At 54.1% G+C, this 56,277-nt stretch carries 55 protein-coding genes (2 of these 55 running past the window's edge); 21 read left to right on the forward strand and 34 right to left on the reverse strand.

Translation table 11 applies throughout. From position 1 onward, the window contains the following. Positions 1-531, reverse strand: partial view of a ribose-5-phosphate isomerase RpiA gene (gene rpiA / locus AC6I8J_RS15250; protein ID WP_010248819.1) — the 5' portion only. The gene continues 129 nt to the left of window position 1, outside the view; 531 of the gene's 660 nt are visible here — the first part of the coding sequence; the start codon lies at positions 529-531; the stop codon falls past the left edge of the window. 182 nt (positions 532-713) lie between these two features. On the opposite strand from rpiA, the gene AC6I8J_RS15255 reads away from it, so the two are divergent. Next, the gene (locus AC6I8J_RS15255; RefSeq protein ID WP_010248822.1) at positions 714-1,619 is read left to right on the forward strand and encodes a LysR family transcriptional regulator ArgP; all 906 of its coding nucleotides are present in this window, start codon (positions 714-716) and stop codon (positions 1,617-1,619) included. Positions 1,620-1,651: 32 nt separating this feature from the next. Here the strand turns inward: AC6I8J_RS15255 and AC6I8J_RS15260 are convergent, their stop codons facing one another. The 7 genes from AC6I8J_RS15260 to tkt all read right to left on the reverse strand — a co-directional run bounded on the left by AC6I8J_RS15260 (position 1,652) and on the right by tkt (position 10,067). After that, on the reverse strand, positions 1,652-2,374 hold the full coding sequence (locus AC6I8J_RS15260) for an oxidative stress defense protein (protein WP_150014177.1): 723 nt from the start codon (positions 2,372-2,374) through the stop codon (positions 1,652-1,654). Between the two features lie 143 nt (positions 2,375-2,517). Then, positions 2,518-3,141 carry an arginine exporter ArgO gene (gene argO, locus AC6I8J_RS15265; RefSeq protein WP_161732616.1) on the reverse strand — a complete coding sequence of 208 codons (624 nt, stop codon included), beginning with the start codon at positions 3,139-3,141 and terminating at the stop codon, positions 2,518-2,520. 124 nt (positions 3,142-3,265) lie between these two features. Then, complete coding sequence (gene mscS, locus AC6I8J_RS15270) at positions 3,266-4,147, reverse strand: small-conductance mechanosensitive channel MscS (RefSeq protein WP_161732618.1); 882 nt, start codon at positions 4,145-4,147, stop codon at positions 3,266-3,268. A gap of 192 nt (positions 4,148-4,339) precedes the next feature. Next, positions 4,340-5,419 (reverse strand): class II fructose-bisphosphate aldolase, encoded by a 1,080-nt coding sequence (gene fbaA / locus AC6I8J_RS15275; RefSeq protein ID WP_013358958.1) that lies wholly within the window; start codon positions 5,417-5,419, stop codon positions 4,340-4,342. 104 nt (positions 5,420-5,523) lie between these two features. Next, positions 5,524-6,687 (reverse strand): phosphoglycerate kinase, encoded by a 1,164-nt coding sequence (gene pgk, locus AC6I8J_RS15280; protein ID WP_033733685.1) that lies wholly within the window; start codon positions 6,685-6,687, stop codon positions 5,524-5,526. 51 nt (positions 6,688-6,738) lie between these two features. Continuing rightward, positions 6,739-7,758: an erythrose-4-phosphate dehydrogenase gene (gene epd, locus AC6I8J_RS15285; RefSeq protein ID WP_161732622.1), complete on the reverse strand. Its 1,020-nt coding sequence runs from the start codon at positions 7,756-7,758 to the stop codon at positions 6,739-6,741. 314 nt (positions 7,759-8,072) lie between these two features. Further along, positions 8,073-10,067: a transketolase gene (gene tkt, locus AC6I8J_RS15290; RefSeq protein WP_161732624.1), complete on the reverse strand. Its 1,995-nt coding sequence runs from the start codon at positions 10,065-10,067 to the stop codon at positions 8,073-8,075. Between the two features lie 271 nt (positions 10,068-10,338). On the opposite strand from tkt, the gene loiP reads away from it, so the two are divergent. Then, a complete protein-coding gene (gene loiP, locus AC6I8J_RS15295; protein WP_497825539.1) occupies positions 10,339-11,094 on the forward strand; it encodes a metalloprotease LoiP in 756 nt (251 codons plus the stop codon). Positions 11,095-11,158: 64 nt separating this feature from the next. On the opposite strand, the gene AC6I8J_RS15300 is transcribed toward loiP, so the two are convergent. The 4 genes from AC6I8J_RS15300 to AC6I8J_RS15315 all read right to left on the reverse strand — a co-directional run bounded on the left by AC6I8J_RS15300 (position 11,159) and on the right by AC6I8J_RS15315 (position 15,338). After that, on the reverse strand, positions 11,159-11,569 hold the full coding sequence (locus AC6I8J_RS15300) for a YidB family protein (protein WP_161732628.1): 411 nt from the start codon (positions 11,567-11,569) through the stop codon (positions 11,159-11,161). A gap of 197 nt (positions 11,570-11,766) precedes the next feature. Continuing rightward, positions 11,767-12,687, reverse strand: a complete 921-nt coding sequence (speB, locus tag AC6I8J_RS15305) for an agmatinase (RefSeq protein WP_161732630.1) — start codon at positions 12,685-12,687, stop codon at positions 11,767-11,769. A gap of 170 nt (positions 12,688-12,857) precedes the next feature. Then, positions 12,858-14,834 carry a biosynthetic arginine decarboxylase gene (gene speA, locus AC6I8J_RS15310; protein ID WP_161732632.1) on the reverse strand — a complete coding sequence of 659 codons (1,977 nt, stop codon included), beginning with the start codon at positions 14,832-14,834 and terminating at the stop codon, positions 12,858-12,860. 270 nt (positions 14,835-15,104) lie between these two features. Beyond that, positions 15,105-15,338: a hypothetical protein gene (locus AC6I8J_RS15315; RefSeq protein ID WP_497825540.1), complete on the reverse strand. Its 234-nt coding sequence runs from the start codon at positions 15,336-15,338 to the stop codon at positions 15,105-15,107. A gap of 339 nt (positions 15,339-15,677) precedes the next feature. Here AC6I8J_RS15315 and metK point away from each other — a divergent pair, with 339 nt between their 5' ends. Together metK and AC6I8J_RS15325 are read left to right on the forward strand one after the other, a co-directional pair. Continuing rightward, entirely contained in the window at positions 15,678-16,829 is a 1,152-nt protein-coding gene (gene metK, locus AC6I8J_RS15320) for a methionine adenosyltransferase (protein WP_010248851.1), read from the forward strand. A 532-nt stretch (positions 16,830-17,361) separates the two neighbouring features. Next, entirely contained in the window at positions 17,362-18,759 is a 1,398-nt protein-coding gene (locus AC6I8J_RS15325) for a sugar porter family MFS transporter (protein WP_161732634.1), read from the forward strand. A gap of 79 nt (positions 18,760-18,838) precedes the next feature. Here the strand turns inward: AC6I8J_RS15325 and AC6I8J_RS15330 are convergent, their stop codons facing one another. Beyond that, positions 18,839-20,071, reverse strand: a complete 1,233-nt coding sequence (locus tag AC6I8J_RS15330) for an O-antigen ligase family protein (RefSeq protein ID WP_161732731.1) — start codon at positions 20,069-20,071, stop codon at positions 18,839-18,841. Between the two features lie 25 nt (positions 20,072-20,096). After that, positions 20,097-21,242 (reverse strand): glycosyltransferase, encoded by a 1,146-nt coding sequence (locus AC6I8J_RS15335; protein WP_222925007.1) that lies wholly within the window; start codon positions 21,240-21,242, stop codon positions 20,097-20,099. Between the two features lie 210 nt (positions 21,243-21,452). Here AC6I8J_RS15335 and AC6I8J_RS15340 point away from each other — a divergent pair, with 210 nt between their 5' ends. The 6 genes from AC6I8J_RS15340 (at position 21,453) to ruvX (ending at position 25,669) form a co-directional block, all read left to right on the forward strand. Further along, positions 21,453-21,965: a SprT family zinc-dependent metalloprotease gene (locus AC6I8J_RS15340; RefSeq protein WP_161732638.1), complete on the forward strand. Its 513-nt coding sequence runs from the start codon at positions 21,453-21,455 to the stop codon at positions 21,963-21,965. A gap of 76 nt (positions 21,966-22,041) precedes the next feature. Next, positions 22,042-22,746: a deoxyribonuclease I gene (endA, locus tag AC6I8J_RS15345; protein WP_161732640.1), complete on the forward strand. Its 705-nt coding sequence runs from the start codon at positions 22,042-22,044 to the stop codon at positions 22,744-22,746. Between the two features lie 70 nt (positions 22,747-22,816). Beyond that, positions 22,817-23,548, forward strand: coding sequence for a 16S rRNA (uracil(1498)-N(3))-methyltransferase (gene rsmE, locus AC6I8J_RS15350; protein ID WP_161732642.1), 732 nt, complete (start codon positions 22,817-22,819; stop codon positions 23,546-23,548). 106 nt (positions 23,549-23,654) lie between these two features. Beyond that, positions 23,655-24,599 carry a glutathione synthase gene (gene gshB, locus AC6I8J_RS15355; RefSeq protein ID WP_098052423.1) on the forward strand — a complete coding sequence of 315 codons (945 nt, stop codon included), beginning with the start codon at positions 23,655-23,657 and terminating at the stop codon, positions 24,597-24,599. An 87-nt stretch (positions 24,600-24,686) separates the two neighbouring features. Next, entirely contained in the window at positions 24,687-25,250 is a 564-nt protein-coding gene (locus tag AC6I8J_RS15360) for a YqgE/AlgH family protein (protein WP_161732646.1), read from the forward strand. Then, positions 25,250-25,669, forward strand: coding sequence for a Holliday junction resolvase RuvX (ruvX, locus tag AC6I8J_RS15365; protein WP_161732648.1), 420 nt, complete (start codon positions 25,250-25,252; stop codon positions 25,667-25,669). The genes AC6I8J_RS15360 and ruvX overlap by 1 nt, the downstream gene beginning before the upstream one ends. 5 nt (positions 25,670-25,674) lie before the next feature. Here ruvX and AC6I8J_RS15370 read toward each other — a convergent pair whose 3' ends face one another. Beyond that, positions 25,675-26,670, reverse strand: coding sequence for a type IV pilus twitching motility protein PilT (locus AC6I8J_RS15370; RefSeq protein ID WP_253419995.1), 996 nt, complete (start codon positions 26,668-26,670; stop codon positions 25,675-25,677). A 14-nt stretch (positions 26,671-26,684) separates the two neighbouring features. Between AC6I8J_RS15370 and AC6I8J_RS15375 the strand changes: the two genes are divergently transcribed. The 4 genes from AC6I8J_RS15375 to hemW are packed head-to-tail and all read left to right on the forward strand — an operon-like array spanning position 26,685 to position 29,706. After that, the gene (locus AC6I8J_RS15375) at positions 26,685-27,392 is read left to right on the forward strand and encodes a YggS family pyridoxal phosphate-dependent enzyme (RefSeq protein WP_161732652.1); all 708 of its coding nucleotides are present in this window, start codon (positions 26,685-26,687) and stop codon (positions 27,390-27,392) included. A gap of 12 nt (positions 27,393-27,404) precedes the next feature. Continuing rightward, complete coding sequence (locus tag AC6I8J_RS15380; protein ID WP_150014212.1) at positions 27,405-27,959, forward strand: YggT family protein; 555 nt, start codon at positions 27,405-27,407, stop codon at positions 27,957-27,959. Positions 27,960-27,980: 21 nt separating this feature from the next. Then, positions 27,981-28,574 carry an XTP/dITP diphosphatase gene (locus AC6I8J_RS15385; protein WP_161732654.1) on the forward strand — a complete coding sequence of 198 codons (594 nt, stop codon included), beginning with the start codon at positions 27,981-27,983 and terminating at the stop codon, positions 28,572-28,574. Then, positions 28,567-29,706 carry a radical SAM family heme chaperone HemW gene (gene hemW / locus AC6I8J_RS15390; protein WP_253419998.1) on the forward strand — a complete coding sequence of 380 codons (1,140 nt, stop codon included), beginning with the start codon at positions 28,567-28,569 and terminating at the stop codon, positions 29,704-29,706. The genes AC6I8J_RS15385 and hemW overlap by 8 nt, the downstream gene beginning before the upstream one ends. Positions 29,707-29,742: 36 nt before the next feature. Here hemW and AC6I8J_RS15395 read toward each other — a convergent pair whose 3' ends face one another. The 3 genes from AC6I8J_RS15395 to trmB all read right to left on the reverse strand — a co-directional run bounded on the left by AC6I8J_RS15395 (position 29,743) and on the right by trmB (position 31,570). Next, the gene (locus AC6I8J_RS15395) at positions 29,743-30,459 is read right to left on the reverse strand and encodes a YggN family protein (protein WP_497825541.1); all 717 of its coding nucleotides are present in this window, start codon (positions 30,457-30,459) and stop codon (positions 29,743-29,745) included. 65 nt (positions 30,460-30,524) lie between these two features. Continuing rightward, positions 30,525-30,851: a YggL family protein gene (locus tag AC6I8J_RS15400; RefSeq protein WP_003853403.1), complete on the reverse strand. Its 327-nt coding sequence runs from the start codon at positions 30,849-30,851 to the stop codon at positions 30,525-30,527. Then, positions 30,851-31,570: a tRNA (guanosine(46)-N7)-methyltransferase TrmB gene (trmB, locus tag AC6I8J_RS15405; RefSeq protein WP_150014222.1), complete on the reverse strand. Its 720-nt coding sequence runs from the start codon at positions 31,568-31,570 to the stop codon at positions 30,851-30,853. The genes AC6I8J_RS15400 and trmB overlap by 1 nt, the downstream gene beginning before the upstream one ends. Positions 31,571-31,724: 154 nt before the next feature. Here trmB and mutY point away from each other — a divergent pair, with 154 nt between their 5' ends. From mutY to mltC, 3 genes are read left to right on the forward strand one after another with little or no spacing between them, the layout of a single operon-like run. After that, positions 31,725-32,810, forward strand: coding sequence for an A/G-specific adenine glycosylase (gene mutY, locus AC6I8J_RS15410; protein WP_260060056.1), 1,086 nt, complete (start codon positions 31,725-31,727; stop codon positions 32,808-32,810). Beyond that, the gene (locus AC6I8J_RS15415) at positions 32,810-33,082 is read left to right on the forward strand and encodes an oxidative damage protection protein (RefSeq protein WP_003853409.1); all 273 of its coding nucleotides are present in this window, start codon (positions 32,810-32,812) and stop codon (positions 33,080-33,082) included. Before mutY ends, AC6I8J_RS15415 begins: the two co-directional genes overlap by 1 nt. Before the next feature lie 54 nt (positions 33,083-33,136). Then, positions 33,137-34,216, forward strand: coding sequence for a membrane-bound lytic murein transglycosylase MltC (gene mltC / locus AC6I8J_RS15420; RefSeq protein WP_161732666.1), 1,080 nt, complete (start codon positions 33,137-33,139; stop codon positions 34,214-34,216). 1,063 nt (positions 34,217-35,279) lie between these two features. Here the strand turns inward: mltC and AC6I8J_RS15425 are convergent. Beyond that, positions 35,280-37,433 (reverse strand): ornithine decarboxylase, encoded by a 2,154-nt coding sequence (locus AC6I8J_RS15425; RefSeq protein ID WP_161732667.1) that lies wholly within the window; start codon positions 37,431-37,433, stop codon positions 35,280-35,282. Between the two features lie 553 nt (positions 37,434-37,986). On the opposite strand from AC6I8J_RS15425, the gene acuI reads away from it, so the two are divergent. Then, the gene (gene acuI, locus AC6I8J_RS15430) at positions 37,987-38,970 is read left to right on the forward strand and encodes an acrylyl-CoA reductase (NADPH) (RefSeq protein WP_260059252.1); all 984 of its coding nucleotides are present in this window, start codon (positions 37,987-37,989) and stop codon (positions 38,968-38,970) included. A gap of 30 nt (positions 38,971-39,000) precedes the next feature. Here acuI and AC6I8J_RS15435 read toward each other — a convergent pair whose 3' ends face one another. After that, a complete protein-coding gene (locus AC6I8J_RS15435; protein ID WP_161732671.1) occupies positions 39,001-39,498 on the reverse strand; it encodes a CinA family protein in 498 nt (165 codons plus the stop codon). A 495-nt stretch (positions 39,499-39,993) separates the two neighbouring features. Here AC6I8J_RS15435 and AC6I8J_RS15440 point away from each other — a divergent pair, with 495 nt between their 5' ends. Then, positions 39,994-40,290 carry an Rdx family protein gene (locus AC6I8J_RS15440; protein ID WP_161732673.1) on the forward strand — a complete coding sequence of 99 codons (297 nt, stop codon included), beginning with the start codon at positions 39,994-39,996 and terminating at the stop codon, positions 40,288-40,290. On the opposite strand, the gene AC6I8J_RS15445 is transcribed toward AC6I8J_RS15440, so the two are convergent. From AC6I8J_RS15445 to AC6I8J_RS15480, 8 genes are all read right to left on the reverse strand, one after another. Continuing rightward, a complete protein-coding gene (locus AC6I8J_RS15445) occupies positions 40,291-40,830 on the reverse strand; it encodes a PadR family transcriptional regulator (RefSeq protein WP_161732675.1) in 540 nt (179 codons plus the stop codon). Positions 40,831-40,901: 71 nt separating this feature from the next. After that, the gene (locus AC6I8J_RS15450) at positions 40,902-41,729 is read right to left on the reverse strand and encodes a siderophore-interacting protein (RefSeq protein ID WP_497825649.1); all 828 of its coding nucleotides are present in this window, start codon (positions 41,727-41,729) and stop codon (positions 40,902-40,904) included. 342 nt (positions 41,730-42,071) lie between these two features. Further along, entirely contained in the window at positions 42,072-42,254 is a 183-nt protein-coding gene (locus AC6I8J_RS15455; protein WP_223811653.1) for a hypothetical protein, read from the reverse strand. A 224-nt stretch (positions 42,255-42,478) separates the two neighbouring features. Further along, positions 42,479-43,348: a helix-turn-helix domain-containing protein gene (locus tag AC6I8J_RS15460; protein ID WP_161732679.1), complete on the reverse strand. Its 870-nt coding sequence runs from the start codon at positions 43,346-43,348 to the stop codon at positions 42,479-42,481. 495 nt (positions 43,349-43,843) lie between these two features. Continuing rightward, positions 43,844-44,023 carry a DUF2474 domain-containing protein gene (locus AC6I8J_RS15465; protein WP_161732681.1) on the reverse strand — a complete coding sequence of 60 codons (180 nt, stop codon included), beginning with the start codon at positions 44,021-44,023 and terminating at the stop codon, positions 43,844-43,846. Between the two features lies 1 nt (position 44,024). Further along, positions 44,025-45,029 (reverse strand): cytochrome d ubiquinol oxidase subunit II, encoded by a 1,005-nt coding sequence (cydB, locus tag AC6I8J_RS15470; protein ID WP_497825542.1) that lies wholly within the window; start codon positions 45,027-45,029, stop codon positions 44,025-44,027. Position 45,030: 1 nt separating this feature from the next. Beyond that, positions 45,031-46,443: a cytochrome ubiquinol oxidase subunit I gene (locus AC6I8J_RS15475; RefSeq protein ID WP_161732683.1), complete on the reverse strand. Its 1,413-nt coding sequence runs from the start codon at positions 46,441-46,443 to the stop codon at positions 45,031-45,033. 777 nt (positions 46,444-47,220) lie between these two features. After that, on the reverse strand, positions 47,221-47,601 hold the full coding sequence (locus AC6I8J_RS15480) for a winged helix-turn-helix transcriptional regulator (RefSeq protein WP_033784031.1): 381 nt from the start codon (positions 47,599-47,601) through the stop codon (positions 47,221-47,223). 98 nt (positions 47,602-47,699) lie between these two features. Between AC6I8J_RS15480 and AC6I8J_RS15485 the strand changes: the two genes are divergently transcribed. Together AC6I8J_RS15485 and treF are read left to right on the forward strand one after the other, a co-directional pair. Further along, positions 47,700-48,557, forward strand: a complete 858-nt coding sequence (locus tag AC6I8J_RS15485) for an SDR family oxidoreductase (protein WP_497825543.1) — start codon at positions 47,700-47,702, stop codon at positions 48,555-48,557. Between the two features lie 351 nt (positions 48,558-48,908). Then, on the forward strand, positions 48,909-50,567 hold the full coding sequence (gene treF / locus AC6I8J_RS15490) for an alpha,alpha-trehalase TreF (RefSeq protein ID WP_161732733.1): 1,659 nt from the start codon (positions 48,909-48,911) through the stop codon (positions 50,565-50,567). Between the two features lie 75 nt (positions 50,568-50,642). On the opposite strand, the gene AC6I8J_RS15495 is transcribed toward treF, so the two are convergent. The 6 genes from AC6I8J_RS15495 to AC6I8J_RS15520 all read right to left on the reverse strand — a co-directional run. Further along, entirely contained in the window at positions 50,643-51,149 is a 507-nt protein-coding gene (locus tag AC6I8J_RS15495; protein ID WP_136196597.1) for a ferritin-like domain-containing protein, read from the reverse strand. A gap of 10 nt (positions 51,150-51,159) precedes the next feature. Beyond that, a complete protein-coding gene (locus AC6I8J_RS15500) occupies positions 51,160-51,642 on the reverse strand; it encodes a YciE/YciF ferroxidase family protein (protein WP_150015696.1) in 483 nt (160 codons plus the stop codon). A 502-nt stretch (positions 51,643-52,144) separates the two neighbouring features. Beyond that, positions 52,145-52,309 (reverse strand): con-10 family general stress protein, encoded by a 165-nt coding sequence (locus tag AC6I8J_RS15505; protein WP_004571242.1) that lies wholly within the window; start codon positions 52,307-52,309, stop codon positions 52,145-52,147. Positions 52,310-53,058: 749 nt separating this feature from the next. Further along, on the reverse strand, positions 53,059-54,024 hold the full coding sequence (locus AC6I8J_RS15510) for a sensor domain-containing diguanylate cyclase (protein WP_260059258.1): 966 nt from the start codon (positions 54,022-54,024) through the stop codon (positions 53,059-53,061). 553 nt (positions 54,025-54,577) lie between these two features. Then, entirely contained in the window at positions 54,578-55,366 is a 789-nt protein-coding gene (locus tag AC6I8J_RS15515) for an AraC family transcriptional regulator (RefSeq protein WP_260059259.1), read from the reverse strand. Continuing rightward, positions 55,329-56,277, reverse strand: the 3' portion of a protein-coding gene (locus AC6I8J_RS15520; protein WP_497825544.1) for a DMT family transporter. The gene runs 14 nt beyond the window's last position; only the last 949 of its 963 coding nucleotides appear in the window; the start codon falls outside the window, past its right edge — the gene reads right to left on this strand; it ends in the stop codon at positions 55,329-55,331. Before AC6I8J_RS15520 ends, AC6I8J_RS15515 begins: the two co-directional genes overlap by 38 nt.

Genomic DNA, 56,277 nt, shown 5'->3' on the forward strand with positions numbered 1-56,277 from the left:
GAGAATGCGGAGATTATGCACATCAAGAATAATGTTGCCGTTATCCGTGACCACGTTCTGACGATACTCAGGTAAGCCACCCATTTTCACCAGCTGACGCGCCACGTAACTGCGCGCCATCGGAATCACTTCGACCGGCAGAGGGAAACGCCCCAGCACATCGACCTCTTTTGAGGCGTCAGCGATGCAGATAAACGTCTCTGCCACTGCGGCCACGATCTTTTCGCGCGTCAGCGCTGCGCCACCGCCTTTGATCATCTGCATCTGTGGGTTGATCTCATCCGCGCCATCAACGTATACCGACAGCAGGTCAATCTCGTTCAGATCGAACACCTGAATACCCAGGCTCTTCAGCTTCTGGGTTGAGGCATCCGAGCTGGAGACAGCACCTTCAATCTGATGCCTGACTGTGGCCAGCGCATCAATAAAGTGGGCAGCGGTGGATCCGGTGCCTACGCCAACAACGGTGCCCGGCTGCACGTACTCAAGTGCAGCCCAGCCAACGGCTTTTTTCAGTTCATCCTGGGTCATGGTATGTTTAAAACCTGTGCGACAACGAAGTGCGCGTAGTATAAAACAAGGCTTGCTGAAAATGCTCGGCTGTCCGACGTGGATTTATCGCTTTGGAAGCCAGCCCACAAAAAATAAGAGAGCCATCACAGGTGACACTTTTGTGGCATAGTGACGTCCACCCTGAAGGAGAGAGAAGAAGAATGAAACGCCCGGATTATCGAACGCTTCAGGCGCTGGATTCAGTGATCCGCGAACGCGGCTTTGAGCGTGCCGCACAAAAGTTATGTATCACCCAGTCGGCGGTTTCACAGCGTATCAAGCAGCTGGAGAACCTGTTTGGTCAGCCGCTGCTGGTACGTACCGTGCCACCGCGTCCGACTGAACAGGGGCAAAAACTGCTGGCGTTGCTGCATCAGGTAGAATTGCTGGAAGAGGAGTGGCTGGGCGACGAGAACAGTGGCACCACGCCGCTGCTGCTGTCGCTGGCGGTCAATGCCGACAGTCTGGCGACCTGGCTGCTGCCCGCACTGAAAGATGTACTGGCGGATTCACCTGTGCGTCTGAATCTGCAGGTCGAAGATGAAACCCGCACTCAGGAGCGTCTGCGTCGGGGTGAAGTGGTGGGTGCGGTGAGTATTCAGCCGCAGCCGCTGCCAAGTTGCCTGGTGGATCAGCTCGGTGCGCTCGACTATCTGTTTGTGGCGTCACGCGACTTTGCCGATCGCTTCTTCCCAAACGGCGTCACCCGCTCTGCCCTGCTGAAAGCGCCTGCGGTAGCGTTTGACCATCTTGATGATATGCATCAGGCCTTCCTGCAGCAGAACTTTGATCTCTCACCGGGCAGCGTGCCCTGTCACATTGTGAACTCCTCTGAAGCTTTTGTGCAGATGGCGCGACAGGGTTCGACCTGCTGTATGATCCCACATCTTCAGATTGAGCGTGAGCTGGCAAGCGGTGAGTTAATCGATTTGACGCCGGGTCTGTGTCAGCGGCGGATGCTCTACTGGCATCGGTTTGCGCCGGAAAGCCGGTTAATGCGTCGGGTGACCGATGCGCTGATTGCGCATGGACATCGGGTGCTGCGGCAGGATGACGTGGCAGCCTGAAAACAAAAACGGGGCATCAGCCCCGTTTTGCATTATGGCGTGTTGGGCTTGAGCTCAAACACCACATCCACCTGATCGTCAAAGTTGATGCTCTGCTGATCATAGGTTTCCTGCGCCGACGTATCCGCCGCGGCAGCCGCTTTATACATGCGGTTCATTGGCATCGGCTGATAGTTGGCAACCTGATAACGAATGCTGTAGATGGATCCCAGCTTCGCGTTGAAGCCTTCAGCCAGCTGTGATGCCTGCTGAGTCGCGTTTTTAATCGCGGCTTTACGCGCCTGCTCTTTGTAACTTTCCGGGTTTGCCACGCCTAACTCGACGCTGCGTACCTCATTCAGACCGGACTTCAGCGCCCCGTCCAGCAGATCGTTCAGCTTATCCAGCTGACGCAGGGTGACCTGTACCTGACGCACCGCGCGGTAGCCTTTCAGTACCGATTTACCCTCTTTGGTGTAATCGTACTCAGGCTGTGTGCTCAGGTTAGCTGCATCGATATCTTTCTTCTCAATGCCGTTTTTCTGCAGAAAATCGAAATATTGCGCAACCCGGCTATCCGCCTGCTTTTTCGCATCTGCGGCATCTTTAGACGACACGTTCACCACGATAGAGAGCGTCGCAATATCGGGACGGGCATCGACCGTTGCCTTGCCTGAGGTCACCACGTGCGGTCCGTTCGGTAACTCATCAGCGTATACGCCAGGCAATGCCCCGGCGCTCATGATTGCGGCCAGAGCCAATGCTTTCAGTTTCATGAAAGTCCTCCTTGAAAAGGTACTATGACGGCTTCCAACCGGCGAAGCCCAACAGCGCATCGGTATGCGCCATGCTTTGAGTGGTCATTATGGCAAAAGTTCGGCCTCCGCGCGGCAATAACCGCACCGGATCGACGTTGGGATCAAAATCCGGCAATGCCCTGGCGCGCCAGTTGCAGGGCGATAAACCACATCACCGCGCCCACCAGCAGGTTAATGATGCGCTGGGCTTTGGCGGTGCGCAGGCGTGGTGACAGCCAGGCGGCCAGCAGCGCCAGACCAAAGAACCACAGGATCGACGCACTGATGGTGCCCAGCGCAAACCACTGACGCGCGGTGGTGGTCGGCAACTGACCGCCAAGACTGCCCAGCACCACAAAGGTATCGAGATAGACGTGCGGATTGAGCCAGGTCACTGCCAGCAGCGTCGCGATAATGCGTCCCCTGCTCTGCTTTAATGGCTCACCATCCGACAGATCGGCGTCGCCGCGAAAAGCGTTACGCAATGCGCCCCAGCCATACCACAACAGAAAGGCTACACCCGCCCAGGTGATCACCATCAGCAGCAGTGGAGACTGGCTCAGCAAGGCGCTGCCGCCAAAGATCCCACCGCAGATCAGCAGAATATCACTCAGCGAGCAGAGGGCTGCCGTCATCAGATGATACTGACGCTTTACCCCCTGATTCATCACAAAAGCGTTCTGCGGGCCCAGCGGCAGAATCAGCGCGGCGCCAAGGGCAAGCCCCTGAAAATAGAGAGATAACACAGGATTATTTCCTCACATCGTTAGAGGAGGAGAAGTATAAAGAGAGAGGATGATTAGCGGAAATTGAAAGAATTAATCTGCGATTAGCAAAATGAATGGGCGACAGAAGCCGCCCACTGAAAGATTACTGTGGCTGAGTCTCTGGCGTAGTTGCGTCTGACTGTCTGACACGGTGCAGATGCACATCCATCTGCGGATAAGGAATACCAATCCCTTTGCCATCCAGCGCACGCTTAAAGTTCTTCAGCAGGTCCCAGTAGACGTCCTGCAGATCGCCGCTGTTGCTCCAGCAGCGCACCACAAAGTTCATGGAGGAAGCGGCCAGCTCATTCAGACCAACCTGCACGCCTTTATCCTGCAATACACGACTGTCAGCGTCGACCACTTCACGCAACAGCGTCAGAACCTCATCAACATCAGCATCGTAAGAGACGCCAATGATAAATTCATTACGGCGAACCGGCTCACGCGAGAAGTTAACGATGTTTCCGGCAAGAATTTTACCGTTAGGCACCACCACTCGCTTGCCGTCGGCTGATTTGAGCGTGGTGGAGAAGATCTGCACGTTCATTACCGTACCCATGATCCCACCCAGATCAACGAACTCACCGGCACGGAAGTGACGGAAAATCACCAGCAGTACGCCCGCAGCAAGGTTTGACAGGGAGTCTTTTAATGCCAGACCGACAGCCAGACCGGCTGCACCAAGGATGGCGATGACCGAGGTTGTCTGGACACCAATGCGCCCAAGTGCCGCGATAAGCGTGAAGGCGATAATACCGTAGCGCACCAGCGCCGACAGAAAATCAGCAACAGTCGTATCAATATGACGCGCGCGCAGCAGACGATTAACGGTGTTAGAGATGATGCGTGCAATCATCATCCCCACAAAGATAATCGCAATAGCTGCGACAATGTTTACCGCATAGCTAATCAGCAGCTCCTGATTGCGTACTATCCAGTTACCCGCGTTATTGAGCTCATCAAACATACCCGTATCCTGCATGGAACCATCCTGTAATCAAATTTCCCGGGGAAATAACAACACATTGTCAGAACCGCTCTGACAATCCCTGACAAAAGGGTAAACAATAAATGGCGGTGTGCCAAACCTGCATGGCTTTTGACACAAACCTGACAAAAAAAGGTCAAAAAAAAGGCCCTTTCGGGCCTTTTTTGTACGATAACTGTATGTCAGTTACAGCACGTCGACAGCGTTCAGCTCTTTGAAAGCCTGCTCCAGACGCACGACCATAGAGGCCTGGGCAGAACGCAGCCAGACGCGTGGGTCGTAGTATTTTTTGTTTGGCTTGTCGTCGCCTTCCGGGTTACCCAGCTGCGACTGCAGATAGCCTTCGTTCTTTTTGTAGTACTGCAGGATGCCGTCCCAAGTTGCCCACTGGGTGTCGGTATCGATGTTCATCTTGATCACGCCGTAGCTGATAGACTCTTCAATTTCTGCAGCTGAAGAACCTGAACCGCCGTGGAAAACGAAGTCCAGCGCGTTGTGCGGCAGGCCATGTTTTTCACACACATATTTCTGCGAATCACGCAGAATGGTTGGGGTCAGTTTCACGTTACCTGGTTTGTAAACGCCGTGCACGTTACCGAATGAGGCCGCAATGGTGAAGCGCGGGCTAATCGCATGCAGTTTTTCGTACGCGTAGTTCACATCTTCTGGCTGGGTGTAGAGCGCAGATGCGTCCATGTGGCTGTTATCCACGCCATCTTCTTCACCACCGGTGCAGCCCAGTTCGATTTCCAGCGTCATGTCCAGTTTCGCCATGCGCGCCAGGTATTTGCTGCTGATCTCGATGTTCTCTTCCAGAGACTCTTCTGACAGATCGATCATATGAGAAGAGAACAGTGGTTTACCGTTTTTCTGGAAATACTCTTCACCTGCGTCCAGCAGACCGTCGATCCATGGCAGCAGTTTCTTGGCACAGTGGTCAGTGTGCAGGATAACCGGCACACCATACTGCTCAGCCATCAGGTGAACATGGTGTGCACCCGCGATAGCGCCGAAAATGGCCGCGCCCTGTGGTTTATCAGTCTTGAAGCCTTTACCCGCGATAAATGCAGCACCGCCGTTAGAGAACTGGATAATGATTGGCGCTTTAACTTTCGCAGCGGCTTCCAGTGCGGCATTGATAGAGTCGGTGCCGACGCAGTTTACGGCTGGCAGTGCGAATTTGTTCTCTTTCGCAACTTTGAAGATCTTCTGTACGTCATCACCAGTGACAACGCCGGGTTTTACGAAATCAAAAATTTTAGACATGATTGTGTCCTGTTTCGTGACCGTTGTTCCCCTTGAGGAACGTCGATTTAAACGCCCAGACGGGCAAGACTTCAGGCGATGCCACGGGCATCGCCCCCAAAGGATTACTGCTTAGCACGCTCTTCCAGCATAGCAACTGCAGGCAGTTTTTTGCCTTCCACGAACTCAAGGAACGCGCCGCCGCCGGTAGAGATGTAGGAAATTTTGTCTTCAATGCCGAACAGGTCGATAGCCGCTAAGGTATCGCCGCCGCCAGCAACAGAGAAGGCATCGCTGTCTGCAATGGCGTTAGCCACGATCTCGGTGCCTTTACGGAAGTTAGGGAACTCAAATACGCCCACCGGGCCGTTCCACAGAATGGTTTTAGCATCCTTCAGGATAGCAGCCATTGCCTGTGCAGTTTCGTCACCGAAGTCCATAATCTCTTCGTTATCCGCCACTTCCGAAACCTTTTTCACGGTCGCTGGCGCAGTTTCAGAGAATTCTGTGCCGACGCGTGAGTCAGTCGGAACCGGGATGCCGTGCTGATCACGCAGGCCTTTGGCTGCTTCAACGAAGTCGGGTTCATAGAGTGATTTACCGACTTTGTTGTCGATAGCGACGAAGGTGTTCGCGATGCCGCCGCCCACAATCACGGTGTCCGCGATTTTGACCAGAGACTGCAGCACGTCAAATTTGGTAGAGACTTTAGAACCGCCAACGACAGCCACCAGCGGACGCTCCGGGTTGCTCATGACTTTACCCAGCGCTTCCAGTTCCGCAGAGAGCAGCGGGCCAGCACAGGCGATAGGGGCAAATTTGCCGACGCCGTGGGTAGACGCCTGCGCACGGTGCGCAGTACCAAAGGCGTCCATCACAAATACGTCGCACAGCGCAGCATATTTTTTAGACAGCGCTTCGTCGTCTTTCTTTTCGCCTTTGTTAAAGCGAACGTTTTCCAGCACCACCAGTTCGCCAGCGCCGACTTCAACACCATCGAGGTAATCTTTTGCCAGGGTCACATTGGTGCCGCTCAGCTTCTCTTTCAGGTAGTTAACTACCGGCAGCAGCGAGAACTCTTCGTTGTACTCACCTTCGGTCGGACGACCCAGGTGGGAGGTAACCATTACTTTCGCGCCCTGTTTCAACGCCGCTTCAATGGTTGGCAGAGAAGCACGGATACGTGCATCAGACGTCACTTTACCTTCTTTAACTGGTACGTTCAGATCGGCACGGATCAGAACGCGTTTGCCAGCCAGATCCAGATCGGTCATCTTAATTACAGACATGGTGAACCCTCTCGTTGATTCTCATAAGTTTTGCCAGACGCAAACCGCGTCTTACCTGAAACCGCTTGCGGCCATCGCTAACGTCGTGTCGAGCATTCGGTTAGCAAAGCCCCATTCGTTGTCACACCAGACCAGGGTCTTGATAAGGTGTTGACCGCTGACCCGCGTTTGTGTTCCATCCACAATGGCACTGTGCGGATCATGGTTAAAATCTACTGAGACTAACGGTAATTCCGTATAGTCAACTATACCACGAAATGCCCCTTCTGCCGCGCTCCGCAACAGGGTGTTAACATCACACGCTGTCACCGCGTTATGCACAGAAACGCTGAGATCAATGGCCGTCACGTTAATCGTCGGGACGCGAACGGCTATTGCCTCAAAGCGATCGTTGAATTTCGGAAAAATACGGGTAATGCCGGCCGCCAGACGTGTATCCACTGGAATGATCGACTGACTGGCTGCGCGTGTGCGGCGCAGATCGCTGTGATAGGCGTCGATCACCTGCTGATCGTGCATCGCCGAGTGGATCGTAGTGACGGTACCGGATTCGATTCCAAACGCATCATCCAGCAGCTTAATCACCGGAATAATGCAGTTCGTCGTACAGGAGGCGTTGGAAACGATGCGGTCGCTGGCGGTCAGTGCCTGCTGGTTAACGCCATACACCACCGTGGCGTCGAGATCGTTGCCACCGGGATGAGAGAACAGCACTTTTTTAGCGCCCGCCTGCAGATGCGCTTCGCCATCAGCCCGCGAGCCATAGACGCCGGTGCAGTCCAGCACCACATCCACGTCGAGTTCACGCCAGGGCAAATCGGTAATGTCTGCACGGTGCAAAATACGCAGGGTATCCCCCCCCACCCACATCACATCGCGCTCCTGACGGACATCGAAAGCAAAACGGCCATGGCTGGTATCGTATTTCAGCAGGTGTGCCATACCGGTGGCTTCTGCCAGCTCGTTAATGGCGACCACAGTGATCTCTGCGCGTCGGCCCGTTTCATAGAGCGCGCGCAGGACGTTGCGTCCAATCCGGCCAAAACCATTTATCGCTACCCGTACCGTCATTTCTCTCCTGCCACGTCAGACTGAAAAAAACGTGCCGTTAGCCTGAGCGTTTCACTGCATTTTGTACAGGAGATTCTTACCCGGCATTGTCCGAAATCAGGGCGGTCTGCACGGCAACTGAAACGGTTCAGCCACAATAATAGAAGGAAGGAATAACAGGAATGATTGTGATCAATCCGACTGCTTAAATTTGGATCTGCGTCACAAATTCGAGCCATTGTCAGTTATTACTGGAGGAATAATAAATAAGAGGGATGAAAATTTCGTCCCTCTTATTTCGCTGCCAGACGGGAACAGACCCGCCCGGGCGGTTTTTACGCCAGCAGCGCCTTCGCTTTCGCGACCACGTTGTCAACGGTGAAGCCAAACAGTTCAAACAGCTGATCCGCAGGTGCAGATTCGCCGAAGCTGGTCATACCCACGATAGCGCCGTTCAGGCCAGTGTATTTGAACCAGTAATCCGCAATGCCCGCTTCGATAGCGACGCGCGCGCTGATCGCTTTCGGCAGTACAGATTCGCGGTATTCATCGCTCTGCTTGTCGAAAGCATCCGTTGACGGCATAGAGACCACGCGCACTTTGCGGCCTTCGCTGGTGAGTTTGTCCCATGCACCGACAGCCAGTTCAACTTCTGAACCGGTGGCGATCAGGATCAGCTCAGGTGTGCCGTCGCAATCTTTCAGCACATAACCGCCACGTGCCACGTTAGCCAGCTGCGCAGCATCACGTTCCTGCTGCGCCAGGTTCTGACGAGAGAAAATCAGTGCCGTCGGGCCATCTTTACGCTCAATGGCATATTTCCACGCCACGGCAGATTCAACCTGGTCACAGGGACGCCACAGGCTCATGTTTGGTGTGGTACGCAGGCTCGCCATCTGCTCAACCGGCTGATGCGTCGGACCGTCTTCGCCCAGACCGATAGAGTCGTGGGTGTAGACCATGATCTGACGGATCTTCATCAGTGCCGCCATACGCGCTGCATTACGCGCATATTCAACGAACATCAGGAAGGTCGCGGTGTACGGCAGGAAGCCGCCATGCAGCGCCAGGCCATTAGCGATAGCGGTCATACCGAACTCGCGCACGCCGTAATGGATGTAGTTACCCGCTGCATCTTCGTTGATTGGCTTGGAGCCAGACCAGATAGTCAGGTTGCTCGGTGCTAGGTCGGCTGAGCCGCCCAGGTATTCCGGCAGAATTTTACCGAAAGCTTCGATAGCGTTCTGTGAGGCTTTACGGCTGGCGATCTTCGCCGGGTTCGCCTGCAGCTGCTCAACGAACTTCTGTGACTCTTCCTGCCAGTTAGCGGGCAGTTCGTTGCTGACGCGACGTTTAAACTCGGCAGCCAGTTCAGGATGTGCCTGCGCATACGCAGCGAATTTCTTATCCCATGCAGATTCTTTCGCCTGGCCCGCTTCTTTCGCGTCCCACTCAGCGTAGATGTCAGAAGGAATAACGAATGGTGCGTGGTTCCAGCCCAGCTGTTTGCGGGTCAGAGCCACTTCATCATCACCCAGCGGTGCGCCGTGTGAATCATGTGTACCTGCTTTGTTGGGTGAACCAAAGCCGATAACGGTTTTGCACATCAGCAGTGAAGGCTTGTCGCTGACGCTTTTCGCTTCGTCGATCGCTTTAGCAATTGCATCCGCATCGTGACCATCAACGCCCCGCACCACGTGCCAGCCGTACGCTTCAAAGCGCTTCGCGGTGTCATCGGTGAACCAGCCATCAATGTGACCGTCGATAGAGATGCCGTTGTCATCATAGAACGCAACCAGTTTGCCCAGCTTCAGCGTACCCGCCAGCGAGCAGACTTCGTGCGAGATACCTTCCATCATGCAGCCATCACCCATGAAGACATAGGTGTTGTGGTCTACGATGTCATGACCCGGACGGTTGAACTGTGCGGCCAGCGTGCGCTCTGCAATGGCGAAGCCGACTGCGTTTGCGATGCCCTGCCCCAGCGGGCCGGTAGTGGTTTCAACGCCCACGGTGTAGCCATATTCCGGATGACCTGGAGTTTTTGAGTGCAGCTGGCGGAAGTTTTCCAGTTCACTCAGTGGCAGATCGTAGCCGGTCAGGTGCAGCAGGCTGTAGATCAGCATGGAGCCGTGGCCGTTAGAGAGGACGAAACGGTCGCGGTCGGCCCACAGCGGGTTGGTTGGGTTGTGGTTCAGGTAGCCGCGCCAGAGTACTTCAGCGATGTCCGCCATGCCCATTGGGGCACCCGGATGTCCCGATTTCGCTTTCTGTACTGCATCCATACTTAACGCACGAATGGCGTTGGCAAGCTCTTTACGAGAGGGCATTTTCTACTCCAGGTCGGATTAATGCTTCGCACCTTAACTGATTGTTATTAATGAGTTACCGGGCAAAACAAGGAAAAAGTTGCCCATCAATGTACATGAGAAACGGGGCAAAAGTACATGCTGTAAAACGCTAAATGCAGCCGCTTCGTATGGCTTTTCCAGCCAACTCTGCTAGCAAAGTGCAGACTGGCACGCTATAACCAAATCGTTTATTCACCTGTCTGAGTTTCAGGTGTTTGTTTTTCTTACCTTGTTATGAATGGGATACAGCATGAAAATCAAAAAAATGGTGTTAGCGCTTGGGCTGGCAACGCTACTCAGTGGCTGTCAGGGTTTAGACAATAATGCGCTGATGAAGTCGGGCGCGCAGGCGTATCAGGCTTATTCCCTGAGCGACGATCAGGTTAAGCAGCTCAGTGATAAATCCTGTGAGCAGATGGACAAAGATAATCAGGTTGCGCCTGCAGGCAGTGAGTATCAGCAGCGCCTGAACAAGATCGCCGCCGCGCTGGGCGACAACATCAACGGCGTTCCGGCGAACTACAAGGTTTATCAGACCAAAGATGTCAACGCCTGGGCAATGGCAAACGGCTGTATCCGCGTTTACAGCGGCCTGATGGATATGATGACCGATAATGAAGTGGAAGGCGTCCTGGGCCATGAGATGGGTCACGTGGCGTTAGGTCATACGCGCAAGGCAATGCAGCTGGCGTATGCCACGACCGCAGCCCGCACGGCAGCGGCCTCCGTGGGCGGCGTGATCGGTTCACTGTCTCAGTCGCAGCTGGGTGAAATGGGTGAAAAACTGGTAAATGCACAGTTCTCACAGACGCAGGAATCGCAGGCGGATGACTACTCCTACGATTTGATGAAGAAGCGCAATATCAATCCGGAAGGCCTGGTGACCAGCTTTGAGAAACTGGCGAAACTGGAACAGGGACGTCAGAGTTCGATGTTTGACTCGCACCCTGCTTCTGAAGCGCGCGCCGGGCACATCCGTGAGCGTATTGCCGCTGACGCGAAGTAATAGAGACGTCAGGCGCATGTACGGTGCATGCGCCTGTAAGGCGTATCAGGTCAACATCACTGACCTAACGCTTGAATATCTGATCCACCATCGAACCTAAATCGAGTTTGTTCTCGTGCAGCGATGCTTCATCCATGTGCCCCTGAGGTGACATCTTATCGATCAGCTGCGGCAGAATAACCGCCAGCGTGCCTGCGGCGCCCTTCACGTCGGTTCCCAGCTTATCTGCCAGTGACTGCAGTTCCGCCTCACCAAACGCTGTGTGGATGTCGCTGTGTTCTACCGGCTGATTCGTCCCGGTGCCGATCCACGAACCAAATACCTCACCCAGCCCGCCCTGCTGGAATTTTTGCAGCAGCACTTCGATGCCGCCCTGCTCCTGTACCCAGTGCCAGACCGCCTGCAACTGTCCGGGCAGATGCCCGTCACTCTGGTTGCCCTGCAGCGCTCCCGCCAGTTCATCCAGAAAGCCCATAATTGCCTCCACGTTGAGAATTGATATCCGTCAGTTTAGTTGCTGATGCGCGGTTACGCCTGATGTGCGTGCGCTATCAAAGGGGACAAGCTGAAGGCGAAAAGCGGATGGGCAGAGTTGTTGGCATTGCGCCGCCTCACTTAGCGGCGCAATGCCAGCCAGGCAAACCCGGCAGGCTTCTCTTATCAGAGACGGAATTAGCCTTTGTTCGCAGCCTGAACATGCAGCATATCCAGCGCCAGCGTCGCCGCCGCCAGTGCAGTCAGATCCGCATGATCGTAACCCGGTGCCACTTCTACCAGATCCATGCCAACAATGTTCATGCCCTGAAGGCCACGAATCAGCTTGGTCGCTTTATCAGTGGTCAGGCCGCCAATGACCGGTGTGCCGGTGCCAGGCGCATGGGCCGGGTCCAGACAGTCGATATCGAAGGTCAGATAAACAGGCAGATCGCCGACGGTGCGTTTTACTTCGGCGAGGATATCGTCAACGCTGCGGTCATTGACCTGTGCCGCATCCAGCACGTTGAAGCCCAGGCTCTTGTCGAACTCGGTACGGATACCAATCTGCACGGAATGCTGTGGATCAATCAGGCCTTCTTTCGGCGCGGTAAAGAACATGGTGCCGTGGTCAAAGGTCGGGCCGTTGGAGTAGGTGTCGGTATGGGCATCAAAATGCACCAGCGCCATCTTGCCGAAGTGTTTTGCATGAGCGCGCAGCAGGGGCAGCGTGACGTAGTGGTCACCGCCAAAGGTCATCATGCGCTTGCCATTGGCCAGCAGTTTTTCAGCATGGGCCTGTAACTTGTCTGAGAGATCCTGCGAGTCGCCGAAGGCGTAAACCAAATCGCCACAGTCGACGACGTTCAGACGCTGACGCAGATCGAAATCCCACGGCCAGCGGCAGCCTTCCCAGGCCAGATTAGTAGAGATCTGGCGGATTGCGCCCGGACCGAGGCGGCTGCCCGGACGACCAGAAGTGGCGGCATCAAACGGCACGCCGGTGATAACCCACTCGGCGTCGCTGTCGTAAGGCTGGAAATTCAGCGGAAAACGCATGAAGCCAAAGGCGTTAGAAACCAGGGAGTTGTCGTACTGATTGCCAAGCGTGTTATACATAATTGCTCTCTCTATGTGCGTAAGTCGGGCCAGGCCCGCAAGCCATTAAGGTTGAGATGAAAAAAATCCCCTCCGCGTCGTTAGGCCCGACGAGGAAGGGATTGAGTGGTTCAGATTATCGACATAGTTAACGGCAACTGCAATATGCGATTACGGGCTGCCGGGGCCGGTTACTCATCTTCCAAATAGGTGTATCCGTAGAGGCCGCTCTCAAACTCTTCCAGGAACTGAGCGCGCAGCTCGTCGTCAAGATCGGACGCCTGCACCTGATTGCGGAACAGCGCCATCAGCTCGTTAGGATCCAGCTGCACGTAACGCAGCATATCAGCCACGGTGTCGCCTTCATCAGAAAGCTGCACTTCTACTTCGCCATTTTCGCGCGCGTAAACATCCACCGCCTCGGTGTCACCGAACAGGTTGTGCATGTTGCCCAGGATTTCCTGATAAGCACCCACCATAAAGAAGCCCAGCATCGGCGGGTTATCAACATCATATTGCGGCATCGGCATAGTGGTGGCGATACCGTCGCCATCGACGTAGTGATCGATGGTGCCATCAGAGTCACAGGTGATGTCGAGCAACACGGCGCGGCGCTCTGGTTTCTTGTTCAGCCCTTCCAGCGGCAGGACCGGGAACAGCTGATCGATACCCCATGCATCCGGCATTGACTGGAACAGCGAGAAGTTAACGTAGATCTTATCCGCCATCCGCTCCTGCAGTTCGTCAATGATCGGACGGTGCGCACGGTTGCTGGGATCAAGATGCTGCTGAATGTAGTGACAGATGCTCAGATAGAGCTGCTCAGCCCATGAACGCTGTTTGAGATCGTAAGTGCCGGACGCATAGCCTGTGTGAATATCAGACAGATCCATCTGGCTGTCATGCAGCCATTCACGCAGCGAACGACGGGTGTCCGGCTCGTGCATCTCCTGCCAGGTTTCCCACATGCTGAGGATCGGGCGCGGCGCATCCGCATCCGGCGTTTCGGGTTCGCTGAACTCGTTACGCTCCACACCGATGATGTTGGAGACCAGCACCGTATGGTGCGCGGTCACGGCACGACCGGACTCAGTGATCACCGTCGGATGGTCCAGACCGTGCTCATCACAGGCAGCGCCAATCGCCCAGATCACATTGTTAGCGTACTCATTCAGGCCATAGTTGACCGAGCAGTCAGACTGCGAGCGTGTGCCTTCGTAATCGACGCCCAGACCGCCGCCGACGTCGAAACATTTGATGTTGACGCCCAGCTTCGCCAGTTCGACGTAGAAGCGCGCCGACTCGCGCACACCGGTGGCGATGTCGCGGATGTTGGACATCTGCGAACCCAGATGGAAGTGCAGCAGCTGCAGGCTGTCGATGCGACCTGCTTCACGCATGATCTCAACCAGCTTCAGCACCTGGGTCGCGGACAGACCAAACTTCGACTTTTCGCCGCCGCTCGACTGCCATTTACCGGAGCCCTGTGAAGCCAGACGCGCACGGATACCGAGACGCGGCACCACATTCAGACGCTCCGCTTCTTCCAGCACCAACCGTACTTCTGTCATCTTCTCAAGCACCAGATAGACCTTGTGGCCCATCTTCTCGCCGATCAGCGCCAGACGAATATATTCACGGTCTTTATAGCCGTTACAGACGATCACCGAGCGGGTCTGTCCGGCGTGCGCCAGCACCGCCATCAGCTCTGCTTTGGAACCTGCTTCCAGCCCAAGCGGCTCGCCACAGTGGATCAGCGACTCAATCACGCGTTTATGCTGGTTAACTTTAATCGGGTAAACCAGGAAGTAGTCGCCCTTGTAACCGTAGGATTCACGTGCACGTTTAAAGGCGGCGTTAATCGAACGCAGACGATGCTGCAGGATCTGCGGGAAGCAGAATAAGGCAGGCAGACGCTGACCCTGGGCTTCGCGCTCTTTCACCAGGCGGGCTAAATCGACGCGCACATCCGGACGATCCGGATCGGGGCAGACACTGATGTGGCCCAGTTCGTTAACGTCGTAATAGTTGTTGCCCCACCAGGCGATGTTGTACGTACGCAACATTTTGCTCGCATCCTGATCGTTCATTGCAACCTCCTGCATGGAGCGGAGTGTACCCTGTTCGCCAGCTGACGAACCTTTGATATTCTTCATGTCGTCAGACATCGCGAACCTCAATTTTCCGTTGAAAGATAGAACTGTTAACCGGCTTTATGGCCGCTAATCTGAAAACCTGTTGCCACATTAAATGCACTGTCCTGTTCACCTGACATCGCCGTCAGCGCGATTCACGCATGAGAGTTAAGTGTAAAACACCCTGGCCATCTCCGTTGAAACAGAGAACATTTAACCGATCACTATTGACCATGGATAATCTGTGTCGTTCCGCTGCGCGGGCGCAGAGAAGAGACAAAATCGCTTGAGCAGAGATAAAGATTAGCCGGCGCCTGTGTCGGTAAAATTACCGCATCGGACGTTGTGTCGGCAGAAAAGAGAAACAGATGGGAAGCGGGAGAGAGCCAGCGCCACGCCGCAGCGCAGAGAACCGGAAAGAGAAAAAGCGTGGTTCATTACTTGTATCACCTCCGCATATGCCAGGGGCACATGGAAAACAACCTGGGTGAAAGCCAGATCAGAGTCCGACAGGCGCGACGCAAAGAGTAGCGTCATTCTTGCTGCTGCTCTCGAAGCAGCGGCGTTTTATACCGTTTACGGCTCTAAAATGCAAAAAGATTATCCGGGAATTGCGTGAAGTGTCAGCAAATTATGTCGATAACGCTAACAGGTTAAATGCTGAAACAGAAAAAGGGCTGGTAATTGGTTTCCCCTCTATCCTAAAATAGCCATCCAGATGGTTTTCCATCTAAACAGGTTACTATCCAGGCGGTGTTGGCCCGCTGTGCTGACACAACCTCACTGCTCGCGGCTTTGCCTGAAGGGGCGTCAGGTCAGACAACCTCACTGGCGCTATGCAGTCGTACTCAAACCATATTTAAGGTAAAGAACAGAATGGCTAAACACCTTTTTACGTCCGAGTCCGTATCAGAAGGACATCCCGATAAAATCGCCGACCAGATCTCCGATGCTGTGCTGGATGCAATCCTTGAACAGGATCCGAAAGCGCGCGTGGCCTGCGAAACTTACGTTAAAACCGGTATGGTGCTGGTTGGCGGTGAAATCACCACCAGCGCCTGGGTCGATATCGAAGAGATCACCCGTAAAACCGTACGTGAAATCGGCTATGTTCATTCCGATATGGGCTTTGATGCCAACTCCTGTGCGGTATTAAGCGCGATTGGTAAACAGTCTCAGGATATCAATCAGGGCGTTGACCGTACCGATCCACTGGAACAGGGCGCGGGCGACCAGGGCCTGATGTTCGGCTATGCCACCAACGAAACAGATGTGCTGATGCCTGCGCCGGTGACCTATGCGCACCGTCTGGTGCAGCGTCAGGCTGAAGTGCGTAAAAACGGCACATTGCCGTGGCTGCGTCCGGATGCCAAGAGCCAGGTCACTTTCCAGTATGACGATGGCAAAATCGTCGGCATCGATGCCGTCGTGCTCTCTACCCAGCACGCAGAATCCATCAGCCAGAAAGATCTGCAGGAAGCGGTGATGGAAGAGATCATCAAGCCGGTTCTGCCAGCAGAATGGCTGAGCGCCTCAACCAAATATCACATCAACCCAACCGGTCGCTTTGTGATCGGCGGCCCGATGGGCGATTGCGGTCTGACCGGTCGTAAAATCATTGTGGACACCTACGGCGGCATGGCGCGTCACGGTGGCGGTGCGTTCTCGGGTAAAGATCCGTCAAAAGTTGACCGCTCTGCAGCCTATGCAGCGCGTTACGTGGCGAAAAACATCGTGGCTGCCGGTCTGGCTGACCGTTGTGAAATCCAGGTCTCCTACGCTATCGGCGTGGCTGAACCGACCTCCATCATGGTGGAAACTTTCGGCACTGAGAAAATCTCTACCGAACAGCTGACGCTGCTGGTACGTGAGTTCTTCGACCTGCGTCCATATGGTCTGATTCAGATGCTGGATCTGCTGCACCCAATCTATAAAGAGACCGCCGCTTACGGTCACTTTGGTCGCGAACATTTCCCGTGGGAAAAAACCGACAAAGCAGCCCTGCTGCGTGAAGCAGCTGGCCTGTAAGATCAGCGACTGCTAATAAAACCCTGCCCCTGCGGCGGGGTTTTTTATCGCCTTTTCAGCCCCACTGCTGACCAGAGAATTTTTTCTCACGCACGCAGACTGAACGCCATATTCGCGCAGTTCCTGGCGACCTTCAGACGTTATAAAAATAAATCTGCCCGGCATCTCCTTCACTCTGAAGCAAATTTTCCATTCTCAGCTACACTTCCTTTCGCTTTTTCTGACGACAAAATGTTAACGATTACAAATTGAAATGCTTTGTTTTTCTGATATTTAGGAATTAACGCACGTAGTTATTATGCTGAAAATGCGTTATTTTCAGCGTCGTCTGATAGCCACTAAATAGAGCATTGTCAGAAACTTAATGAGTGCTATACCTCACTGGTTAATTAATCTTTCCGGGAAAAATATGCTGAATTTCAGGGTTTCAGCGTGTGTAAGCGATTACACTGATGTGATCAGACTCACTTTTTTCCCGCAAAAGGTTTTTTAACATTGATAAAAACAATGATGGATAAACCTGGAGGCTCCCATGCCTGGCAATACACACAAAAGCAGAACTTCAAATAAGGCGATGACCTTATTTGTCTGCTTTCTGGCGGCCCTTGCGGGACTGCTGTTCGGCCTGGATATCGGCGTTATCGCCGGTGCCCTGCCGTTTATCGCAAAGGACTTTAACGTTACTCCTCATCAGCAGGAGTGGATCGTCAGTTCCATGATGTTTGGTGCGGCGGTCGGTGCTATCGGCAGCGGCTGGATGTCTTCCCGCCTGGGGCGTAAAAAAAGCCTGATGGCCGGTGCGATTCTGTTCGTTATCGGTTCACTCTGGTCGGCAATGTCGCCGAACCCGGAAATGCTGATCAGCGCCCGCGTTCTGCTGGGCCTGGCAGTGGGTATCGCCTCTTATACTGCCCCGCTTTATCTTTCTGAGATCGCTCCGGAAAAAATTCGCGGCAGTATGATTTCGCTTTACCAGCTGATGATCACCATCGGTATTCTGGGTGCTTACCTTACTGATACCGCCTTCAGCTTTACCGGCAACTGGCGCTGGATGCTGGGCATTATCACCATTCCGGCACTGCTGCTGCTGGTTGGTGTTTTCTTCCTGCCAAACAGCCCACGCTGGCTGGCGGCGCGAGGCAACTTCCGCGATGCGCAACGTGTACTGGATCGTCTGCGTGATACCAGTGAGCAGGCAAAACGTGAGCTGGAAGAGATTCGTGAAAGTCTGAAGGTCAAGCAGTCTGGCTGGGGTCTGTTCACCAGCAGCAGCCACTTCCGTCGTGCGGTCTATCTCGGCATCCTGTTGCAGGTTATGCAGCAGTTTACCGGTATGAACGTTATCATGTATTACGCGCCAAAAATCTTCGAAATCGCGGGCTTTACCAACACCACCCAGCAGATGTGGGGCACGGTGATTGTGGGTCTGGTCAACGTACTGGCCACCTTCATCGCTATTGGTCTGGTGGATCGCTGGGGCCGTAAACCTACGCTGATTCTGGGCTTTATGGTGATGGCAGCCGGTATGGGCGTGCTGGGTACGATGCTGCATTTCGGTATCCACTCTGCGGGCGCGCAGTACTTCGCAGTAGGTATGCTGCTGATGTTCATCGTTGGTTTTGCGATGTCAGCCGGTCCGTTGATTTGGGTACTCTGTTCCGAAATTCAGCCGCTGAAAGGCCGCGACTTCGGTATCACGGTTTCCACAACCACCAACTGGATCGCAAACATGATCGTGGGTGCGACCTTCCTTACGATGCTGAATACGCTGGGCAACGCGAACACCTTCTGGGTCTACGCACTGCTTAACCTGTTCTTTATTCTGCTGACGCTGATGCTGATCCCGGAGACCAAAAACGTCTCGCTGGAGCACATCGAACGTAACCTGATGGCAGGTAAAAAACTGCGTGACATCGGTTCACGCGATTAACATTACCGGATAAAACGCGGTAAAAAAAACGGCGGGGTTTCTCTGGAAACCCCGCCGTTTTTATTTGTTCAATACAGGATTACAGCGTGTTAACTCGCCCTGCCGGCAATGGCTGACGTATGCAGCAGAGCGCCAGCGCCATAATGAAAATGGTGACGGTCTGATTATACGGCAGTACCGAATCGGTTAATCCGCAGATAAACAGTGCCAGCATTGGCAGCGCCACGCCGCGCAGATCGCACTTCTTCAGCATGCCGCCAGCCACAGTCAGATAGAGAAGCACCAGCGACAGCGTACCCAGCCAGCCCTGTAGCGTGGTTACTTCCAGAAACTCATTGTGCATGTTGTATTTAACGTTGGTGTAGCCTTCAACATTCAGTGGATAGTGCGCCATGATGAACTGACGCGCCTCGGTAGTGCGCGCATCCGGCGTCGCAAAACTGCCATGATGCTCAATAAAGTTGACCGCCCCGCCCCAGATCGCGACACGTGCGCCCAGAGAGGTCGAGCTGTTTGATCCGTAGTTCTCAATGTCCTGCACGCCTTCCACCCAACGGTTACTGGTCATCAGGATCAGCACCGCCAGTACGCCTACTAACAGTGCGCTAATCCGCCAGTTGGTCAGCAGCGACAGCCGCCAGGTCTGCAACAGGAACAGCAGCCCCACGGCAATCAGCGCAATCAGCGTTACGCGGGTGCCGCACAGGTAGAGCAAGGCAAAGGTCACCGCCAGTACGGCGATGTCGGCAATCTTCCAGTATCTGTGCGTCTCGTAACGGCTCAGCCACAGCCAGGCGCAGTAGATAAACAGAATCATGTAGGAGGACATGGAGGCCGCTTCGGTGGTGAGCTTAATGCGGATATTCTCGGTATAGAGATGCTCATGAATACCAAAGCCCAGCGTAATCAGCAGACCGACCAGAATTAACACCTTTCCAATACGCAGCGTGGTTGCAGAGACCCGATTGCCATAAATCGCCAGACTAAGCAGCACAAAGGCGCCCAGCAACAGCCGCTTCGCCCCCAGCAGATAGTTGCTGATATTGGTCATGGCATCGTTTGAGGGCGCGGTCTCAATCCCCTTTGTGTGTATTGCCCAGAACAGACGGATCAGAGCAAAGATAATCAGCACAGCAAACAGGACGACATAAAAACCGTTCTCTTTAAACGCTACTCGCTTGCGCACTACGCCATACAACACAGACGCGACGGAGAGATAAGAGACCAGATAAAATATTTTTTGCGGCAGGCCGGAAACAAACATATTCAGTGACAGCGCCAGACAGAGCGCAACAACTGAGGCATTAACCATTAACGTTAATCCATTACGGCTGCTTTTATTTGTCATGCTTAACCTCAGTCAGACGGTTAAATGCACTCATCAGGTGCTTCATATAATTTTCCTCATAAAAACCGGTGATGCTCGCTTTAATAACCTGATGATCGGGAAAGGGGTAATCCCGGCTCATGGCGTTGAGAATAGCGGCAAGCGCCATGCTGTCATTGGTGGGGTAGAGCTGACCATTGAGACCGTTCTGAATAATTTCTGACGGGCCACTGATGCAGTCGGATGAGACGCAGTAGACGCCCCGTGACATCGCCTCCAGCAGGATCAGCGGGAAGCCTTCAAAGTTCGAGGTCATGAGCAGACAGGTGACCTGTCTGATATGGCGGATGACATACTCCCAGGCGTTCTCCTGCCAGCCATGCCAGGTGATACGATCCTGAATGCCGAGTTCCGACACGTAATGCTGACATTGCGTCAGATCTTCCCCATCCCCGACAATTTCCAGCGTCCACGGCGCATCCAGATGCTTTAACGCATCAAACAGATCTTTAAGCTGTTTCTGCCGCTGAAAATGGACGCGGCCGATATAGAGAAACTTCAGCCCCTGCGGCCTGCCGATAACCACGTCATTACGCCTGATCGGGTTGTAGATAACGTCCACGTCAGTGGCGCGTGCACCTAACTCCACCAACTGCTCTTTAATCTGCTTACTGATGGCAAAATGGTGATCGGCCCGCAGCAGATAATGTGGGCGATAGCGTTCACGCGGTGGCAGGTGCATCCAGCTCGACAACATGATTTTACGTCCTGAGAGCGTAATGGCCCGGCGCGTCATCAGACAGGGAATGGTGTTGAGGGTCAGAACATGATCAGGCTGATAACGACGAAAGAAGGCGGCCATTCTCAGCGTGTGAATAAGATTTTTTATTTTCTTATTCCGCAGCGTGCAGACGCTCTCTGATAAAACGGCGTTGGCAGTCCAGGCGCGAGAGAGGCTCTCCTCTCCGCTGTTGATAATAAACAGCCCCGCTTCCGTTCCGGATTCCTTATTGAGGGCGGTAATCAGCTGGCAGGTCACATTCTCCATACCGCCGCGGCCAGCCATGAGATCGGTAACCAGCACAATGCGCTGTTTCCTGATGTTATTATTTTTCATTGCGTTGTCCGTACACTGTGCTTTCCGCTTCTGATCCATTCACTCTGCTGTGAACATTAGCAACAGGATATTCTAAAAAAGGCCGTAACCATATTTAATCCAGAAATTTCAGCCAATAGCAGGGACACTCCTGGCCACTCTCCCGCGGTGGATCGTATGGATCGAAACTGGCGAAAGAGTATAGTCGCTGCGCTGTCGTTTTCACGGGTAACGTTGAGTTCCTGGACGACGGCGATTATTCTGAGCGCCATGAAAACACCTCGTCTCCCCATTGCCCTGCAGCAGGCCGTAATGCGCTCATTGCGCCAGTCGCTTGAGCGTGCAAATCTGGCACTGAAAACCCATTATCCGGAACCGAAGCTGCTTTACCAGCAGCGCGGTACGGCGGCGGGCACCGCCTGGCTGGCGTCCTGGGAGATCCGCATCAATCCGGTGCTGCTGCTGGAAAATCAGCAGACATTTATCGATGAAGTGGTGCCGCATGAGCTGGCGCACCTGCTGGTGTGGAAACAGTTTGGCCGCGTCGCACCACACGGCAAAGAGTGGAAGTGGATGATGGAGCAGGTTCTGGGCGTTCCGGCACGGCGCACCCATCAGTTTGAGATCGCCTCCGTACGCAGTAACACCTTTGCTTACCGCTGCCAGTGCCAGCAGCATCAGCTGACGGTTCGCCGCCACAATCGTGTTCTGCGTAAAGAAAGTGAATATCGCTGCGTGCACTGTGGCAGCCTGCTGGTCGCAGGCGAGTTTGTCGCTTCCTGAGAACAATCCCCATTCCGCCCTATTCCACATTCTGTTAACCTGCCGCCCTTTTTCGTACCAGGAAGAAATCCGGAATATGTCTCGCATACTAAGTCTGGCGGTTGCGCTGCTATTTGCACCTGCCGCTGACGCCCTTAATCTGAATAACTATCATCAAAATAACTTCCAGCAGGCTAAAACCTTTGCGGCGGCGATTAACGCCGATGCGCCGGGTTCATTCTACTGTGGCTGTAAGATTCAGTGGCAGGGCAAAAAGGGCATTCCCGATCTCAACAGCTGTGGTTATCAGGTGCGCAGGAACGCCAATCGCGCCGGGCGCATTGAGTGGGAACATGTGATGCCGGCCTGGGAGTTTGGTCATCAGCGTCAGTGCTGGCAGGACGGAGGCCGCAAAAACTGCAGCAAGGACCCCGACTATCGCCGCATCGAAACAGATTTGCATAACCTTCAGCCTGCAGTGGGTGAAGTGAATGGTGACCGTGGTAACTTCGCCTATAGTCAATGGAACGGCAGCGAGAAGCAGTACGGCCAGTGTGAGATGAAGATCGACTTCAAACTCAAACAGGCGGAGCCACCCGCGCGGGCGCGCGGAGCTATTGCCCGAACCTATTTCTACATGCGCGATCAGTACCATCTGCGCATTTCGCGCCAGCAGACGCAGCTGTTTACCGCCTGGGACAAGCTCTATCCCGTCACAAAGTGGGAGTGTGAACGCGATCAGCGCATTGCAAAGGTTCAGGGCAATCACAATCCTTATGTGCAGCAGGCTTGCCAGCGCTAAAATCCCTGCCCTACACTAGCTTTTTTTCCCATGACGCCGCTGCAGTGCGGCGTCCGGTTTCAGGAACCTTATGCGCATACCTCGCATCTATCACGCCGGGCCATTAGAGATCGGCAGTGAAATTACCCTGGATGAAGATGCATCCAATCATGTGGGCCGGGTACTCCGGATGACGGCAGGCCAGCGTCTGGAACTCTTTGATGGCACTAATCTGACTTTTGCAGCAGAGATCACGCATGTTGATAAAAAGCGTGTAAAAGTATCGCTCACAGAGAGCCAGCCGGACGATCGCGAGTCACCTTTGCATCTGCATTTAGGTCAGGTGATGTCGCGCGGTGAAAAAATGGAATTCACTATCCAGAAATCGATCGAGCTGGGCGTGAATGTCATTACACCCTTGTTTTCCGAGCGCTGTGGCGTAAAGCTTGATGCTGAACGTCTGGCGAAGAAGATCCAGCAGTGGCAGAAAATTGCTATTGCCGCCTGCGAACAGTGTGGCCGTAATCGCGTGCCGGAGATTCGTGAAGCGATGACGCTGGAAGCCTGGTGTGCAGAGGCTGACAGCGGTCTGAAGCTCAACCTGCATCCGCGCGCCAGTCACAGCATCAATACGCTGCCACAGCCTGTTGAGCGGGTACGGCTGCTGATTGGCCCTGAAGGCGGTTTGTCTGCGGACGAAATTGCGATGACGGCCCAGCACGACTTTACTGACATTCTGCTTGGCCCACGGGTATTACGCACCGAAACCACCGCGCTGACGGCCATTACGGCACTTCAGGTGAGGTTTGGCGACCTGGGTTAAGCGATACTTTCAGCGGAAAGAGCGCAGGCATGATGTCCTGACCGATCGGCCCACTGCAGACCGAACCAGACGAGGCGGTAAATACCGCCTCACCGAGGAGATAATAATGATTAAACTTGGCATCGTGATGGACCCTATTTCGTCCATCAATATTAAAAAAGACTCCAGCTTCGCTATGCTGCTGGAAGCACAGCGCCGCGGTTACGAAATTCACTACATGGAGATGCACGATCTCTCCATGCGCGGTGGCGTGGCCTCTGCCCGCACCCGTCTGCTGACCGTCGAGCAGAATCCTGACAACTGGTATCAATTCGGCAGCGAGCAGGTGATCCCGCTGGCTGACCTGAACGTGGTGCTGATGCGTAAAGATCCGCCATTCGATACCGAGTTCATCTATGCAACCTACATTCTGGAGCGCGCAGAAGAGCTGGGTACACTGATCGTGAACAAACCGCAGAGCCTGCGTGACTGTAACGAAAAGCTCTACACCGCCTGGTTTGCCGAGTTTACGCCTGACACCCTGGTGACCCGCAGCAAAGCGCAGCTGCGTGACTTCTGGCAGGAGCATGGCGACATCATCATGAAGCCGCTGGATGGCATGGGTGGCGCCTCTATCTTCCGCGTGAAGAAAGACGATCCTAACTTTGGTGTGATTACCGAAACCCTGACCGAGCATGAGAGCCGTTTCTGCATGGCACAGAACTACATTGCGGCGATTAAAGAAGGCGACAAACGCGTGCTGGTTGTAGATGGCGAACCGGTCCCTTACTGCCTGGCGCGTATCCCGCAGGGTGGTGAAACGCGTGGTAATCTCGCCGCCGGTGGTCGCGGTGAAGCGCGTCCGCTGAGCGAAAGCGACTGGGAAATTGCGCGCCGTGTAGGCCCAACGCTGAAAGCAAAAGGACTGATTTTTGTCGGTCTCGACATCATCGGTGATAAACTGACTGAAGTTAACGTGACCAGCCCAACCTGCATTCGTGAAATTGAGGCTGCGTTCCCGATCTCCATCACCGGCATGTTGATGGATGCCATTGAGAAGCGCCTGGGCTGAGCAAGAAGCCGGGGCGTGGCTCCGTGATCAACCCAATACCGGTGCGGCCGTCGCGTGCCGGTTATTTTTTTGGTACATCGTGTGAGAATGAATTTACAACATCACTTTTTGATTGCCATGCCTTCATTGCAGGATCCTTTCTTCAAACGTTCCGTGGTCTATCTCTGCGAACATAACGAAGAGGGTGCAATGGGACTGATCATCAATAAACCCATGGAAAACCTGACGGTTGAAGGCATTCTGAAGAAGCTGAAAATCCCTGCTGACGATCGCGACCCGGCCATCAGGCTGGATAAACCGGTGTTTACCGGCGGTCCGCTGGCGGAAGATCGTGGCTTTATTCTGCACTCAGCACAACGCACGTTTACCTCCAGCATTCGCGTCTCAGATAACACGATTATCACTACCTCCCGTGACGTGCTGGAGTCGATTGGCACCGCGTCTCAGCCCACCAATGTGCTGGTCGCGCTGGGTTACTGCGCCTGGGAAAAAGATCAGCTGGAAAATGAGCTGATGGAAAATGCCTGGCTGACCACGCCCGCTAACAGCAATATCCTGTTCCAGACGCCGATTTCAGAGCGCTGGCGCGAAGCGGCGCGCAGTATTGGCGTCGATATTCACAACATGGCCAGCGACGCGGGACACGCCTGATGTCAACTCAGACTCTGTTAGGTTTCGACTTCGGCACCAAAAGTATTGGTGTCGCTGTAGGTCAGGAACTCACGGGCAGTGCCCGTCCGCTGACCGCAATTAAAGCGCAGGATGGCATCCCGGACTGGCTGGTGGTCGAAAAGCTACTGAAAGAGTGGCAGCCCGATTTTGTCGTCGTCGGCCTGCCGCTGAATATGGATGGCACCGAGCAGCCGCTGACTGACCGCGCGCGTAAATTTGCCAACCGCCTGCACGGTCGCTTTGGCATCCGGGTAGAGCTGCAGGATGAACGGCTCAGCACGGTAGAGGCGCGTGCTGGCCTGTTTGAGCGCGGCGGTTATCGCGCCCTCAACAAAGGCTCGGTCGATTCACAGTCTGCTGCCATCATTTTGCAGGACTGGTTCGAAAACCATTACTGATCGGCTTACTCAATCAGACCGGCTGCCTGACGCGCCAGCCGGCTCTGCTCAAACGTCTGCATACCGGCCTGTGCGCCGGTCTGCAGCAGCGCGGGGATCTGATGCATCTTGCCTTCCCGGATCAGATTCGTGATACCCGGAGTGGCGATCAGTACCTCAAACAGTCCAATCCGCGATCCAGCCACTGAGGTTACCAGCCGCTGTGCAATCACTGCTTTCAGGCTGCCCGCGAGTTGCGTACGCACCAGCTGCTTCTCCTCCGCCGGGAAGACATCCACCAGCCGATCCACCGCCTGCGCCGCGCCACGAGTATGCAGCGTCGCCAGTACCAGATGGCCAGTCTCCGCCGCCGTCAGCGCCTGACGGATGGTGTCGCTGTCGCGCAGCTCACCCAGCAGGATGACGTCGGGATCTTCACGCAGCGCCGCCTTTATCCCCAGCGAGAACGAATCGCAGTGCAGGCCGATTTCGCGCTGCTGAATCAGCGACTGCTGGCTGTGATGGATAAATTCAATCGGATCTTCCAGCGTAATGATATGGCGCGCCTGCTGGCGGTTCAGCGCATCGACCAGCGCCGCCAGCGTGGTCGATTTACCACTTCCGGTCGCACCGGTCACCAGAATCAGGCCATCCTGCTGCTCCAGCAGCGTCGGCACAATGGCGGGCAGCTGCAGGCTCTCCAGCGTCGGGCTCGTCGTGGCGATGATGCGCAGCGCCAGTGACAGGCCGTTACGCTGCATAAACAGATTGGCACGCAGACGCTGACCGCCAGCCAGGCTCAGAGCGAAGTCGAGCTGCCCTGCGCGTTCCAGCGCCTGCCGCTGCGGGTCACTGAGCCAGCGGGTCATAAACTCTGCCATCCAGGCGGCAGAAAGCGGGCCCTGCTGCGAAATGACCTCCAGCTTTCCCTGCCGCCGCCAGTAGGGCAAATGTCCGCAGCAAAGGTGCAGATCGGCGGCATTATGCTTTACACTAAGCCCCACCATTTCATCCAGATTCATAATTTCTCCTGACTATGACTTCAATCCAGCAGAACTTACAGCAAGTGCGGCAGCGAATCGCCGCCGCTGCCGCGCGTTGCGGCCGCGCACCAGAAGAAATTACCCTGCTTGCAGTCAGTAAAACCAAACCTGCGAGCGCGGTCGAAGAAGCCTTTGCCGCTGGCCAGATTGCCTTCGGTGAAAATTACGTTCAGGAAGGGGTTGAAAAAGTTCAGGCACTGGCCGCACATCCTGAGCTGGCGTGGCACTTCATCGGCCCGTTGCAGTCCAACAAAAGCCGTCTGGTGGCGGAAAATTTCGCCTGGTGTCACACCATTGACCGCCAGCGCATTGCGCAGCGGCTCAACGATCAGCGGCCCGCCTCGCTGCCACCGCTGAATGTGTTAATTCAGGTAAATATCAGTGACGAGAACAGCAAATCTGGCATCATGCTGGAGGCCGTTTCCGGGCTGGCGGAGCAGATCGCTGCCCTGCCGCAACTGCGGCTGCGGGGATTGATGGCGATTCCGGCAGCGGAGAGTGATTACCAGCGGCAGCTGGCGGTGTGTCAGCAGATGGCGGAAGCCTTCCGGCAGCTGCAACAGCACTATTCTGGTATAGATACGCTTTCGCTGGGAATGAGCGATGACATGGAGGCGGCAATCGCCGCAGGTAGTACGATGGTGCGTATCGGCACCGCCATTTTTGGCGCACGAGATTATGCGCACAACTCACAACAATAACAGAGGAACTTCATGTTAACACTGACGTTTTTAGTAAAAACGCTGATCGATCTCTACGTCATGGTGCTGCTGTTACGCATCTGGATGCAGTGGTCCCGCTGCGATTTTTACAATCCAGTGGCGCAGTTTGTCGTAAAAGTGACACAGCCAATTGTTAAGCCACTGCGCCGCATACTGCCGGCGCTGGGGCCGATTGATACCGCCTCGCTGCTGCTGGCCTTTGTGCTGACCACGCTGAAATACCCGATTCTGCTGCTGATTCAGGTGGGCGTGTTCTCGGTCGATCCGACTAACCTGCTGGTCGGCCTGCTGTCGCTGGTGAAATCCGCCGGCTATCTGGTCTTCTGGGTCATTATCGTACGCTCTCTGATGAGCTGGATCAGCCAGGGACGTGGCCCGGTCGATTATCTGCTGGTGCAGTTAACCGAGCCGATGATGGCCCCTGTTCGCCGTATTCTGCCTGCGATGGGCGGCATCGATTTCTCTGCGATGATCGTCATCCTGGTGCTGTATGCCCTGAACTTTCTCGGCATGGACCTGTTTCCGGGTCTCTGGTATCTGCTGTAAATGAATCAAACTGGAACTGTTATGCAAAAAGTTGTGCTCGCAACCGGCAATCCCGGCAAAGTGCGTGAACTGGCGGAGTTACTCTCCGCCTTTGGTCTGGATATCGTCGCGCAGACGGACCTTGGGGTTGAATCGGCAGAAGAGACCGGCCTGACCTTTATTGAGAACGCGATTCTCAAAGCGCGTCACGCGGCACAGATCACCGGATTACCGGCCATCGCCGATGACTCCGGCCTGGCCGTGGATGCGCTGGGCGGCGCGCCTGGCATCTACTCGGCGCGTTACGCCGGTGAAGAGGCCAGCGATCAGCAGAACCTGGAGAAGCTATTACAGGCGCTGGAAAACGTCCCTGACGGTCAGCGCCAGGCGCAGTTCCACTGCGTACTGGTCTATCTGCGTCATGCGGAAGACCCGACCCCGCTGGTGTTTCACGGCAGCTGGCAGGGGGAAATTACGCGTTCCGCTGCGGGTTCCGGTGGCTTCGGTTACGACCCGATTTTCTTTGTCCCGGCGCTGGGTAAAACTGCGGCCGAGCTGAGCAAAGCGGAAAAAGGTGCGGTTTCTCACCGGGGTAAAGCATTGACGCTGTTGCTGGAAGCGATGCGTAATGCCTAATCTGCCGCCGTTAAGTCTCTACATCCACATTCCGTGGTGCGTACAGAAGTGCCCCTACTGTGATTTTAACTCCCACGCGCTGAAAGATGAGGTGCCGCACGTTGAATATGTGCAGCACCTGCTGCGCGATCTGGAGATCGACCTGCCGCTGATCGGCGACCGGGAAGTGCGCACGATTTTCATTGGTGGCGGCACGCCCAGCCTGCTGAGCAGCAGCGCGATGCAGATGCTGATGGATGGCGTGCGGGAGCGTCTGACGCTCTCCCCTGATGCGGAAGTGACCATGGAAGCAAATCCTGGTACCGTGGAAGCGGACCGGTTCAGCGCCTATCAGCGCGCCGGTATCAACCGTATTTCGATTGGTGTACAGAGTTTCAGTCCGCAAAAGCTGCAGCGTCTGGGCCGTATTCACGGCCCGGAAGAGGCCGTACGCGCCGCCGAACTGGCAGAGTCGCTGTCGCTGCGCAGCTTTAACCTCGACCTGATGCATGGCCTGCCCGATCAGTCTCTGGAGGAAGCGCTCGACGATTTACGTCAGGCGATTGCGCTTAACCCCCCGCATCTCTCCTGGTACCAGCTCACCATCGAACCCAACACGCTGTTTGGCTCACGCCCGCCGGTGCTGCCAGATGATGATGCACTTTGGGATATTTTCGAACAGGGTGATCGGCTACTTCAGGCGGCGGGTTATCAGCAGTATGAAACCTCCGCCTACGCGAAGCCGGGTTATCGCTGTGAACACAACCTCAACTACTGGCGCTTTGGCGACTATCTGGGGATTGGCTGTGGCGCACACGGCAAGCTGACGCAGCCGGATGGCCGCATTGTCCGCACGGTGAAAACCCGTCATCCGCGTGGCTTCATGCAGGGTAACTACCGCGAAAAGCAGTATGAGGTTGCCGATAGCGACAAGCCGTTTGAATATTTCATGAACCGCTTTCGCCTGCTGGAGGCCGCGCCGCGCGACGAGTTCAGCCGCTACACCGGTTTGTCAGAGCAGGTGATCCGTCCGCAGATGGATGCCGCGATTGCCACCGGTTATGTGACGGAAACCGCTGATCAGTGGCAGATTACGGAGAAAGGGAAGCTGTTCCTGAATTCGCTGCTGGAGCTGTTTTTAGCGGAAGAGTAGCAAAAGTGCCTCAGCCCGGCAGGCTGAGGCGTTAACTTATTTTTTCAGTGCGCGGGTAAGCTGTTTACGCTGATCTTCCAGCGAAATAACGCGATTACATACTTCGTGTCCGAAGTTCTGGAAATCCTGCTCCTGCTTGCTCCACTCAGCCTGAATCGACTGTTGCAGACCGCCCAGATTGCCCATAATTGCCTGCAGCGGATTACTGCCGCCGCTGCCCTGCTTACTGCCCATCTCATTCAGACTATCCTGCATCACGCCGCCCAGCGTTGACTGCACCAGCCGTTCGCCTTCGGCGCGCACCTGATCAATCGCCTGATGGTGGAACGTCAGACCGTCTTCCCGATGTTCAATGATGCGGTTCATCTGCTGTTTCAGCTGACCATTCAGCTTGGTCAGGCGATTACGCACGTTGCTGTCGGTGCCCAGTTTTTCAACGATGACCCGATCCAGTGCCGCACGTCCTTTTTCCAGACGGGATGTCGCTCCGCTATCGATCCACGGCAGATCGCGACGCAGCGCGTTCTGATAGTCGATCGCTTTCTGACGTTCAGTGATATCCAGCGAAACTTTCTGGCCGTTGAACTGCACGTCGCCCTGCGGCGAGATTTCCATATTGCCACTGGCACCGACCACCTGCACGCTCTGCGGTTTAATCACCACATCGTCCTGTGGCTTAACGCTGCATTCGTAGGCTGCCTGAGCCTGAGTTGCTGCCACCAGCAGCACAGCAAGAAGCGCTTTACGCATCATATCTACTCCCTAAGATCGGGTCTGAAACCCTCCGATCGGGCCGCAGCCCGACACTGTGTGACGACTTAGTCCCACCAGACGTCAAAGAGTTCCGTCATCTGCACATCCTGCAGCTTGCGGTCTTCCAGCCATTTGCGGACCAGCGCACGATGCTCATCGGTGCATTTGCCGGTTTTCTGCAGGCAAACCAGACCTTCCCACACCAGGTAGCCGCTGCCATCAAAGGCCAGGCCGTTAGGATCGATCGCTTCATTGATGAACTGGTTCAGCGTCTCATCGATTTCGCTTTCGCTGGTGCCTTCCGGAAAGCGCCAGGCAACGGAGAAGCCCAGTTCCTGAAACTCGTCGATGTGCAGTTTTTTACGTAAACGGCGGCTGCGTTGTGTGGCCATTATTTCACCCTCTCAAACATTAAATCCCATACGCCGTGGCCTAAACGCTGTCCGCGCTGCTCAAACTTGGTCAGTGGACGCGTCTCAGGACGCGGCACGTAATTCTGTTGCTCTGACTGGTTGCGGTAGCCATCGATGCTGTTCATCACTTCAAGCATATGCTCCGCGTAGGCTTCCCAGTCGGTCGCCATATGGAAAACGCCGCCCGGCTTCAGTTTACGCATCACCAGCTCGGCGAAAGGTACCTGAACGATACGGCGTTTATTGTGACGCGCTTTATGCCACGGATCGGGGAAGAAAAGCTGAACCATGCGCAGTGAGTTATCCGGAATCATCTTCTCCAGCACTTCTACCGCATCGTGACACATCACCCGCAGGTTCTGTACATCGGCTTCTTTGGCGGCGGCGAGACAGGCACCCACGCCCGGCGCGTGCACTTCAATACCCAGGAAGTTCTGATGCGGTGTGTTCTGCGCCATGGTCACCAGGGACGCGCCCATACCAAAGCCAATCTCCAGCGTGACCGGAGCTTCGCGGCCAAACAGTGCGGGCAGATCGACAGGCTCCGGCTGATATTCCACCCCCATGACCGGCCACAGGGTGTCCAGCGCCTGCTGCTGGCCTTTCGTTAAGCGACCCTGGCGGCGCACAAAGCTGCGGATCCGGCGCAATGGCCGCCCGTTCTCATCAAATTCTGGGGTGATGACGTCATTAATCATGTAAAAGCCTGCTGGTTAGCCTGTTCCGGGAAACGGGCATTATGCAAAGTTCATAAGCAGAAGCAAGCCTTTGCAATCTTCCGGTTTACACCCAGGTGCGCATGTGCTGGAATTCCTGCCTGAGTGTAGAGTAAACACGGAAAATTTCCTTCTTATGATGCAAGCGCCGCAGTTCGCGCAACAGGTGCTGGACTGGTATCAGCGCTTTGGTCGCAAAACCCTGCCGTGGCAGCTGGAGAAAACACCTTATAAGGTGTGGCTCTCCGAAGTGATGCTACAGCAAACCCAGGTTGCCACGGTTATTCCCTATTTTGAACGCTTTATGGCGCGCTTCCCTACGGTCACCGATCTCGCTGCGGCGCCGCTGGATGAGGTACTGCATCTCTGGACCGGCCTCGGCTACTACGCCCGGGCGCGTAATCTCCATAAAGCCGCAAAGCAGATTGTTGAGGTTCATCGGGGCGAATTCCCACGTAATTTCGATGATGTCTCAGCCCTGCCCGGCGTTGGCCGCTCTACGGCGGGCGCGATCCTGTCGCTGTCGCTGGGTCAGCATTTCCCGATTCTGGATGGCAACGTCAAGCGCGTGCTGGCCCGCTGCTATGCCGTCAGCGGCTGGCCGGGTAAAAAAGAGGTCGAGAAACGGCTCTGGCAGATCAGCGAAGAGGTCACACCCGCCGAGGGCGTCAGCCAGTTTAATCAGGCGATGATGGATCTGGGTGCGATTGTCTGCACCCGCTCTAAGCCGAAGTGTGAAATCTGCCCGCTGAACAGCGGGTGTGAGGCGTACGCCAGCAACAGCTGGGCGAGCTATCCCGGCAAGAAGCCTAAGCAGGTGCTGCCAGAGCGCAGCGGCTGGTTCCTGATGATGCAGGATGGCGATGATGTCTGGCTGGAGCAGCGCCCGCCTGTGGGTCTGTGGGGCGGTCTGTTCTGCTTTCCGCAGTTCACCACCGAAGCGGCGCTGAATGACTGGCTGGCAGCGCGTGGCATCCATGCAAAACCACAGCAGCTTACTGCGTTTCGTCACACCTTCAGCCATTTCCATCTCGATATCGTGCCGATGTGGCTGTCGTGGCCTTCTGCCGGGGCGGCGATGGATGAAGCAGGCGGTCTCTGGTATAACTTAGCGCTGCCACCATCTGTGGGATTAGCTGCACCCGTTGAGCGCCTGTTACACGAGCTGCGCCATCCCCGACAACTGGCTTTGGACAGTTGTGAGATTAATGAGGAAGAGTAATGAGCCGCACCATTTTTTGTACTTTTTTACAGCGCGACGCGGAAGGTCAGGATTTTCAGCTCTATCCGGGCGACCTGGGTAAACGCATTTACAACGACATCTCCAAAGAAGCCTGGCAGAAGTGGATGGCGAAACAGACCATGTTGATCAATGAGAAGAAGCTCAACATGATGAATCCCGAAGATCGTAAAGTGCTGGAGAAGGAGATGATCAATTTCCTGTTCGAAGGCAAAGACGTTCATATCGAAGGCTATACACCGCCAGAAGCGTAAACATTCCGGGCCTCATCGCTGAGGCCGGTTATCCAGGTCAGGCTTGCATTCCCAATGAATAAAAAATTAATCGCCCTGCTGGTGATAGCCCCACTTTTGGTTTCCTGTTCCGGGTCAAAGAATCAGCAATCCCACGAGGAGTGGGTTAAAGACACCAACGGCTTTGATATTCTGATGGGCCAGTTTGCTCACAATATTGAGAATATCTGGGGTATCAATGAGGTCCTGATCGCCGGACCTAAAGATTACGTCAAATATAGCGACAACTATTACACCCGCAGCCACATCAACTTTGAAAGCGGTAAGCTGACCATCGAGACGATTTCTGGTACCGATCCGATGGCCAGTCTGCGTCAGGCGATCGTGACCACGCTGTTGATTGGCGAAGATCCGGGCAATGTCGATCTCTACTCTGACGCCAACGACATCGAGATCAGTAAAGAGCCGCTGCTCTATGGTCAGGTGCTGGATAACACCGGTCAGCCGATTCGCTGGCAGGGCCGCGCGGAAGCCTTTGCTGACTATCTGATTCAGAATAAATTGATGCGCCGCACCTCGGGTCTGCATGTGATTTACAGCATTTCGATTCCGATGGTGCCGAACCACCTGGACAAGCGAGCGCACAAATACCTGCCGATGGTGCGTAAAGCCGCCGAGCAGTATGGTGTCGACGCTTCGTTGATCCTGGCGATTATGCAGACGGAGTCGAGCTTTAACCCCTACGCCGTGAGCCATTCTGATGCGCTGGGTCTGATGCAGGTGGTGCAGCATACCGCCGGTGTTGACGTATTCCGCATGAAGGGTAAATGGGGCAAGCCGAGCCGCAGCTATCTGCTGGATCCGGAGAACAATATCGATGCCGGTACGGCTTATCTGTCACTGTTGCAACGCAGCTATCTGGGCGGCATTCAGGATCCGGTATCACGCCGCTATGCAGTAATCACCGCCTATAACGGTGGTGCAGGCAGCGTGCTGCGCGTCTTCTCCAGCGATAAAGATCGCGCGTTCTCGATGATTAACGGCATGTCACCGGGCAAGGTCTATTCGACCCTGGCGAACCAGCATCCGTCGGCGGAGTCGCGTCGTTATCTGTATAAGGTGAGCACTGCTCAGAAGAGTTATCGGGGATTCTGATCGAAGCCGCTGAAGCGGGGGGTTGTTCGCTGCGCGAACGGGCTTGCGGCGCTGAAGCCGGGGTTTGTTCGCTGCGCGAACGGGCTATGAGCGGGGTTTCGTTCGCCTGATTAGTTGGGCAGTTTCAGACACGCCTCTGCAGGCGACCGACAAGGGGCGCCAGTCGCCGCGCCCCTTGACCCCCGGCTCCGGCCTGCTTCACCGCCGCTTCGCGGTCCCTTCGCTTCTTCCGGATTTCTCACGGACCGCCTCTTCGCGACATCCCTGTCGCTCGCCCTGAAATCCCTCATCCGCTCAGCGGTTCTGACGGCCTCCCCAACCCTCCGCTGTTATCTCTTCTTTTTGTGTTGGGTACTTTATCACTGAGGGTTTTTTGGGACTGGCTTTGACTTTGACTGTGGCTTTAAGTCCAGCAGACAACACAGCACCACAGTTAACACAAAGAAATCACAGGCGGGGGTTGGTGAGAGGCATCCGAAGCGCTGAGGAACAACCGGAGGCGAGGATGAGCCGACAGGACGTCGGCGAAAGGACGGTTCGCGCCAGGGATGGCGCGTCCGGACGGTCCGTCGGCCGCAGGGCGTGACGAAGGCACCCCGCAAAGCGGGGCGCGCAGGCAGCCGGACGCCGGGATTGTCAAGGGGCGGGCGTCCGCCCCTTGACGCGTCCGCCTGCACGGACAACCTGAAACTCCCGACCGCCTGGCGGGCGTAACCTTCTCAGAGCCAGCCCGCTGCAAAGCATGCCCACCTCGCCAGACGAACGAAACTCTCTCAGCGCCCTTTCGCGCAGCGAACTAAAGGCCTGGCGGGCCGCTATCCGCCGGGATTGTTAAGGGGCGGGCGTCCGCCCCTTGACACGTCCGCCTGCACGGACAACCTGAAACTGCCCATCGCCTGGCGGGCGAAACCTTCTCAGTGTTAGCCCGCTGCGAGCGAAACCTTGTCAGTGCCAGCCCGCTGCGGGCGAAACCTTCTCATAGCCAGCCCGCTGCAAAGCGTAACCTACTCATAGCCAGCCCGCTGCAAAGCGTGCCCCGCCGCCAGGCGAAAACGCCCTCAGATCAGCGCCCCACCATCATATTGGCCACCAGATACTTACGTCCATGCTCATCCTCTTCGGTGTAAACACCCTGCAGCTCCGGGGAGAAGCCGGGCAGCAGATTCAGCCCCTCCTCTAGCGCCAGGAAGTAACGCTGCACTGCGCCGCCCCAGACTTCGCCCGGCACGACGCACAGCACGCCCGGTGGATAAGGCAGCGCGCCTTCCGCAGCGACCCGGCCTGCGGCCTCGGCGATAGGCACCAGCTCCACTTCGCCGCGAATATAAGCCTGATGTGCATCCTGCGGATTCACGCTGACCGGCGGGAACTCCGCGGCGCGGAACATCAGGCGCTGTAGATCCTTCACGTTATGACTGACGTAAAGGTCGTGCATCTCCTGACAGAGGCGACGCAGGGTATAGCCGGCATAACGTTGCGCGTTTTTGCGGTAAATCGTCGGCAGCACTTCGGCCAGCGGCGCATCCTCTTTAACGTGCTGCTCAAACTGCGCCAGCATCGCCACCAGATTCGTCATCTTCTCCGGGCTCTCAGCCGGGGTCAGCAGGAACAGGATCGAGTTGAGATCGCATTTCTCCGGCACGATGCCGTTTTCACGCAGGTAGTTGGCCAGAATGGTTGCCGGGATCCCAAAATCACTGTATTCCCCGCTGGCCGCATCGATCCCTGCCGTGGTCAGCAGCAGCTTGCAGGGATCGACCCGATACTGATCGCGCGCGTAACCCGCAAAACCGTGCCACTTCGCCTGCGGTTCAAAGCTGAAGTAGCGCAGATCGCGGGCGATCGTTTGCGTGGGCGCATCCTGCCAGCGCTGTCCATCAACGATCTCCGGCACAAACGGCAGGATCATTTCGCAGCGTTCCAGGATCGCTTTACGCGCCTCAATACCCAGCGTGACGCACTCATCCCACATGCGACGTCCCGCTTCGCCCTGATGCATTCTGGCGTTGATATCCAGCGCGGCAAACAGCGGATAAAACGGACTGGTTGAAGCATGCAGCATAAAGGCGTTATTCAGTCGCTTATGCGGGCAGAAGCGCCGCTGTCCGCGAATGTGGTTATCTTTTTTATGAATCTGCGAGGTCTGCGAAAAACCGGCCAGCTGCTTATGTACGGACTGCGTGACAAAGATGCCAGGATCGTTTTCATTCAGCTCCAGGGTCAGCGGCGAACAGCCTTCCATCAGCGGAATGAACTGCTCATAGCCGAGCCACGCGGAATCAAACAGGATGTAATCACACAGATGACCGATGCGATCCACCACCTGGCGGGCGTTGTAAACCGTGCCATCGTAGGTGCCGAGCTGGATAATCGCCAGACGGAAAGGCCGCGCCTCTTCTGCACGCTGGGGGGCGACGACCGCGATCTGCTCGCGCAGATAAGCCTCATCAAAGCAGTGCGCGTCAATGCCGCCAATAAAGCCGAAAGGGTTACGTGCTGCTTCAAGATAGACCGGGGTCGCGCCCGCCTGAATCAGCGCGCCATGATGGTTCGACTTGTGATTGTTACGGTCAAACAGCACCAGATCACCGCGGGTCAGCAGCGCATTGGTCACTACTTTATTAGCGCTTGAGGTGCCGTTGAGCACAAAGTAGGTTTTATCGGCGTTAAACACCTTTGCCGCATACTTCTGTGCATCTTTAGCCGAACCTTCGTGGATCAGCAGGTCGCCCAGTTTGACGTCGGCGTTGCACATGTCAGAGCGGAAAACATTCTCGCCATAGAAGTCATAAAACTGTTTGCCCGCCGGATGCTTTTTAAAGAATGCCCCACCCTGATGTCCGGGGCAGGCAAAGGTGCTGTTCTGCATATCGACATAGCGGGTCAGCGTCTCGAAAAAGGGTGGCAGCAGCGCCGCTTCATACGCCTGCGCAGCGGCTTCCAGCGCAAGCCACTCCTGCGGCTCGCCATTCAGCTCACCGCTAACGCCAGGCAGGTGCATCACCTCTTCTTCAAACGCATTCGCGACAAACACCGGCAGATTAAAACCGGTGTGACGCAGCAGCGCCAGCACACCGCTGCGGGTATCCGCCAGCGAGACGACGACCGCCGCCACATCCGTAAAGTCGGTATTATCCAGCGTCACTACGTCACGCGCGGTGTTCAGGGTCAGGCTGGGTGCGACAGCAGCGCTGGCAGCAATTTTCAGTGGAGTCATAACAGGATCCCTAACGTCAGGGAGGGCGTGCCAGAAGCACAATTATGGGGACAGCGCCCCGGCGAATAATTGATCGTCAGAAGGCATATTGCAGTGTGGCGAGCAGATCCACAGCCGCTGCCTGGCTGGCCTCACCGCATGGTGAATAATGGAGAGTTTGGGAAAGAGGAAAACCCGGTGAGCGCCGGAAAAAGCGAACGGTAATCCGGGCAAGTGCGCGGTGAACCGGACATGGCGACGTCCTCTGTGGTGAACAAGCAGGGCCAAAAAGTGGCGGTCATAATGTCATCTTTTTTATGCACGAACAACCCGACCCAGGGAATTATTCAGTCATGTAATAAAAAGATAACAACATGATTTTTATAGTCTATTTATTATAAAAAATTCATAATACGACTAATTATATGAATTATATGCAGATTTATGCAAACGTCATGCTGCGCAATTTTGCGCTCCTGCAGTGGCCTTCATCCGCAGACTCGGCCATTGCCCTACCGCATTACCGCAGCCAGGCGTAAACTGATCCTCTCATTCCCACTCTGCCGGAGGCTGCATGTTCAAGGCACTGGTCATTGAAAATGACGAACAAGGTTACCGTTCTCTGCTGAAAGATCTCACCGAATCCCAACTGCCAGACCACGATGTCACGCTCGACGTCAGCTACTCATCCCTGAACTATAAAGATGCCCTGGCTATCTGCAACAAAGGCCCGATTGTGCGCCAGTTTCCGATGGTGCCAGGTATCGATTTTGTCGGCCGCGTGACGGCCAGCCGTCATCCCGACTGGAAAGAGGATGATGTGGCGCTGCTGACGGGCTGGGGCGCAGGCGAAAAACAGTGGGGCGGCCTGGCGCAGAAAGCCAGCGTCAGCGGCGACTGGCTGGTGCGCGTGCCCGCCTCTCTTAGCCCGCTGCAGACCATGGCCATCGGCACAGCAGGGCTGACCGCTATGCTCTGCGTCATGGCGCTGGAAAAACAGGGCATCACGCCCGGACACGGACCCGTGCTGGTGACCGGTGCCAGTGGCGGCGTCGGCAGCTACAGCGTCAGCCTGCTGGCGCGTCTGGGTTATCAGGTGATCGCCTCCAGCGGGCGCGCCAGCGACCATGCGTATCTTATCGATACACTGGGCGCGGCATCGGTGATTAACCGCGAAGAGCTTTCTCATCCCGGCAAGCCGCTGGCAAAAGAGCGCTGGGCCGCCGCGATAGACAGCGTCGGCAGTCACACTCTGGCAAACGTGCTGGCCGGCATTCAGCGTGACGGCGTGGTGGCTGCCTGCGGTATGGCGCAGGGACTCGACCTGCCCGCCAGCGTCGCACCTTTTATTTTGCGTGGCATCACGCTGGCGGGTGTCGACAGCGTGATGTGTCCGAAGCCGCTTCGTCAGCAGGCATGGCAGCGGCTCGGTGAGCTGCTGGATAGCGATCGGCTCCGCAAACTGAGCCGGGTGATCCCGCTGAGTGAAGCCAGAGAAGGTGCGCAGGCATTGCTGGATGGCAGCGTACAGGGTCGTCTGATTGTCGACTGTCGCTAACCCGCGTTTAAAGGCGCGTATCGCGCGCCTTTATCGACTGGTTCGCTGCAGTCGTTTGATCAACCCTTCCAGCGCGAACTGCGTGCCCTGCTCCATCACGGACTTCGGATCGCCGCTGAACTGATGGCACTCCGCATCGTCCCTGCCGTCGGGCAATACCCAGCCAAACCAGATAGTGCCTGCTGGCGTGCCATCTTCGCCACCATCGGGTCCGGCATAGCCGGTAATCGATAACCCCACCGGTTCACCAGAGCGGGCGCAGGCGCCCTGTACCATTTCACGTGCCGTCTGCTCGCTCACCGCCGTGTGCTGTTTCAGCGTATCAGGATGCACGCCCAGCAAACGGATTTTGGCATTTTCGCTGTAGGTGACGAAGCCGCTGGTATAGAAGTCGCCGCTGCTTTCCACCGCGGCCAGCGTCATGCTGATCAGCCCGGCGGTACAGGATTCGGCGGTCGTCAGATGAAGTCCGGAGGAGAGTAAAATGTTACCCAGTTGCTCAGCGGTTTGATCTAATGATTTTGCCATTATGGTCTCCTGAATCTTCTGTCCTGAACACCAGGTATAGCGCAAAATCAGTGATTGAAAGCACGCAAGGCAATGTTTTTAAAGCGAAACGGCCAGAATACACAGCACAATATCGGGCGGTTTACACGTAGCCTGTTTCCCCCTCAGCAACAGAGACTGAGAGCGGTAAGTCAGCATTTTACGAATCTGTGAGTGTGCCGGGTAACGTCTGTTGAAGCTGATGCCGTTTAGTCAATCTCCTAAAACGTAGTGACACAGGAGCGAATCACCTGATTAGTTGTTAGTATTCACTCGCTTGCTCGCTGGCATCACAAAAACAGCTCTGCATAAAAGCCGTAAAAAAACAAAACAGCAGGCTGATCAAGCGAGGCTCTTATCCCATCTATTGCACTTAAGAATGGGATTCAACAGCTTTATGAATTCATCAATAACCACAGCGCTCAAATTGTTAACCCGAATGCATCTGCATTTATCAATACGTAAAGGAAGAGAGTTATGGCGCAAAAACCTGTGGTTGTTATTCACTACTGTATGCAATGCAACTGGCTGATGCGGTCAGCGTGGATGGCACAGGAACTGTTGCATACCTTCGCTGAGGATTTGGCAGAGGTCACGCTGAAACCCGGCACCGGCGGTATTTTTGAGATTACGCTGGATGGTCATCTGCTGTGGGAACGTAAGCGGGACGGTGGTTTCCCGGATGCGACTACCCTGAAACAGCGCGTGCGCGACATCTGTTTCCCGGATCGTACCCTGGGTCACATCGATAAGAATAAAGGTGAAATCAGCTGATTAACTGTGGGTGATTTTATCAGCCGCGTCGTGCAGCGCCTTAATCAGCGTCTGCAGCGCGGCTTCTGAAATATCTTCCTGCGCCAGTCGTTGATTCAGAGCCACCTTCAGCCCGTGAATTGCCTGCTCCACAGCAGGAATGCTGCGGTTATTGACCACGATTGCCAGCGTAGAGAGACGCGTTATCAGGCTGGCTACCGTTTCGCGATTATCCGCCAGCTGCGCCTCACCAGCCGCCGTCAGTCGGTAGGCTTTACGCGCTGCCTGCGCATCCACCACCTGAATCGCCTCCATCTCTTCCAGCAGCGTCAGGTTGGGATAGATGATCCCCGGACTGGGCGAATACTCTCCCTTTGACAGCTCCTCAACGGACTTGATCAGCTCATAGCCGTGCGCCGCATTCTGCGCCAGGAAATGGAGCATCAGCAGGCGTATCTCACCCGCTTCCAGCATCTTTTCACGTCGTTTACGTCGTCCGCTGCAGCCGCCTGCGCGCGAAGTCTGTTCGTCAGATGAAGTAGAAGTCGGATGCTGTTTCATGACCTGCCCTGCTGAAAAAAAGGAGAGTGATGGTAGTCCGCCATCTGGCAAAACTCAATTGCCAGCGCGGCTTACTTCTGATGCCAGTAGGCCACCGCCCGCACGAAGTCGCTGTCGAGACCACGCTGCGATGTAAAGTAGTCAGACAGCGCTTTAACAAACTCCCCCTCGCCGGTCAGCCAGATAAAGTAATCCTCCGTCGGAATAGCGATTTGATCAAGCCGGGTAATCAGCTGGCTGAGCTGCGCTTTCTGCATCTGACCGCTGCTAAGCCAGTTTGCCGTTACGCCTGCCATATCCGATAAATAGTCGCGACCGGTCGCCTCATCGGTAAAGGCATAGAGATGCAGCGACTGGGCGCGGGCGTCACGCTGACGGCGGGCAAAAGCGGGCAGCCCGGTTTCGTCGCAGACGTAAAGCTGGAATGCGTAGTCGGTCGGCACTACCAGCGAGCCGCGTGGTCCACCAACAATCAGTTGATCGCCTACCTGCGCCTGCGCGGCCCAGTCACTGGCTACGCCCTGCTGATGAATATAGAAGTCGAGGGTCAGTGAAGACTCACCATCGAATTCCAGCGGCGTGTAATCACGCGCCTGCGGACGTAAACCTTCAGGCCAGACAATGCCTGCGTCGGTAATCTGTGGCAGAGCCAGAGTTTCACTTTTAGCAGAAGGGAAAAACACCTTGATGTGGTCATCAAAGCCTGGCGACGTAAAGCCTGCCAGATCGCTGCCGCTGAACCGGATGCGCCAGAATTTCCCGGCAATATGCGTTTTACTTTCGACCTGGATATGGCGAAAACGCAGTTCATTGCGGACGCGCTGCGGCGTGCGCTTATCGGCTGTTGTAGTCAAAATCTCTCTCCTGAAACAGGGTCTATGCCCGATAGTCAGGGGCATACCCGCCATGATTAAACAACAATGGAATAACAATCATTCTCATCTTAAGCGACAAGATTAGCTATGATATATCTTCGGCACAAGAACGAAAAATGCGATTCTGCAACTTAAGATATATTTTAAGCAGTGTCGTAAGCGAGGAGATACGGACGGGAAGCGGCATGAATGAGAAGCATCAGAGATGCAACATGCAGGTAAAGAGTGTTTCAGATGCAAGGTGAATGGGCCTCAGAGAGGAAGCCGCAGGTGCAGAGTATGAGCAGGTCAATCAGGCAGAAGCTGCCCGGCTCCTGACAAGCCGGGCATCATCTCGCGCCGCCGGTTCTGGCAGCGCATCAACACTTACAGCGTGTCGTTGAATCCGGAAAGGGAGGCATTACTGCTGGTGTGATCCGGCAGTTCACCATCACCCAGGATTTCATGCTGGGTGACCTGAGAGTGTGGATGCAGTCCGGCAGGCGGTGAGAAAGGCTCAGCCTGCTGCGCCATCGCCATTGCAGGCAATGCCAGGATCAGGGAAATCATTAAGCGTCGCATAGTTGTCTTCGATTGTCGTTTTGGCCAGAAAAGGCCTGAAATGCAGATGAATGTTCCAGCCCTGCCACAGAAGTACGATGATTCAGATATGGCAGGGTTTCGGGGGAGGATTTTACGCCAGAATAGCGACTTATTTTATAAAATCGTGCGGTTTGTCACGGTTTATCGCACGAAAGATGCATTGGCAGAAGCGATCGCCCCTGCCCTGTCGGCTACGCTTGCATCACCGGAATAGAAAAAACACCGCTGAGCCAGTCGGGCTTACAGTGCGCAAAATCAAGACGCAGCAGGTCTTTGCCCGGACGGCGTGACACGCCCAGCATGGGCAGATGCTGATAGTAGATATCCTCGATAAAGCGCGTCAGCTGCTCCGGCCTGCCGCTCCAGCGGATCGACGCATAAAGGCCACACACCTCGCTCCAGCTGGCGGTATTGTCACCCAGCAGCCCGGCATGTTGTGGTGCCAGCGCCTGAAACAGGCTGATATTCTGCTGGTCAGCAGAGCTATGGCCGGGACCATACTGAAAACCTAACCAGCCGTGCGTCGTATGGCTGCCCGCCAGCGCGACCAGATGCCGTGCCTGCTCTGCCACACGGTGGTCGTGGTCGGCAATATACTCACCAAACCTGCACTCCCACTCCAGTGTCTCTCCGCACAGGTGCAGTTCTTCCTCACGTTCCACCAGCGTCGCACGCTCTGCCAGCGAGCGCACCAGAATGCGCCCATGGAAGTTTTTAACCGGCAAATGAGGAATACGGCGAAACGCGCCAGGCGTCAGTGCAAAGTGGCCTTTGAACACCCTCGTGAAGTTTTGCTGATTATCAAAGCCAAAACGTACGGCGATATCGATCAGCGTCATACGCGTCAGACGCAGCGCCATGGCCGCCATCGTCAGACGCCGTTTGCGGGTATACGCCGCCAGCGTCTGTCCGGTCATCTCCTTGAACATGCGCTGCATGTGCCATTTGGAATAACCTGATTTCAGGGTGATTTGATCGATATTGAGATCGTCGGTGAGGTTGGCTTCTATCCACTCGACCAGATCGTTGATGTGCTGTTTTTTAATGGCCTGACTAAGCATGATGGCGATTTACGACGCGGGTTAGGACTGGGATTTCAGTTACAAAAGGATAACAAAAATCGCAAATCGGTGTAAGGAATGGGTAAGCATTGCGCGCCCGTTCAGGGCGTTTCCGCATTAATTGCTTAGGTTACTAACTAAAAAAGACTGACTTACGTCAGCCTTCTGATTATTGATAAAAACTGCGCCGGATAGCGGTAAGACGGAGCCTGCGAAGGGAACACGGTCAGATCGGAAAGTCGCAAAACCCGTCATCCCTGACACGCCTGGCCCGCGCGATTACGCACCTCATCCCTGAGGTGCGCCCGTAAACGGGCCAACGCGTTGCGTTGTACAAAAACGCCTGGCGTTTTTGTCCCTGGCGCGGGACGCTTTCCTCTTCTGCCCGTGTTACCTGCGCGTTGGGCTTAGTCGTTGCTGCCAGCATCACCCGGAATGAGCTTTGTCAGCTGCCTGAATATAGATCCGCATCAGCCTGACTCATGCCTGCGACAACTAATGACTACGCATACCCGCCGCAGTCATCATCATCCGGAACAGCGAGGCGACAACACCCAGCGCCAGCACGCTGGCGGCGTAGATAAACACCAGCCACATCACCCGCTTCCACCACGGTGCTTTCATCTCTGCGTTGTGGCTGTGGTTGTGGTCTTTCATGCTGCTAAGGCTTTTCATATCAATGATATCCTGCGTCTGCTTTGATTTTTCCACGGAATACGTAGTAGCTCCAGAAGGTATAGCCCAGGATCATCGGGATAATCAGCAGGCTACCCACCAGCATAAAGGCCTGACTCTGCGGAGGTGCCGCAGCGGCCCAGATGGTCACGGATGGCGGAATAATGTTTGGCCAGATACTGATGCCCAGTCCAGAGAAGCCCAGGAAGATTAGCGCCAGCGTCAGCAGGAACGGTGAATAGTGTGCCTCGCGTTTGATGGCGCGAATAATGCCCCACGAGCAGAGCAGCACCAGCACCGGAACCGGCAGGAACAGGAACAGATTTGGCGTGCTGAACCAGCGATGAGAAATGTCGGCATGCGCAAACGGCGTCCACAGGCTGACGATGCCAATAATCACTAATAGCGCAATCACCAACGGCGTCGCCAGCGCAGACATCTTACGGTGTAGTTCATTCTCGGTCTTCATGATGAGCCAGGTACAGCCCAGCAGCGCATAGGCCACTACCAGACCCACACCGCAGAACAGCGGGAACGGTGCCAGCCAGTCCATGGCGGAACCGGCAAAGCGGCGCCCCTCAACAGGAATGCCATCCAGCAATGCACCGACCGCCACACCCTGACTGAAAGTGGCGATAATCGAACCGGCAATAAACGACTTGTCCCAGAATGCACGATGGCCTTCCACCGCTTTAAAGCGGAACTCGAAGGCAACGCCGCGGAAAATCAAACCAATCAGCATGGCGGTCAGCGGAATCGACAGTGCATCGGCGATGACTGCATAGGCCAGCGGGAACGCACCGAACAGGCCTGCGCCTCCCAGCACCAGCCAGGTCTCATTACCATCCCAGACCGGCGCGACGGTATTAACCATCATGTCGCGCTCGCCAGCATCTTTATTGAACTGGAACAGCAGACCAATGCCCAGGTCGAAACCATCCATTACGATATACATCAGGGTTGCGAAGACGATAATCACAAACCAGATAACGGAAAAATCGATCATCTTAGTGGTCTCCATCCTTAAAGGTGGCAGCGGAAAGTGGACGCGCTGGCGTTTTCTTCTGACCCGGTCCACCCTCTTCGGTGGTATGACCTTCGCCGACAACCGGTCCCTGCTTAATCAGACGCATCATGTAGTGATACCCCACGCCAAACACCGAGCTATAGACCAGAATAAAGGCCAGCAGGCTGATGCTCATGTGCATATCGCCATGTGCCGAGACCGCATCGATGGTACGCTGAACGCCATAAACCACCCACGGCTGACGACCGATTTCAGTAGTAAACCAGCCAGCCAGAATCGCAATCAGACCCGATGGTCCCATCAGCAGCGCAAACCACAGGAACGGACGCGACTCATAAAGACGCCCTTTAAAACGCAGCCACAGGCTGACCACGCCGAGCGTGATCATCAGCAGGCCCAGCGCCACCATCACGCGGAAGGACCAGAAAATCACCGTTGAATTAGGTCGATCCTCTTTCGGGAACGACTTCAGCGCCGGAACCTGCTTGTCCAGACTATGCGTCAGAATCAGACTGCCGAGATAAGGCACTTCCAGCGCATATTTTGTGCGCTCCTGCTCCATGTCGGGAATACCAAACAGAATCAGCGGTGTGGCTTCACCCGGCGGGTTTTCCCAGTGTCCTTCAATTGCCGCGATCTTGGCAGGCTGATGCTCCAGTGTGTTCAGACCGTGAGCATCACCAATCATTGCCTGAATCGGCGCGACGATCAGCGCCATCCACAACGCCATGGAGAACATCCTGCGGATGGCAGGATTATTGTTGCCCTTCAGCAGATGCCAGGCCGCCGACGACCCAACAAAGAAGGCACTCGCCAGGAACGCCGCCACCGACATATGGAACAACCGGTAAGGGAAAGAGGGGTTAAAGACGATTTTGAACCAATCCTGCGGAACCACGATGCCATTCTGAATGATGTAGCCCTGCGGCGTATGCATCCAGCTGTTAGAGGCCAGGATCCAGAAGGTCGAAATCAGTGTCCCCAGGGCGACCATGCAGGTGGCAAAGAAGTGCAGACCCGGACCTACGCGATTCCAGCCAAACAGCATCACGCCCAGGAAGCCCGCTTCCAGGAAGAACGCCGTCAGCACTTCATAGGTGAGCAGCGGGCCGGTGATACTGCCGGCAAACTCTGAGAAGCCGCTCCAGTTCGTACCGAACTGATAAGCCATTACCAGCCCTGATACCACACCCATACCGAAGTTAACGGCAAAGATTTTGGACCAGAAATGGTAGAGATCGCGATAGGTTTGATCGCGGGTTTTGAGCCACATACCTTCGAGTACAGCCAGGAAGCTGGCGAGACCGATGGTGATGGCGGGAAAGATAATATGGAAGGAAACAGTAAATGCGAACTGAATCCTGGCCAGATGAAAGGCATCTAATCCGAACATTGCTTACCTCTTTGCCACATAGAACACCATGTATTTACTTATTATTAACAACTTAAGCCTGATGCGCTGACTTCTCTGCGCTTATTGAAATTCCCGCCGCAAATTTAGAACTATCCGCGACGAGGAAACAGAAACAGTGGGGTTAATGAAAACTATAACAGTCTTTGTTGATTTTGATCATTGTTTTTAGCGGGAATTACTTATTTAAAAATAAGGCTTAAAGGTTAATCAGAGCGTATTTATGTGTCGTTAATGTTACGGTATTTGTCACTTTAAAATTTCACGTCGGCAAAGCAATACCTGACTAAAAAAAGCCTTCAACCGGCTGTTTTCAGAAGCTATTTTTTTATAAATCCGGTTTTAAAAAAGGTCAAAATTGAGAGTAAATAATTTAAATAACCTTATTTCTTAAAGAGTTACATTAGTAAATAGTTATCTGAACCGCTTTGTTTAATTTTTTGCTTTACCCGGGTTAATCCAGACCTGGATCCTGGCGAAAAATAGCCAGAGCAGCGCAGTTAAGCGCCACCAGAGATGTTAATAAAATGGGTCAAAAAGCCGTTATTAATTAACAGCACGTACGAAGCAGTCAGTTATTCCGGGCCTGAGCTTGATAAAATGATTTAATAACCAGCAAAGAGGCGTAAAAACCGCTGGGGTTATTTTCGCTGCCGTTACGTTATTCCGGTTTCAGGGAGTGAAGTAAGAGAAGAGCAGATCAGAAATCTTCTGCCAGCATCCCCCCTTCACGACGAGATAGCTGACAGGCTGAGAATTTTACTCAGCTGCAGATTTTTCACGCTGTGCCAGAATCCGGCTCAGATTCAGCTCCAGCCAGTCCGCCAGCCCCACCACCTGTTCACTGACTTCACGGCCAAGCGGGGTCAGACGATACTCTACGTGCGGCGGCACAACATCGTAAGCGATGCGCTGCACGAAGCCATCTTCCTCCAGATAGCGCAGATTCTGCGCCAGCATCCGTTCGCTGACGCCACCGACCGCACGGCGCAATGCACTGAAGCGTAGCGTCTGATCCTGCAGGGCCAGCAGGATCAGTACGCTCCAGCGGCTGGTCACCCGTTTTAGTACGTCGCGCGACGGACAGTTAACGTTAAGCAGTTCACCACGACTAAATTTTTCACTCAGTTTTTCAGACATTTAATCTGCACACCTCAAACTAACAATTCTGTAAGTACTTACTAAAAATTAGTTTATATCTTAGTCTGGATTTCACCAACAGCCACAGGAGTCATCCCATGATTGCAGTTACAGGTGCCACCGGCCAGCTGGGCCGAATCGTTATCGATGCATTACTGAAAAAAGTGCCGGCGGCAGAAATTGTTGCCGCTGTGCGTACGCCCGCCAAAGCGGCCGATCTTGCTGCGCTGGGCGTGATTGTGCGCCAGGCCGATTATGGCCAGCCAGAGACGCTGGAGGCCGCTTTTGCAGGCGTGGATAAGCTGCTGCTGATCTCGGGCAGTGAAGTGGGCCAGCGTGAGGCGCAGCATAAAGCTGTCATCGACGCTGCAAAGGCGGCAGGCGTGGGCTTTATCGCCTACACCAGTCTGCTGCATGCGGATACCTCACCGCTGGGTTTAGGTGTTGAACATCGCGCGACTGAAGCGCTGCTGAAAGCCTCGGGTATCCCGTTTGCCCTGCTTCGCAACGGCTGGTACACCGAGAACTATGCCGCCAGCATTCCTCCGGCGCTGGCGCATCATGCGTTTATCGGCGCGGCGGGTGAAGGCCGCATCGCCTCAGCTGCCCGTCAGGATTACGCTGAAGCGGCGGCTGAAGTGATGACCCGTGACGATCAGGCGGGCAAAGTCTATGAGCTGTCCGGCGACGACAGCTACACGCTGGCGCAGTTTGCTGCGGAGATTGCCGCACAGAGTGGGGTGAAGGTCGATTACGTCAACCTGTCTCAGGCTGACTTTGCCGCCGCGCTGAAAGGCGCTGGCCTGCCAGAAGGTCTGGCAGAGATGCTGGCAGATTCTGATGCTGGTGCAGAAAAAGGGGGTCTGTTTGATGATTCGCGTCAGCTGAGCAAACTGATCGGTCGCCCGACCACAAGCTGGCAGGCGGTGATCCGCGCAGCATTGGCAAACCATTAATCCAGCCTTCTCAGAGCGGGCAACCTGGCCCGCTCACTTCCCACTCCTGCCCTGATTTCCGTTGCGTATGCCATTTTCTGCACCCTTTGCAGCTGCGGTTTCTTTTACAAAATGTGAATAAACGCCAGTTTTCTTCAGGTTAAATTTTTTTATTCGGGTCGCTAAGAGATTCATCTGAAATGCGTTTTTTGTGAACACCGCTATATTTGGTTGAATTGACTGGAATTTATTAAAAAAGCTCGATTAATCGACAATTTTTATTACGTTCATAGATATTCTGCATTGTTGTTCCCTGGGATGAGAGGTCTATAATTTGTCCTTTGTGCAACCACGACCGCTCAGGAGGCCGTTATTAATACCCATCGCCAGCAACAAAATGCACTTGAAGAGGTTCGTGCCGGGGCGGAAGTTGAGTATCAATACGATCCCCATGAACTGAAACTGGATCGCATGCAGGATTCTGAACCGGAACCGGAGCTGATTGAAGGCTTACCGGCGCCGGATGCGCTCACGCCTGCCGATCGTTATCTGGAACTGTTTGAACATGTCCAGATGTCGCGGATTTTCGAGGACAGCAAAACCTTCCCCGACTGTTCGCCTAAGTACGATCCGCTGGATGTGCTGATGCGCTATCGTCGACAGAAACGCAGCAGTGATTTTGACCTGTCGCGTTTTGTTGCCGATCACTTTTATCTGCCTGGCGTAAACGAAAGTTTTTATGTCTCCAACCCGGATAAATCGCTCAATGAGCATATCGATGACCTGTGGCCAGTTTTGACCAAAATGCCACAGCAGCATATGCCGCACTCATCGCTGCTGCCGTTACCAAAACCTTATGTAGTTCCGGGCGGACGCTTTGGCGAAACTTACTACTGGGACTCCTACTTCACCATGCTGGGCCTGGCGGAGTCGGGCCGTGATGACCTGCTGCGTCACATGGCGGATAACTTTGCCTGGCTGATCGATAACTACGGTCATGTGCCAAACGGCAACCGTACTTACTATCTCAGCCGTTCCCAGCCGCCGGTATTTGCCCTGATGGTGGAGCTGTTCGAAGAAGATGGCGTGCGCGGTGCTAAGCGCTATCAGGAACAGCTGATGAAGGAGTACCAGTTCTGGATGGATGGTGCCGGCTCACTGATGCCAAACCAGGCTTATCGTCACGTCGTGCGGATGCCAAATGGCTCGCTGCTGAATCGTTACTGGGATGACCGCGATACGCCACGTGATGAGTCGTGGATGGAAGATGTCGAAACCGCGCGCGAATCCAGACGTCCGGCCAGCGAAGTCTATCGTGACCTGCGTGCTGGTGCAGAGTCGGGCTGGGATTACTCCTCGCGCTGGCTGCGTAACCCGAAACGGCTGTCGAGTATCCGTACAACGCAGTTTATCCCCATCGATCTGAACGCGTTCCTGTACAAGCTGGAGCTGATGATTGCCACCCTGTCACACGCCAAAGGTGAAGAGCTGACGGCGCTGGCCTGGCAGAAAAAAGCGGAAACGCGGAAACGTGCTATCACCCGTTACCTCTGGGATAGCACCGCTGGTGTGTTCCGCGACTACGACTGGCGTCGTGAACGTTTCGGTGCTTTTACCGTTGCCTCTGTGGTTCCGCTATTTGTGGGTCTGGCGACGCCGCATCAGGCGCATCTGCAGGCAATCTCACTGCGTCATCTGCTGCTGAGCAACGGTGGCCTGCTGACTTCAATGGTGGAAAGCGGTGAGCAGTGGGATCGTCCCAACGGCTGGGCACCGATGCAGTGGATGGCCGTTGTTGGCCTGAATAACTACGGTGAAGAGACGCTGGCAAGTGAAGTCGCGGTAAACTGGCTTAATACGGTGAATAACTTCTATCAGCTTCACCACAAGCTGGTCGAGAAGTATGACATCAGCGGAGAACGCGCGCGCCCCGGCGGCGGCGGTGAATATCCGTTACAGGATGGCTTTGGCTGGACGAACGGCGTTACCCGTAAGCTGATGACGATGTATGGGCATTTAATGGCTGACTGAGTGTCGCAGCCTCCAAATTACTAAAACGCAAAAAGCCGGGCAATTCCCGGCTTTTTTCATGCAGGCTGTCAGGCGTTACTTCTTCGCTTCAGTGCCCGGCTGTGATGCACGTTGCAGGAACTGCTGAGTCACGTCAGGCAGGTTCTGCAGCAGCCACTCCGCCATGGCCACTTCCTGATCGCGGATCTCGTTGAGAATGCGAACGCCCTGCGTATCGCCTACCTGCTCCGCCGCGGCGATCAGGCTGGTGTAGCTGGCGATCTCAGCATTCTCAAAAACGTAGCCACTGATGGCACCCTTCACCACTTCATCTGAGTTAAACATACCGCCCACCGCCTGGCCGGTCGCCGCCATTTTACCCATCGCATCTTTCATCACAGAGTGATCGATACCGTGGCTGTCGAGCAGTTGTTCCAGCAGGGTCAGCTGATGCTTAGTCTCTTCCAGATGTTGCGCCAGACGCTGTTCCAGCGCCGGATAGTGTTCAAGACGGCCTGACATCTTGCTCAGCATGCTTTCTGCCTGCTTTTCCATCGCATGCGCATCGCGCAGCCAGTCATGATAGTGTTCGATCGCTGTCATGTGTTACTCCTTAAGAGACAGTAATAGCTTCGGCTACCGAGGTGAGTTTCTCATCGGTTTGTTTCTCTTCATCCAGAGTCGCGGCCAGCAGCTCTGCCGCTTTGGTATAACCCAGCTTCAGCGCCAGCGCATGCAACGTACCGTAAGTCGCAATCTCATAGTGCTCCACTTTCTGCGCTGCACCGATCAGCCCCTGATCGCGGATTTCGCCCTTCTCGACCGAGTCGATAATTTCCTGCGCCTCTTCAACCAGACCCTCGAGCGCATGGCATTTCATTCTTTTGATTTTGACTTCAGGTGTTACTTCCACCAGTTCATCAAGTCGTTCAATCTGAGCACGGGTCTCTTCCAAGTGCTGATTGAACGCAGCGATAAGGTTTTCGTCACTGGCTGCGCGCGCCATTTTAGGCAATGCACGGGTTATCTGTTTCTCAGCGCTGTATACATCGGATAGGTCATGGATGAACAGATCGTTTAACGTTTTCACTGTCATAAGATAGCCTCATTGTTTAAAAAGCTGCGTCGATAATAACGCAACGCCAGTCATGTCGTTGACACCTGAAAAGTCTAGTGGAGATTCTTAATATCGCACGTTTCATCAGCCTGAATTTAAGACAGAAGTAGCATATAAAATGCATTTTCCTTTTCACAGCAGTGATTTAGCGGATAAATTTTTTATGGCTCCGGCTTCGCCAGGCAGGTTGAATTTGTACAAAGCAATAAATCGCTGCATAAATTTTTTCAGATTATGTGCATGAAAAAAGCGCCATTTAAAACTTAGTTGTACAGGACTTTATTAATTCGTATAACTTTAAACGATAGAAAATAAAAAACCGGCAGGGAAATCCCAACCGGTTTAATTAACGGTGTCTCTCTGTGCCGATGATAAATCAGCGACATAATTCAGGAGGTAATTATCTTGCAGGCTAATGAAAAGAGAATCTGCACAGCCCGGCAAACGCATTAAACTGCTGTTACAGCGACCTTAAAAGCGTTTAGCTTCTGCGGCTTACCTTACCTCCCTTGCGTCCGGCTTCAATGGCACGTTCGGGATCGTTCTTAAAATTCCCGCCGCTTTTCTGACCGCCCTTGCGTCCTGCTTCCGCAGCACGCTCCTTATCAGCCGCAAAATTTCCGGCCCCACCGCGATATTGAGTCATTCTGTGTTCCTCTTTGAAGTTGAAATCAGAATTTGCACAGTTAATGCTTCATCAGGCCGATTCAGCAACATAAATGTAGACAGAAAATCGGACCGATCAAGAAAGACAAATAAAAATCTGTTACAGCATCACCTTATTGACAGTACAAACTTCATCCGGATTGGTAACGCCTTTCAACTATCGCTCTGTACTATTTAAAAAAGGGATACGGCGTAAAAAAGATTGCTTACAAAAATCGCCGCGCCCTATTAATCGATCATTTTCGAAAAATGTCCAATTGAAAAAATAGTAACCGAAGCGGTACTGAGAAAACCACATCAATATCAGTTAGTGAAGATGATCAACAAACGATCAAATTCCCTAAGCGAAGCGGCAAATAACACTAATTTAGTTTTTCATGACGTTATAAATAAGCGAAGCGTAAAGAGTTAAATCCACCCGCTTAAAATAGCTGAAATTGATCATTAAATGATCAGTTATGCTGTTTTAACGAGAGTTTTAATTCAAATGACACTTCTGATTCTGGAGTGGTAATACCAGGTAAGCGAAGCGGAAAAAGCGAGGCAATTTGCTTCTAAAAACCATAATTAAGAATAATACGAAAAACCTTTTTTTGTCGGTTACTACTGCTTTATCGCACGTCGCGCCAAAGGCAAGGCTCAAAATTATGGATTAAAGGTAGCCGGGACGAGAGATAAGATGACGTACTAACAGCAGGCCAGGCTGCTGTCCGGTCCAGTAGAGCAGTATCAGAAGGAATCCGGGAAAGCGGGCGCAAAGGCCACACCGCGTTTGCCATTTTTCTTAATGCGGTACATGGCTTCATCAGCCCGTGCCAGGGCGGTATCAAAGTCATCTTTTACCCGAACCTGTGACACGCCTACTGACGCGCCTATGTGCGCTTGCCCGTTAGCCAAATCAAAAGGGGTAAGTACCGCGTCAAGGCAGGCATGCGCCAGCTGTCTGACCTGCGGCTCGCTTAGTGCAAACGGCATTAGCAGGACGAATTCATCGCCGCCAAGCCGGCCGATGATCACCTCTGCCGGGGAAAGATCAGTCAATCGCTGACTTAACTGAATTAACACTTCATCACCGCTGCGATGCCCCAGGGTGTCGTTGACGTTTTTAAAGTTATCCAGATCAATAAAAACAACGCAGAGCGGCCCCTGCGCTTTCATTTCACAGAAATCATTTTGCAGAGCATGGCGATTGTTGAGCAGCGTAAGAGGATCGTGCAGCGCCAGCAGGGCGAGCTGCTCTTCATATTGCTTCTCTTTGGTCATGTCGATGTGAGTGCCAATGACTTTAACCGGCTCGCCGTGCGCGTTCCACTCACTGACCCGACCGCGATCCAGCACCCACGTGATACTGCCATTTTTGGCGATCATGCGATGCAGCGCTTCGTAGTAAGGCGCTCTTCCGGCAATGTGATCGTTAAACGCTCGCAAAACCTCGGCGGCGTCATCGGGATGCAGGCTCTCTTTCCACGATTCGAAGTTGGCGTCGGTCTCTTTTGGCTGGAAGCCGAGCATCGCGCCCCAGCGCCGGTTAAAGATCACCAGCTTGCCGCTGGGAATATCGAGCTGCCACAGAAACAGTCCGGTGCCATCCAGCGCCGCATTGAGTTTAGTGCGGGCATCATGCGCTATACGCTTCAGACGCGCATTGTGCTTTTTCAGGTTCTGTATTTGCAGACGCAGCGCTTCTTCTGACATAACCATGTAAGAGGGGTAAAAAGGGGTATTGTGCCTGTCAGGATGATTCTGTAAAGGGTGGCTTATAAAACACGATTAGCCACGGTCAATTGCAGGCTGGACAGGATATCAGGCGGTGCCAGTCTGGCAACGCAGCACAGAGGCGAAGCGGCAAATTGATTTCGCCATGAAATCTGTTTGTATCGTTGTAAATTGAGACAAGCAATGGGCCGGAGAGCGGTGAAAATCAGAATCTTCAGGCAGTAGTGAGTACATCGGTATTACATTCCACTGACCGCAGCAAGGCGCTGTGCATAACCCGCGGCTACGCCAGACCAGGAACCCGATTACCTTACGTGTCACAGCCTGCCGCGGTTAAACCCCACAGTGGCGGTGCCTTGCCGGGTGAGTCAGGTTTACGGATTAAGGACGTCAGGAGCAGATGAAACAGCAAAATAAACAAAGAGAAAGGATAGTAAGGCAGCGCTGCAGGATTGTGTCCTGTCAGACGCTGGCTCAGCGTAATTCTGACTATGCTAAAAAGCTTAATTAAGTTAACGCCCTCACAGCATCTTTATTGTGCGAGCTTATAAAGTTGACCAGGCGTAACCCCGAACATGCTTTTAAAATTTCGCGTGAAATGTGCCTGGTCGGTGAAACCTAATTGAGCTGAAATGTCAGATATAGCTTTCCCCTGAATAATCATATTCTTACCTTGACGCAATCGTGCTCCTTTAATCCATGCAAAAGGCGGAAGTCCCTTAACGTTAGTAAACATTCTGACCAGTTTGACGGGTGAGACGCCTGTTTCATTTGCCAACATTTGAAGCGTAGGAGGAAAATGAAAATCATCCATTAGTCTCGTTACCACATAATCAACGACAGTTTTATCTGTTGTTTTTATCGCGATATGCGGATGTGTGCCTGACCGAGAAAGCACTGATTGCAGAACACTCGCCACGCGTTCGTTAATCTCGCAATCTGACGTGTGGCGATCGAGTGCAAATGCAGCGACCTGACGTATTTCCGCTGCCACATCAGGCGCTGCAATAATGTTTTTTTTGAAATGATCATCACAATCGAGACCGGTAAATTCCATCATTGACTCGGGGGAAACATAAAAGCTGTAGTAGTACCATTCATAGGGTGTAGGCTCAGCAGCCTGAATCTGACCTGGATTATAAATGGTTATCTCATCAACACTGGCCTCAGCATTTTTTCCATCTAACCAAATCTTTTCTCTTCCCGAGACATTAGCACCAATGTAGAACTCATCATGAGAGTGCTTTGGAAAAATATGATTGGTGCTGTCTGATAATGTGACCTCAATTCCGGCGATCTTCCGATATATCGTGATACCCATCTGATTCAACCTTTCCTTTCGTCTTTACGCCCCATATCTCTGATGCAAGAGAGAAGAAAAATATTAACAGAATTGCAACAAGTGAGGAAAGTGATGGCGATAATCTCGGGTCAAATAACTGAAAAATGAAAGTAAAAATCGGATTTACAGAAATAAAAACCATAACTCTGGCAGGGGGTAAAGATTTTATGCCGTACTGCAGACACCAAAGTGGTATAACCACGCCACATATAGCAAGGATGACTATACCCGGTGACAGGGTTTCACCTATCGCACTATAACCAAATGAATCCATGCTATAACTCATTGTTATAAATACTGTAATGTAAAAGCGATGTGCCATGATCGAAGAGGGTAAGCAACCTTTGTCACTCAGTTTTCTGCTAAAAATATTAGAGAAGATACTGAAGACAGAGCAGAGCACCGCCATCATCACGCCAGCCATAACGTCTGATGAAGAATAGTTATAGATAAACCGGCCCTGATGCAAACTAATCAGAGCGAGCCAAAGAGAACAAACAGTAATCCCGGAAATATATATAGCTTTGTATTGATGAGATTCATTTTTAAAAAACATTGGTGCAATGAAAACAATCATTAACGGTGCTACGCCTGTTATAATAGCAGACGCCACCGCGGGCTCAAGACACTTCATGCAATAGAAAAATGTTATCCAGGAACCCGCTGTAGTAATATTTAAAATTACTACGGGTGCAAAAAATCGCACCGTAGAAACATAATTCCTTCGGTTAAAAATAACACCATAAGACTGAAAAAAGAGCATTCCAATTGAAAAGACAATAAAAGTGATGCTTAAAGGATGATTATCCTGAACAAGGAATCCCGAATAAACCTCCTTTCCAGCATCAAGAAAATTATAGAGGAAGACCATCAATAGACCAAAAAGATAA

The sequence above is a fragment of the Pantoea sp. X-Soil-ISGK-355 genome (genome assembly GCF_059730805.1).

What these genes read in the sequence shown, in the direction of transcription:
- AC6I8J_RS15255 (WP_010248822.1), top strand. Translation starts at nt 714, where the DNA reads ATGAAACGCCCGGATTATCGAACGCTTCAGGCGCTGGATTCAGTGATC.
- AC6I8J_RS15260 (WP_150014177.1), bottom strand. Translation starts at nt 2,374, where the DNA reads ATGAAACTGAAAGCATTGGCTCTGGCCGCAATCATGAGCGCCGGGGCA.
- mscS (WP_161732618.1), bottom strand. Translation starts at nt 4,147, where the DNA reads ATGCAGGATACGGGTATGTTTGATGAGCTCAATAACGCGGGTAACTGG.
- fbaA (WP_013358958.1), bottom strand. Translation starts at nt 5,419, where the DNA reads ATGTCTAAAATTTTTGATTTCGTAAAACCCGGCGTTGTCACTGGTGAT.
- pgk (WP_033733685.1), bottom strand. Translation starts at nt 6,687, where the DNA reads ATGTCTGTAATTAAGATGACCGATCTGGATCTGGCTGGCAAACGCGTT.
- epd (WP_161732622.1), bottom strand. Translation starts at nt 7,758, where the DNA reads ATGACGGTACGGGTAGCGATAAATGGTTTTGGCCGGATTGGACGCAAC.
- tkt (WP_161732624.1), bottom strand. Translation starts at nt 10,067, where the DNA reads ATGCCCTCTCGTAAAGAGCTTGCCAACGCCATTCGTGCGTTAAGTATG.
- loiP (WP_497825539.1), top strand. Translation starts at nt 10,339, where the DNA reads ATGAAAATCAAAAAAATGGTGTTAGCGCTTGGGCTGGCAACGCTACTC.
- AC6I8J_RS15300 (WP_161732628.1), bottom strand. Translation starts at nt 11,569, where the DNA reads ATGGGCTTTCTGGATGAACTGGCGGGAGCGCTGCAGGGCAACCAGAGT.
- speB (WP_161732630.1), bottom strand. Translation starts at nt 12,687, where the DNA reads ATGTATAACACGCTTGGCAATCAGTACGACAACTCCCTGGTTTCTAAC.
- speA (WP_161732632.1), bottom strand. Translation starts at nt 14,834, where the DNA reads ATGTCTGACGACATGAAGAATATCAAAGGTTCGTCAGCTGGCGAACAG.
- AC6I8J_RS15315 (WP_497825540.1), bottom strand. Translation starts at nt 15,338, where the DNA reads ATGACGCTACTCTTTGCGTCGCGCCTGTCGGACTCTGATCTGGCTTTC.
- metK (WP_010248851.1), top strand. Translation starts at nt 15,678, where the DNA reads ATGGCTAAACACCTTTTTACGTCCGAGTCCGTATCAGAAGGACATCCC.
- AC6I8J_RS15325 (WP_161732634.1), top strand. Translation starts at nt 17,362, where the DNA reads ATGCCTGGCAATACACACAAAAGCAGAACTTCAAATAAGGCGATGACC.
- AC6I8J_RS15330 (WP_161732731.1), bottom strand. Translation starts at nt 20,071, where the DNA reads ATGGTTAATGCCTCAGTTGTTGCGCTCTGTCTGGCGCTGTCACTGAAT.
- AC6I8J_RS15335 (WP_222925007.1), bottom strand. Translation starts at nt 21,242, where the DNA reads ATGGATCAGAAGCGGAAAGCACAGTGTACGGACAACGCAATGAAAAAT.
- AC6I8J_RS15340 (WP_161732638.1), top strand. Translation starts at nt 21,453, where the DNA reads ATGAAAACACCTCGTCTCCCCATTGCCCTGCAGCAGGCCGTAATGCGC.
- endA (WP_161732640.1), top strand. Translation starts at nt 22,042, where the DNA reads ATGTCTCGCATACTAAGTCTGGCGGTTGCGCTGCTATTTGCACCTGCC.
- rsmE (WP_161732642.1), top strand. Translation starts at nt 22,817, where the DNA reads ATGCGCATACCTCGCATCTATCACGCCGGGCCATTAGAGATCGGCAGT.
- gshB (WP_098052423.1), top strand. Translation starts at nt 23,655, where the DNA reads ATGATTAAACTTGGCATCGTGATGGACCCTATTTCGTCCATCAATATT.
- AC6I8J_RS15360 (WP_161732646.1), top strand. Translation starts at nt 24,687, where the DNA reads ATGAATTTACAACATCACTTTTTGATTGCCATGCCTTCATTGCAGGAT.
- ruvX (WP_161732648.1), top strand. Translation starts at nt 25,250, where the DNA reads ATGTCAACTCAGACTCTGTTAGGTTTCGACTTCGGCACCAAAAGTATT.
- AC6I8J_RS15370 (WP_253419995.1), bottom strand. Translation starts at nt 26,670, where the DNA reads ATGAATCTGGATGAAATGGTGGGGCTTAGTGTAAAGCATAATGCCGCC.
- AC6I8J_RS15375 (WP_161732652.1), top strand. Translation starts at nt 26,685, where the DNA reads ATGACTTCAATCCAGCAGAACTTACAGCAAGTGCGGCAGCGAATCGCC.
- AC6I8J_RS15380 (WP_150014212.1), top strand. Translation starts at nt 27,405, where the DNA reads ATGTTAACACTGACGTTTTTAGTAAAAACGCTGATCGATCTCTACGTC.
- AC6I8J_RS15385 (WP_161732654.1), top strand. Translation starts at nt 27,981, where the DNA reads ATGCAAAAAGTTGTGCTCGCAACCGGCAATCCCGGCAAAGTGCGTGAA.
- hemW (WP_253419998.1), top strand. Translation starts at nt 28,567, where the DNA reads ATGCCTAATCTGCCGCCGTTAAGTCTCTACATCCACATTCCGTGGTGC.
- AC6I8J_RS15395 (WP_497825541.1), bottom strand. Translation starts at nt 30,459, where the DNA reads ATGATGCGTAAAGCGCTTCTTGCTGTGCTGCTGGTGGCAGCAACTCAG.
- AC6I8J_RS15400 (WP_003853403.1), bottom strand. Translation starts at nt 30,851, where the DNA reads ATGGCCACACAACGCAGCCGCCGTTTACGTAAAAAACTGCACATCGAC.
- trmB (WP_150014222.1), bottom strand. Translation starts at nt 31,570, where the DNA reads ATGATTAATGACGTCATCACCCCAGAATTTGATGAGAACGGGCGGCCA.
- mutY (WP_260060056.1), top strand. Translation starts at nt 31,725, where the DNA reads ATGATGCAAGCGCCGCAGTTCGCGCAACAGGTGCTGGACTGGTATCAG.
- AC6I8J_RS15415 (WP_003853409.1), top strand. Translation starts at nt 32,810, where the DNA reads ATGAGCCGCACCATTTTTTGTACTTTTTTACAGCGCGACGCGGAAGGT.
- mltC (WP_161732666.1), top strand. Translation starts at nt 33,137, where the DNA reads ATGAATAAAAAATTAATCGCCCTGCTGGTGATAGCCCCACTTTTGGTT.
- AC6I8J_RS15425 (WP_161732667.1), bottom strand. Translation starts at nt 37,433, where the DNA reads ATGACTCCACTGAAAATTGCTGCCAGCGCTGCTGTCGCACCCAGCCTG.
- acuI (WP_260059252.1), top strand. Translation starts at nt 37,987, where the DNA reads ATGTTCAAGGCACTGGTCATTGAAAATGACGAACAAGGTTACCGTTCT.
- AC6I8J_RS15435 (WP_161732671.1), bottom strand. Translation starts at nt 39,498, where the DNA reads ATGGCAAAATCATTAGATCAAACCGCTGAGCAACTGGGTAACATTTTA.
- AC6I8J_RS15440 (WP_161732673.1), top strand. Translation starts at nt 39,994, where the DNA reads ATGGCGCAAAAACCTGTGGTTGTTATTCACTACTGTATGCAATGCAAC.
- AC6I8J_RS15445 (WP_161732675.1), bottom strand. Translation starts at nt 40,830, where the DNA reads ATGAAACAGCATCCGACTTCTACTTCATCTGACGAACAGACTTCGCGC.
- AC6I8J_RS15450 (WP_497825649.1), bottom strand. Translation starts at nt 41,729, where the DNA reads ATGCCCCTGACTATCGGGCATAGACCCTGTTTCAGGAGAGAGATTTTG.
- AC6I8J_RS15455 (WP_223811653.1), bottom strand. Translation starts at nt 42,254, where the DNA reads ATGATTTCCCTGATCCTGGCATTGCCTGCAATGGCGATGGCGCAGCAG.
- AC6I8J_RS15460 (WP_161732679.1), bottom strand. Translation starts at nt 43,348, where the DNA reads ATGCTTAGTCAGGCCATTAAAAAACAGCACATCAACGATCTGGTCGAG.
- AC6I8J_RS15465 (WP_161732681.1), bottom strand. Translation starts at nt 44,023, where the DNA reads ATGAAAAGCCTTAGCAGCATGAAAGACCACAACCACAGCCACAACGCA.
- cydB (WP_497825542.1), bottom strand. Translation starts at nt 45,029, where the DNA reads ATGATCGATTTTTCCGTTATCTGGTTTGTGATTATCGTCTTCGCAACC.
- AC6I8J_RS15475 (WP_161732683.1), bottom strand. Translation starts at nt 46,443, where the DNA reads ATGTTCGGATTAGATGCCTTTCATCTGGCCAGGATTCAGTTCGCATTT.
- AC6I8J_RS15480 (WP_033784031.1), bottom strand. Translation starts at nt 47,601, where the DNA reads ATGTCTGAAAAACTGAGTGAAAAATTTAGTCGTGGTGAACTGCTTAAC.
- AC6I8J_RS15485 (WP_497825543.1), top strand. Translation starts at nt 47,700, where the DNA reads ATGATTGCAGTTACAGGTGCCACCGGCCAGCTGGGCCGAATCGTTATC.
- AC6I8J_RS15495 (WP_136196597.1), bottom strand. Translation starts at nt 51,149, where the DNA reads ATGACAGCGATCGAACACTATCATGACTGGCTGCGCGATGCGCATGCG.
- AC6I8J_RS15500 (WP_150015696.1), bottom strand. Translation starts at nt 51,642, where the DNA reads ATGACAGTGAAAACGTTAAACGATCTGTTCATCCATGACCTATCCGAT.
- AC6I8J_RS15505 (WP_004571242.1), bottom strand. Translation starts at nt 52,309, where the DNA reads ATGACTCAATATCGCGGTGGGGCCGGAAATTTTGCGGCTGATAAGGAG.
- AC6I8J_RS15510 (WP_260059258.1), bottom strand. Translation starts at nt 54,024, where the DNA reads ATGTCAGAAGAAGCGCTGCGTCTGCAAATACAGAACCTGAAAAAGCAC.
- AC6I8J_RS15515 (WP_260059259.1), bottom strand. Translation starts at nt 55,366, where the DNA reads ATGGGTATCACGATATATCGGAAGATCGCCGGAATTGAGGTCACATTA.